Here is a 57,671-nt window from a genome sequence, read left to right as displayed (position 1 = left end):
GACCATTATCGACGATATTTTGCATGGCTTTTTCTAATTGAAAGCCACAGTCACAACGAGTGCTAAATAAAGAATCGCCTGTTAAGCATTCTGAATGGATACGAATTGGCACTACGTCGTCTTCTTTCCACTCTCCATAAGAAAGGGCAACGTGTTCTTGGCCGCTGGCTTCAACAAAGCCGTGTATTTTAAAATCACCCATGCGAGTGGGTAATTTTGCGGTACTGACATATTCGTATTTAGGCTGTTTGCTACTCATGTTACTTCTACACTTTGGACAGTAGGCAATAAGTGGGGATGACTTCTTTTTTTGCAAGTCTACCATTTTATTATACGCGAGTTGACGCTAGTGCTATCACTTTTTTCGTAAGACGTATATTAAGTGCAGTTATTAAAGTGGCGTAAACTCTCGCAGCGGGGCAGGCTTTGCAACGCTATAGCCTTGGGCAAAATCAACGCCCATTTTGCCAAGTTGTGCCATGGTGCCTTCATTTTCAACGAATTCCCCAACGGTTTGCATACCCATGGCTTTCGCTACATCATTGATTGACGCAACCATAGCCGTATCTACACTGTCGTTCAGCATATCCTTGATAAACATACCGTCAATCTTTACCTGATTAACCGGCAAGCTCTTAAGGTAACTGTACGAAGAGAAGCCGCTACCGAAGTCGTCTAGGGCAAACGAACACCCAAGGCGATTAAAAGTGCGCATAAAGGCAAGGGTGTCCTCCATTTTTATTATCGCTACCGACTCGATCACCTCGAAACAGATCTTGTTGTAAGGAATATTAAAGGTTTCGAAAGCGTTTAAAATGAATAGCGTAAAATCTCTGTCTGCTAATGAATGGCAGTTAAGGTTTATACTGCATCGCCTTAACTCAGCGAGATGTTCAGGGTTTTCAGACAGCCATTTGAACGTATTTGTGACTACCCATTTGTCGACATTTACATTCATTTCAAAGCGCTCTGCCGTGGGTAAAAAATTAGCGGGCTCAACAATTTTTCCGTCTTTTTCCCTTAGGCGCAGTAGCACTTCATAATAGTGCCCATCGCTGGCTTTGCTCAAAGGTCTTAATGACTGGTAATAAAGTTCAAAGCGCCCTTCTTCCAAGGCGTTGTTTATAGAAGAGACCCAGTCCAGCTCACGCTGATAGCGCTGCATGCTCTCATTATCTTTATTATATCTATGCACCTGATTTCTGCCTTGCTCTTTGGCAAAATAACAGGCGGCGTCAGCCATACTTAAATACTGCCCTGAGCTAACGTTACTATCGTCGCACACAACCATGCCAATACTTACGCCTAGGTTGAATATTCGGTTATCCCACATGAACCGATAGGCCTGTACTGCATTGAGAATTTTCACTGCATTGAGATAAACCGCATCAGCATCTAAATCTGAATAGATAACGCCAAACTCATCACCCCCGAGTCTTGCTAGCTGCGCGTTGGGTAGCAGCGTATTTTCAATCAGGCGGGCGACGTCTTTTATGAGTACATCTCCCGCTTTGTGACCGCAGGTGTCGTTAACGACTTTAAATCGGTCTAAATCTAAAAAGAGTAGGCACACAGGTAACGCGCTGTGGTTATGTACTTTTTCCTTGAAGACAGATTCAAATTGCCGTCTGTTGTATACGCCGGTTAGTGAGTCGTGAGTGGCCAAATACTGAAGGCTTAAATCGGATTGCTTTTTTTCCGTGATATCAATAATTGAGCCGTACAGGTAAGTTCCTTCATCGTTCTCGCGGATCTGGCAAGACAATGAAAACCAGAACTCTGTGCCGTCCCGACGTTTTCCCCGTATCTCTTTTCTGGTGACGTGGCCTTGCTGTGATATCTCACCTAACAATACATGTCTGTCTTCTGGTGATGCGTAAAAGGCTTTTGTGCTTGCCCCCTCGCTAAGCATTTCTTCCTCATTCTCATACCCAAACACCGTGCACATCGCAGGGTTAACTGAAATAAGCTTACCGTCCCAGGTTGATGTGTAGTGTCCTTCAGCGGAGTTTCGGAACAAGTCATAAAAGTGATTTAAGCTAGAAATTGTTTCAGCTTGAGAGGAGAGCTTATGTTGATTGAGTACCTGCTCTTTTGTGATGACCGCAAATCCAAAACACAGGAAACCCAAGGTTAAGAAAAACAGCATTCCCATCGCGACATCGACAGTATAAATAAGGTCGCTGAAAAGGTTTTGGGTCACCAAAGCGTAAAACGCAAAGAAAGATAGCCAGGCCAGAATATAAGTGGTGCTGACAACACTACTGCCTTTGTCTTTAAAGATAAGAGCAAGGGTAACGTGATACAAACCCATCGCCGCAGTGAGTATAAGCAGCGTGATTGTGACCATATAAGCATTTACGGTAAAACAGTAAATGGTAGCAGCAATAGGTAGGGCATAATTTAGCAGTCTTAAAACAAAAGGCACACGAGAGAACAGGTGATGAGTCACTTTTCCAATACACAGTAGTAATACGCCGAAGCATACGGCGTAAAAATGCTCGCTGGCGTTAGTCAGGCTAGGCCAAAACGCGAGGCCACCCTCTGTAATGAACAATAATGCAATAAGCACCAATGACGACATGGTTAGCCAGAAGCGGGTAGGGATACGCTGATATAAGTAGGAAAAAAGAAAATAGAAAGCAATGAGTGCCATCACACCCGACACAGCACCAAGCAAAGTCAGCATATTAGTGTCGTGTTGAGCAAGCAGGTCTCGCTCCCATAGTGACATTGGAAAGTACTTTAGCCCCTCGTCTTTCACTGCGATTAGTAACCGAGCGTCTTGGTATGGTTGAAGGGTGAAAGCAAGCCTGATATTTGGAAGCGGTTGTCTTAACGAATAGTCACCTTTACCGGCTTGATAACGGTACGATTTTATAATTCGCTGGCTGCTGTCTAGAAGATAAATCTGCAAATCGTCAACGTTTAGACGGTCGATATTAAGCACTAAGGGAATGGCACTATAGCCAGAGTGGACAAGCTCTGTTGAATACCACACACGTTCTGTTGAAGAAGCCGTTGCTGTTGGTGTTTTTGTGAAGCTTCCCGTCAATACATCAAAATAGGTTGCGCTATTAGGTGCAATTGATACCCGAGCATAATGGTTGATGATTTCCCTTTCGAAAGACTCATCGATAACAAGCCGCGGGCTAGCAAGGGCGTTTATGCTTAGAACCACCCAACTAATGAGCAAAGCTGCAACGTACTTTGTTAGCTGGGAGATTGGCACTAGCATGATCCTTGAAGCGCTAATTATGTGTTTTCTATAGAATAATACTAGTCTGTCCTAAAAGCCAAACAGAAAGAAAAAGGCACGGTAATACTTACGTGTTTTGAAGATACTGGTAGATCGCATTCGGTGATTGTTGAGTGCCTACCGGTTCCAGCCAAATCGCCTCGCAAAGCCACTCAATGCAAAGTATGCATTGAAAATTTGTATTGCTGGATTGGGTGGTAACAAGCGCCTGAAAGCGATCGGCTCCCCAATCTGCGTCGGATAGTGAAAAGTGAAAAAGTTCACAAAACTGCTCTGCCCACTGCTGAGTTTTAAGAGGCGTTAAAGGTAATGCAACGCGGATTTCTACGCTTTGTTCGTTAACCACGGCGTGCTGTTGAATGTCTTCTTTGGTGAGATTTTGCATAGAACTTATCAATTCGCTGGTTATTGTAAACCTGCTTGCTTTATAAAGTGTATATAGTACAACACAAAAACAATAGCGTTAATCTAAGCGTATTAAGGACGGGGTATGCTAACACTTCACCATTTAAATAACTCTCGCTCGCAGCGAATTTTGTGGCTTCTTGAAGAGCTAGGCGTAGAGTACAAAATAGAATTCTATCAACGAGACAGTAAAACAAACCTAGCGCCGGATTCATTGCGCGCTGTTCATCCGCTGGGACGCTCTCCGGTGCTTACTACGCCGCACGGTGCTATTGCCGAGTCTGGTGCTATTGTGGAATACCTTGTTCGCCATCACGCTACAGACGCATTTTCTGTACCTCAAGACCCAGAGGCACTTCAACAGTATTGGTTTTGGCTGCATTTCGCTGAAGGTTCGCTAATGCCGCCACTAGTGGCAAACTTAGTACTGGAGAAAGCGCGTCAAAAAGGTTCGAAGCCTTTCTTTATTAAGCCAATTACTAACAAACTGATAGACGGTATTTTAAATGCCTATTATGGCCCTAATTTAGCGCAGAGCTTACGCTATGTGGAATCTTACTTATCGAAAAATACTTGGTTTGCGGGTGACGCACCCAGCGGCGCTGATGTTCAAATGATATTTCCGTTAGAGTCGTTGGTAGCCAGCGGGCGTGCGAAGGACTTTACTGCCATTCAAGGTTACGTAAAACGAGTTCATGCCAGAGAAGCCTACAAAGCTGCGCTTGAGAAAGGGGGAGAATACGCTTACGCCTAGTGTGTTTATCTCTACTGCGTGCACTTTTACTTTGTGCAAACCCTGCGGCCAGCTGGAAAACAGAATCTAGTTGGCCTGCAAGCCCTCAGTGCTCTCGATTTATGTAATCATCAATAAGCTGGATAAAAGCCTCACCATAGCGCTCGAGTTTGGTTTGGCCTACGCCACTTACATCAAGCAAGGTGTTGCGCGTAGTGGGGAGTTTACACGCCATATCCACTAAGGTGGCGTCACTAAATACCACATACGGCGGCACTTCATTTTCTTCGGCCAACACTTTGCGTAGGTGCTTAAGACGGGTGAACAACGTTCTATCGTAATTGGCAGGCGCTTGTTTTGCTTTTTTCTTGTCGGGCTTAAATTCAAGTCGCGGAACGGCAAGCTGAACCGCTACTTCACCTTTTAGCACAGGCCGAGCGGCCTCGGTTAAGCGCAATGCGGCATGGGCGGTAATATCAACGCGTATAAGGCCTTTATGAACAAGCTGGTTGATAATGTTGTGCCAGTAGCTATCCGATTTATCTTTACCTATGCCGTACGTGGAAAGCTGGTGGTGACCTGCTTCCTGAAGGCGCCTAAGCTGCTTGCCTCGCAAGACATCAATGACATACTGGCTAGAGGCTTGCTGTGAGAGCCGAAGTACACACGACAGTACTTTTTGTGCAATCACCAAACCGTCGATCATCTTAGGTGGGTCTAGGCAAATGTCGCAGTTGCTACAGGCGCTGTCACTGAACTGCGAAAAGTAATTCAGGAGTACTTGTCTACGACAGGTTTGCGCTTCTGAAAAAGCTTCCATAGCCGCAAATTTTTGTAACTCTATTTGGTTGCGCTCGGCTATTTCCCCTTGCTCTATCCACTGTTTTACGCGGGCTGCATCTTTTTCATCAAACAACAATAAAGCTTCTGACTCCAAGCCGTCTCGCCCCGCTCGGCCGGTCTCTTGATAATAGCTTTCAACACTGCGCGGAACGTCGTGGTGAACCACATAACGCACGTTCGATTTGTTGATACCCATGCCAAAGGCAACGGTAGCCACCACAATATCAATTTTATCGTTAAGAAACTGGCGTTGTACCAGCTCTCGCTCGTCGTTATCCATACCCGCGTGATAGGCCGCGCAGCGAAAACCTTGTCTGAATAATTTAGCGTGCAGATCGTCGACTTTCGCGCGACTGTTACAGTAAATAATGCCGCTACCTTCTTGTTGTTTTACGTAAGCAACAACTTGATCAAAGGCTTTATACTTGCTCATTACGCGGTAGCGGATATTAGGTCTGTCGAAGCTGCCTTTATAAACCAGCGGGTCGTTAAGGTTTAGCTGCGTCAGTATGTCTGCTTGGGTCGCTGAATCTGCAGTCGCTGTGAGTCCAATCACAGGAATAGAAGGGAAGCGAGATTTTATTTGCCCCAGAGCGCGATAATCCTGCCTGAAATCGTGCCCCCAATGGGAAACGCAGTGCGCTTCATCAATGGCAAATAAGGCAATGTCGGCGTGCGCAAGCGACTGCTGAAAATAGTACTGCATTAAACGCTCAGGCGACACGTAGAGCAAGTCGAGCTTTCCTGCTTGAAGTGCGTCATTTATGCGTGCTTGTTCGTCTGTTTCTAGCGTTGAATTGAGATAGGCAGCTTTTACGCCCAGCGCTTTAAGCTGTTCTACTTGGTCCTGCATAAGCGATATAAGTGGTGACACAACAATAGCGGTGCCTTGGCGCACTAACGCAGGAATTTGATAGCACAGCGACTTGCCACCACCTGTTGGAAGCAAAACAAGTGCGTCTTTACCTTCACATACTTGGTGAATGACTTCGCCTTGACCGTCGCGAAAAGCATCGTAACCAAATACATCTTTTAAGACGGTTTCTGGTGCTTTTACACGTTGCGTTTCTGGCGCTAATTCTGATGGAGCTATTGCAGTTGTCATGGCGCTGGATTTTACGCGTTTTTGGCGACGTCTTCACGGGGCAATTTAAAAAACTAGACTAAAATTCAGCGATAGTCCTGATCAGAGGGGCAGCAGCTCTTATAATTTATTTTGATTCAACATCATTGGTTGGATGAATTTCCGTCAAACTTACGTTCGGTAGTAATGTTGCTTATAAGCACATTACAAATATCAATTCATCAAGGAAAGCGAGTGGATAACAAAACGACTAATAAAGACGAAGCTAAGGGCAGCGAAACACTAAACCATGAACTAATGATTAAACATGTAATTGCGCTTTTTCGTGATACTATGCCGTTTAACCAGTTGCTGGGCTTGGAATTTGTTACTGAAGGAGAGGGGCTGGATACAAGGATCTCCCTGCACCTTGATTGGCAACCAGCGCTGACCGGCAATCCAATGCAAAAAATCCTACACGGCGGTGTAACAGCGACTATGCTAGACACCATCGGTGGTTTAGTTTCAATTGTAGAAACCATCAAACAAACCGCACGTGAACACCTTGCGGACCTTCAAGTTAGATTGCCCACCATGGGCACAGTCGATATGCGCGTTGACTACTTAAGGCCGGGAAGAGGCGAGCGCTTTGTTGCGACAGCCACGATTATACGCAAGGGCAGTAAATTAGTGGTTTGTAGAATGGAATTGCACAATGAAAAAGGCGATCATATAGCCTTTGGCACGGGTACATATATGCTGGGATAGCAGTGTCTTAATAGGTTTGCATCATCCCACAATGCCTGTTGTTACGTTGTGTAAAGGAAGTGAGCGGTATTAACGGGAGGTGTAGCATGGCAGAGCCATTACCAGATTTAATTGAAGAGATTGTTACCGAAAGTATGGGTGACGATCCGGCGACCTTGTTAGCCACCCTTGCGGGGCAAGACGAGGTATACATCGCATCACTGTTAGAATCGTTGCCCGTAGAAAAACGTTTGGCGGTATGGGAAGGCATTCCTCGCGACCGTAAGCTCGACGTATTGGTTGAGATGCGTAGCGACCCCCGTGAAATTCTTATCGACAATACGCCGCACGACGAATGGGCATCTATTTTTGCTGATATTGACGCAGAAGATTTACTGGAACTACTCGATTCATTGCCAAAACGCCTAGTCGACATGGCCTATGAATCACTAGATTCTAAAGAGCGTAAGTACTTCAGAGAAGCGACACAATTCCCCGATAACCAAATAGGGCACTGGGTTAACCACGAGCAGTTAGTGTTACCTTCGAACGCGAAAGTGCGCGAAGGGCTACGCTTATTAAGACGTGACATACCTCAGCATTGTGACAGCATTTTTTTGGTGAACCGCTCAGGTCAATTTTCCGCGCTGGTTAAAATTAGCCACCTCTTCAATGCGCAAGATCACGTGTCGCTATTCGACTTGTCAGAAGAAAGTGTGACGACCATTCAAGGGGCTGACGACACTATGAATGCGTCGCTACTTGTTCAACGTTCTGGGCTTGCGTCGCTGCCGGTAGTTGACGAAAACAACAAGCTTCTCGGCCGATTAGATGTGACCTCTGCAAGTGAGTTGGTTAACGAGTTTTACGAACGCCAAGTGATGGCTTCGGCCGGTATGGATGAGGACGAAGATTTATTCTCGCCTGTGGCGAAAAGTGCGAAAAATCGTGCCCTTTGGCTTGGCATTAACTTGCTTACCGCATTTTTAGCTTCGTGGTTTATTGGATTGTTTGAAGGCACCCTTCAACAAGTGGTTGCCCTTGCGGTACTGATGCCGGTAGTGGCAAGTATGGGAGGCATTGCAGGTAGTCAAACGCTAACCCTGATTGTACGCGGCTTGGCGTTGGGGCAGGTCACGCCTGCCAACTTACGGGCGCTGATGGTGAAAGAGCTTAAAGTAGGCGGCGTAAATGGCGTGATTTGGGCCTTGGTAATTGGCGTTGTTGCTTATTTCTGGTTTACCGATGCCATGTTAGGGTTGGTTATCTGTTTGGCCATACTGTTCAACATTGTAGCCGCCGCACTTGCAGGCGTATTTGTGCCTGTAATATTGGACAAGCTGAAAATAGACCCAGCACTGTCGGGGTCGGTCATTTTGACTACCGTAACCGACATTGTAGGCTTTGTAGCATTCTTAGGTTTGGGCACACTGTTTCTGCTGTAGCACCATTCCCGCGATAAACCTTGTCCTGTTTTTTCATGAGGAACGCATCTTAGGCCCCATTGAATGAGCACATTTAGTGGGGCTTTTTCATTTTTTGTTAATTACGTTTCATTAATTATGCCGCTTGTTACACGTGCTTTGCCGCATTGGAAAGCGTTAAGGGTTGTGTATTCACCAAACCTGATAAACAATACGCGCCTTCTTCCCCCGAATTTCGTTGGAGTCAGTCTTGTCTAAGCAAGCCAGTGCCGCTCAAGTCGGCGTTATTTGTGCAATTGCCGCATATAGTATGTGGGGTGTTGCACCTGTTTATTTCAAACAGTTGATGGTATTGCCGGCTGCTGAAATCCTAATGCACAGGGTAATTTGGTCTGTGGTGCTTTTGGTTGGGCTTATAGCCGCGCTAAAGCAGTGGCCCAAAGTGGGCGCCGCCCTTCGCAATAAGCGCGTTATGCAGATTTTATTCGTTGCTGGCTTGTTACTCGGGGCGAATTGGCTCTTGTTTATTTGGGCAATTAATAACGACCATATTCTTGATGCAAGCCTTGGTTATTACATCAACCCTCTTATCAACGTATTTTTAGGGCGACTTTTCTTAGGTGAAAGGTTGCGTAACTTACAGCGTGTAGCCGTTGGGCTTGCCGTTATTGGCGTGGCTATTCTTATTTTCTCTTACGGCCACGTGCCGTGGATTGCGCTGGTGCTTGCGGGAAGTTTTAGCGTGTACGGCTTATTGCGCAAGCAAGTGGCAGTAGATTCGCTACCCGGCCTGTTCATTGAAACTTTAATGCTCTCGCCATTCGCTATTATTTACTGGGTCTTCTTTGGCTCTGAGTACAGTAACTTATTTAATAACGACGCCACGCTAAATACCCTTATTTTAGCGGCTGGCATTGTAACTACCGCGCCACTACTTTGTTTTACCGCTGCAGCAAGGCGCATTATGTATTCAACGCTGGGCTTTTTTCAGTACATTGGCCCAACGCTTATGTTCATTCTGGCGGTTTACCTGTACGGCGAACCGCTTGAAGAGTCGCGCTTGGTGACCTTCGGCTTTGTGTGGTTTGCGCTTATCTTGTTTAGTGCAGATTCGCTAGTTAATTACCGCAGTCAGCGTAAAGCGCGAAAGCTAGCGGTGGAGTAGGGGCTTTTGCGCACAAGTCTTTAATTAAACGTCGGACAGCTAAGCGGCAGTTGATTGAGTGAAAAGCTAAAGCAGTGAAGCTTGCTCTTGCTGAGGAACATCTGGTGGTTCGCACTTCACTTGGTTACGCCCACTATTTTTGGCGGCGTAAAGCTGCTTGTCGGCAAGGCTTAGTAGCTTATCTACGCGCTGAGTGTGGGCGCCACTTACCCCAATACTGCAGGTCACTTTAATGTCGCTTTTAGGCAGTTGAATAATTTCCGCTTCCACCACTTTTCTGAAGTCGTCTAGACGCTCACAGGCTTCTTTTAGTGGTGTTGACGGCATGTATATACAAAACTCTTCGCCACCAAAGCGGGAGATAATTTCGTCCGGAAAATAAAACTCAATAAGGGCCGCCATGGCTTTTAGCACAATGTCACCGGCGTCATGGCCATGGGTATCGTTTATCGATTTGAAAAAGTCTAGGTCAATAAGGGCGAGAGCGTGATCCTCAGACAGGTTTTGGTGTTGTACAGTAACCATGTAGAAGAAGTGGCGCCTGTTAGGCAAACCTGTTAAATAGTCGGTGTTGGCCACACGACGAATTTCTTCAACGCTCTCAATATATTCCACGTTCTGCATCACGCGACACAAGAACTCTTCATGACAGTAGGGCACTCGCAAGAAGTCATTTGCACCACTTTTAATAAAGTGCGCAGACATTAACATGCCTTTGCCTCCAGCAACGCCCATAATTGCCAGCTGTTCTTTCGAAAAGGCTTTTCTTAAACTGGCGACAAAGTGCGTGCCTGTCATATCAGGCAACGTGTTGTCAGTGATAACAAGACGTACGTTTTTGTGTTCAGACAAGCATTGCATAGCGTCTGTAGCCGTTAGGCATTCAAACGCAATAAAATTATGGCGCTGAAGTAATGAAACGGTTTTTGAGCGCAACACCCGATTCGTGCTTACCACGACGACGCCAGTAGACTTGTTTTTTTCTAATCGGCTAATAAGACGATTGAGGTAGTCGTAGTTCTGCGAATTTTCTTTGGGAATGTAATCGACAACGTCACGTTCTAGGACTTTATCGCGAATAGCGCTATCTAAACTTTCTGTTGTAGCAATGGTGGGAATGAAAGACTCAACCGTAAAGTCGATGGCTTCGCCTTTTGGTGCATCGGGAAGCGAGTATGCCACAATAGCACACAGAAAGGTTTCCGGCATATTTTGCGAAAACCGTGCTTTGCCTTCTGTCAGCGACGTTGCGCCAACGGGGGTAAGACCTGCCCGGCGTACTAATTTCGCTATAAGTTCAAGGTTGCCTTCACCATTTTCGATGATCAGCACGTGTTGCTGCATACATTTCAACTTAGGTTTAGGCTACCTTGCCTATTAATAATGTTACGCTTTCTCCAGCTTTGCGTAAGCAAGTACCAGCCATTTGCTGCCAAATTCGTCGAAGTTTACTTGAACTCGACCGTGCTCACCACTCCCTTCGTAGTTAAGTACGATCCCTTCGCCAAATTTACGGTGTACAACTCGCTCACCTAAACTAAAGCCCGTTTCTTCAAAACTGGCGTGCGACGTCGCTTGGCTAAAGCGGTTGTGCACGGGCCGCGAAATAGTCGATTTCAGCCTAACCTCTTCAACGCAGTCTGCTGGCATTTCGCGAATAAATCGAGAAGCAGTATGATACTTATCTTGGCCATAGAGTCGACGACTTTCTGCATAAGTAATATACAACTTTTGCATTGCTCTGGTCATACCAACATAGCAAAGTCTGCGTTCCTCTTCCATTCGACCTGGCTCGTCGTTGGTCATTTGGCTAGGGAACATGCCTTCTTCTACACCTGCTAAGAATACCAGTGGAAATTCAAGGCCTTTAGCGGTGTGTATAGTCATCATCTGCACGGCATCCTGGTCTTTATCCGCCTGGGTTTCACCTGCTTCCAGCGACGCATGAGCTAGAAAGGCTGCCAGAGGCGACATTTCTTCGGCTTCTTCAGGCACGATAAAGGTTTTACATGCAGTAACCAATTCTTCCAAGTTTTCTAGACGTGCTTGGGCCTTTTCTCCGCGCTCTGCTTGGTACATGGCGTACAGACCAGACTGGCGAATAGCCTTATCGGCTTGTTGGTCAAGGGGCTCATCTAACGTGGATTGCTCTAGCTCAGTAATTAGCAACACGAAGCTTTGCATAGCGTTTAGCGCGCGGCCTTTAAAGCCACCTTCATTAATGAGCAACTGACACGCCTGCCACATTGAACAGTTGTGCATTCGCGCGGTGTCGCGCACTTGCGATAAGGTTTTCTCACCAATACCGCGACTTGGGGTGTTTACTACACGCTCGAAAGCTGCATCGTCGTGCGGGTGGCTCACCATACGCATATAGCCAAGGGCGTCTTTAATCTCTTGGCGTTCGAAGAAGCGCAGACCGCCGTATATGCGATACGCCAGCCCTTCGTGCAGCAAGGCTTCTTCCAGTACTCGAGACTGGGCGTTGTTTCGATAAAGAATAGCGGTATCAGTAAGGGCGTTGCCTTGATTAAGCCAATCTTTGATTTTCGAAACAATAAAGCGCGCTTCATCTAGCTCGTTGAAACCCGCATATACAGAAATAAGCTCGCCTTGCGCGTCTTCCGTCCAAAGCTCTTTCCCTAAACGGCCCGTATTGTTGTCGATAACCGTGTTCGCCGCTTTAAGAATGTTTCCTGTAGAGCGGTAATTCTGCTCAAGGCGAATAGTAGTAGGCTCGTTGAAGTCTTTCAGGAAGTGCTGAATATTATCTACGTTCGCGCCGCGCCAGCCGTAAATAGACTGATCGTCGTCGCCAACAATCATAATGTTATTATTACCACCACTACACAGCATACGAAGCCATGCATATTGGATATTGTTGGTATCTTGGAATTCGTCTACCAACACTGCACGGAAACGACGTTGATAGTGGGCTAATACTTCTGGGTTTTTAGCCCATAATTCATGTGCGCGTAGCAACAGTTCAGCAAAATCTACCAATCCTGAACGGTCACAAGCGTCTTGATATGCCGCATAGACTTCGCGCATGGTCTTTTGAATATGATCGCCGTGGGTTTCAATGTGCTGAGGGCGCAAGCCTTCGTCTTTGTTGCCATTTATGTACCACTGAATTTGACGAGGCGCCCAATGCTTTTCGTCCAGGTTCATGGCCTTCAGAATGCGGCGAATAAGTCGATACTGATCGTCCGAATCAATTATCTGAAAATTCTCAGGCAAGTTGGCTTCTGCATGGTGCGCACGTAGTAAGCGATGCGCAAGCCCGTGGAAGGTACCAATCCACATATTGTGCAGGCTGCGACCCATCAACGACTCTATTCGGCCGCGCATTTCTTTGGCTGCTTTATTGGTAAAGGTTACTGCCAAAATAGAAAAAGGGGCGATGTTTTCGACTTCCATTAACCACGCAATGCGATGCACTAATACGCGGGTTTTACCACTGCCCGCGCCAGCCAAAACTAGGGCGTTAGATAGTGGGGCTGCTACTGCTTCACGCTGTTTGTCGTTTAGCTCGTCTAGCAGTCGAGATACATCCATAGTGTGGTACCTGTTAGTTGATAGTGTTATACATTCAGCAGCGCGCTATTATGCCACCTGCCTGTTGATTTATACAGTCCAGTTTTTCCCCAGTGAAGATAAACTTCAACGGCATTATACGTTCGTGTGCAATCATGATTTTAAGTATTATTTAATGAAAGATACGAGCGCTCTGAACGTTCTATTAAATTAATGGAAGCACTCAGTTAGACGCAGCGAGAGAGCAGAGTGCTTTAACGATGTGTACATGTACGATACGGTTATTAGCTATAACGAATTAATTCGATAAATTGATCGAATTATGCGCTTGGTCGGTATCACATCGGTATTGCATCACATCAAACTCAGGTAAACTTTTACGCGTTCCCTTTTGTCAGCATAGATATGCCCAGCAAGGAACAAGTTTAGATCGCTTACCCAATTTTCTGATAGAACACAGCATTTTTATATAACGGGACATGCTCATGACCGCACTTACAACGCCCATCGATTTTTGGTCTACGCTAAAACAAGAAGCGCAAGTTGTTGCTGAAAAAGAGCCTTTGCTGTCTAGCTATGTGCATGCCAGTGTTCTTGCACATCACAACTTTGAATCGTCGCTTAGTTTTATTCTGTCGAACAAAATGGCAGACGACGTCATGCCTGCGCTCGCCATTCGTGAAGTTTTCGATGAAGCTTACTTACTTGAGCCAGGCATCAGCGAAGCGGCTATTGCTGACATTCTAGCGATTAAGGCGCGGGATGCGGCGGTCAACGATTACCTTACTCCCTTACTTCACTTTAAAGGTTTTCATGCTGTGCAAGTACACCGCATGGCGCATTACCTTTGGGTTCATGGGCGTCATCAGCTTGCTTTATTCTTACAAAGCCGCAACTCGGCAAGCTTTGGTGTAGATATCCACCCTGCTGCGCGTATAGGTAAAGGCGTCATGTTTGACCATGCAACTGGCATTGTAGTGGGTGAAACTGCAGTGGTTGAAGACAACGTATCTATTTTGCAGAGCGTTACATTAGGTGGTACCGGTAACGAGTCGGGCGACCGTCACCCTAAAATTCGCCAAGGCGTGTTAATTGGCGCTGGCGCCAAGATCCTTGGAAATATTGAGATAGGTGAAGGCTCAAAAGTAGGCGCAGGTAGCGTTGTACTTAATAGTGTTCCAGCTCACGTTACTGTGGTGGGTGTTCCAGCTAAAGTGGTTGGGAGACCGGTTTGTCAAAGCCCATGTGAATCCATGCGCCAAAACGTACTAGAAGATAACTCCCACGTATAAAATTGGGGTCAGAGTACATTTCTGCTTTCGTAATAATGGGGTCAGAGTACATTTTTGTCTTCAGCGTATTTGAGCGATTAAATGTACTCTGACCCCATTATTTGAGGGTTATTGTGTTGCCGCCTTTTTCTTTTGATGCGTAGAGTGCGCGGTCGGCGCGCTGAATAAGTGTCTCGAGTGTATCGCTTTGCTGCATAAGAGTGACGCCGAAGCTCGATGATAATGACACTTCTGAAATAACGATTGCGTTTATACCTTCACGTACCTTTTCCACCAAATTAAGGGCGTTTTGCTCGCTGATATTAGGCAGAAGCAGTACAAATTCGTCGCCGCCGAAACGGGCAAAAACATCCGCTTTACGCACAATATCCTTCGTCACCTGACTTAGTCGGCGCAATGCGTTGTCGCCGTCTACATGACCTAATTCGTCATTAATACGTTTAAACTTATCTAAATCAAACATAACAAAATAAAGCGAGCTTCCAGATTCACGGCTCTGAGCCATTTCTAGTGCGCTGCGCTGGGCCAAATACTCCCGCGTATAAGCTTGGGTTAAGGTATCCACAAATACACGGTCTTTGAGCAAAGCATTGTCTGCTTGTAACTGAGGAATGGCTATACCAAATAACGCGTTGGCTGCAATAACGTTGAGTGCAAACTGATACACCTTGACGTAATCCATTAAGGCGAATATATGCACCAGCAAAACAATGCATAGGCTGCTTATTGCAAGGCTTATAACATTACGCTTCGTGCTTTCAGTACACGCTATCCACATGTGGGTAATGGCGAGAAAAAAGATAGCAAATGCACTGTCACGAGACTGGGTAAGTTTTGCCAATAACATGACGAATAGTATGAGGGCCAAATTGATTGCCACTTTTTTAAAGTAGCTGTGTAAATCGGATGAAGCGCAGTTAGAAAATGCTAAGAGGTCTATTTTAGATGCTGCACTTATTTTTACTAACAAGCCAGCAAAAAGAGGTGCAAGCACTACAACACCAGCCATATCCCCTATCCAAAAGGGCAGCATCGCTTCTTTAATATCCGCCGCTGACATCTGATTAGTGAGAACAAGTGAACCAATGACTAGTTGCGTAGCAACTAACGACGAAATACAGCCGATGATTAAGAACGAGACGATTAATTGGGGTGTGGTGACGTCGGGCTTTCTCAATAGATGGCCGAGAACACTGGCTCCTGCATAGTAAGGGAGCATATGTGCAACGCCGAATAACACGCCGCCCCACATCATTTCTACGTTACTTAACGGCAGCAAGTAGTTATGACCATTCCAGACGGTAATCGCAATGGCGGCCACCATAATAGGCACTACCGCGCGCCAACCTAAAACTAAGAAGCATGCAAGGGTGTAGCCTGCCGCAGGAAACCAAACACTGGCGTGTTCAGTGTATTCAACAATGCGTCCAATTTGCCATATGGCAATCCAAGACAAGATAATAAATACATCTTGATACAAGCCAGACAGTGGCTTAAACGGCCAAAAAGAGCGACCTGTCTCGGCATGTTCATGAACATTCGAGGTTGGCTTATCTACCTTGGACGCTTGTTGCGACCTTGACTTCGAGATAGCAGGTTTTTCCATGAGGACACAAAAACTACGACTCCAGTTTTCAGTGTATAACGAGTGAGCGTTAAAATCTATACGCCCTAAGTGCGGCTCTCTAGACCTTTAGAATGCGGCTTACTCAAAGGTTAACATCTCGCAAAAGAATGAGTAGTAAAGGTCTGTATTTTCGAGATAAATAGCGCCTAGACAAATTGAATAAGCTCTTCTAATGAATCAAGCTGAACGTGTGGAAGTACTGAAACGGGTTCAAATTTCAACTGCATTGGACGATTACATGCAAACCAAGCCGACTGATAGCCGGCATTAATGGCACCGAACACGTCTTTAATAATATTATCGCCCACATGTAAAATGTGCGACGGCGTTACCTTTACCAGTGAGGCCGCTTCATCAAACATGTTTTGAGCAGGCTTCATGGGCCGTTCCACACTGGCGTGCAAGATCGCCGTGAAATAACGGTCTAACCCTACTTTTTGCGCGTTTACATTGCCGTTAGTAATACCAACGAGCGGTAAATGCTGGCTAAGTTTATCGAGGGTGTGGTGAACATTACTGGCTAATGCAAAATCGCTTCTTGCGTCATAAAAACAATTAAAGCAGCTGTCTACAGCAGCACGTAATGCAGTGTCTTCTGTGGGGACTATTGATAACTGGTTTGCTGGCGTGCCAGATAGTGCAGCGCTTAAAACAACGCGACGAAGCTGCCCCATATCAGAAGCCAATCGCGCGTCTTTGGCGATAGCCGCACGTTTAAGCTGTAGCCAATCAAGTGATGTTAGCTTAGCTGCCAGGTGGTGATGTTCAGCAATATGCGCTTGAAGGGCTTGCTCTGCGCGTCGAATAATAGGTTCATTATTATAAAGGGTGTCATCAAGGTCGAAGGTCATAGCCTCGACGTTATTGATAGACCTGAAAAACTGCATGGGGAAACCTTCTAGTAGCGTTATTTCTTGTGTGCGCGAGGGTGAGCCGCGTCATAAACCTTAGCGAGATGCTGAAAATCCAGATGGGTATAAACTTGTGTTGTTGACAAGTTAGCATGACCTAATAGCTCTTGAACCGCACGCAAATCTCCGCTGGATTCTAATACGTGCGTAGCAAAGGAATGGCGCAGTTTGTGAGGGCTTACTTTTTGTGACAGCGACTGTTCGCTTGCCATTTTATCGAGGCGATTAGCGACTTGTCGATTGGATATGCGGGTTTTGCGCTTACTCACAAAGACCGCACTTTCGTAAGGTGATGCGTAGGCAGTGCGTACCTTTAACCACGCGTTAAGTGCTTTTTGTGCGTGTCGGCCTAACGGAAGTATTCGCTGTTTACTTCCTTTACCCATGACCTTCACGGTACCGTCCTTTAGACAGTCGGCCAAATTAAGCCCAGTCAGTTCGCTCAAGCGCAGTCCACAGCCATAAAGTAGCTCAAACATAGCCACATCACGTAATTGCATACCCTCATCGTCGTCACTGCTTCGGGGGGAGGCATTAAGAAGCTGCTGCATTTCATCTACGCTTAGTTGCTTAGGCAATGGCTTCCCTTGTTTTGGAGCTTGAATACCCTCTACAGGGTTGCTGAATAGTTGCTGATGATCGATAAGATATTGGCAGAAGGTTCTAAGTGCCGATAGGCGCAATGCTATACTGCGCGGGCTGTGCCCTGACACCTTTGCATCAGCCATTACCCGCTTTATGTCGCTTGGCGTTAGTCCCGACCACTCGTAAAGCCCAAGTAGCTTTGCAACTTCGGTAAGCTGGCGCTGATAATTTTTGATAGTGTGAAGAGATAACCCACGTTCTACCTGTAGATGTAGCAGAAACTTATCTAGCCATTGCTGGCAAGGTTCGCTTATCAATGCGTCCGTAGACACTACACCTAATATCCCATCATTTCAGGCAAGATAATATTAAGCACTTGCTGAAGCTGTTGAAGTAACAAGGTGTCCATATCTGGGGTGAAGTGGCTGGCGTCACTGCTGCTAATACCTAAAATACCGAGTTCACGGTTGTCACCAAGCAGCATTAGCGCTACAGACTCCGCAGGGCTTTCTCCGAAAAGAAGCTGGCGTTCGTGTTGAGATAATCTGCCAAAGAAAAAGTTGGTATTTTTAAAACGTTTTTCAGTAAATAAACGTTGCTGTAGTTCGGGGATCGCGTGGGGACCTTTAAAGCTTTTAATGACCGCCGACGACAATTGTAAACGCTCTTGAAGCACATCTTCCAAAGTAAACTGAACTTCGGCAACACTTTCACAGCGCAGAAGCTGCACGTTTAAATCGGTGTAAACGCGATATATTTTTTCGTTTTGTTTAGCGATGCTCACCAGCTGATTGAGTTTAAAATTAAGCTGCCTAACTTTCTTTCGAAGCTGATCGCTTTGAATTTCTACCAGTGAAACACTGCCTTTCTGCTCGTGGGGAAGCTTAATTTTTTCAAGAAGGTCGGAGTGCTCGGCAAAGAACTCAGGGTTTTGTAACAAGAACGCGCGCACATCGGCACTCGACAATTCCGTTGTGTCGTTAAATGGCTCAATCAATTGCGTAGCGTTAGACTGCCCTGATAATTCGCTCATAGATTTATATGTCCGTCGTACACGTGCTCAGCAGGCCCTGTCATTTTTAACACGTTATCTGGGCCAGGCCAGCGTATACGTAAACTGCCTCCGGGTAAGTCCACCCGCACGTCTTTTCCTAATTTACCCTGAATCTGGCCAATTGCAACCGCTGCACAAGCGCCGCTACCACAGGCCAAGGTCTCACCTGAACCTCGTTCAAATACGCGAAGTTTAATATGTGACTCATTGATTATTTGCATAAAGCCAACGTTTACGCCTTCAGGGAAGCGTTCGTGCTTTTCAACAAGAGGACCAATCTCGGCCACATTAGCAGTATCAACGTCGTCGACTTCCATCACGCAATGTGGGTTACCCATCGATGCCGCACCAATGAATAGCGTGCTCTCGCCGACTCGCAATATGTAGGTGTTTTCTTGCTTATTGGCTTTAAGTGGAATATTCGCAGGTTCGAATTCAGGTTTACCCATGTTCACAGTAACTTGACCGTCTTTCTCAAGATACAGCACCATTTTTCCAGCTTTGGTGCTTACGACAATTTTGTTGCGATTAATGAGACCTTTTTGCTTAACAAAACGTGCGAAGCAGCGCGCGCCATTGCCACACTGCTCTACTTCCGAACCGTCCGCGTTGAAGATACGATAGTGGAAGTCTTGTTCAGGATCGTAAGGCGGTTCCACCATCAACAGCTGGTCGAAGCCAACGCCGAAGTTTCGGTTAGCCAGTTGCTGAATTTTTTCTTTAGAGAAAAAGACGTTCTGAGTAACGTTATCAATAACCATGAAATCGTTACCCAAACCGTGCATTTTAGAAAATTGAACCTGCATTAAACGCGCATCTATCTTGTTAGTTTGTCTCTAGTTTACGGAAGTTTGTACTCACCTTGCCAGAGATCTTTTTGTTTTTCTCTTTCGCGAACCACAATTGCTTTGTCACCGTCTACCATAATCTCGGCTGGACGACAGCGGCTGTTGTAGTTTGACGCCATAACAAAACCATAGGCACCGGCGCTGCGAACTGCAAGTAAGTCTGTTGGTTCAATGGCTAATTCACGATCTTTTCCTATAAAGTCGCCAGTTTCACACACTGGGCCTACTACATCGTAAATACGTGGTGTTGCCGTAGTTTCTTCTTTTACAGGAATAATTTTTTGCCATGCTGAGTAAAGTGCAGGGCGTAACAAATCGTTCATTGCAGCGTCGACAATGGCGAAGCTTTTTTCTTCACCTTCTTTGATGAATTCAACTTCGGTAACTAAAATACCGGCGTTTGCTGCAATAGCGCGGCCTGGCTCAAGAATAAGCTTTAGATTCTCACGGCCTACCATTTTTTCAGCCATGGCTTGTGCGTAGGCTTTAGGATGAGGTGGTTGCTCGTTGTTATAAGTAACGCCAAGACCACCGCCCACATCTAAATGTTCAATGATAATGTTGCGTTCAGCTAATTCATCAATAAGCAGAAGCAAGCGCTCCAAGGCGTCTACAAATGGGCCGATTTCTGTGAGCTGCGAGCCGATATGGCAGTCCATACCAACAACATTTAAATGAGGTAGCGATGCGGCCAATTCATAGGTAGCAAGCGCTCGCTCACGGGCAATACCGAATTTATTTGCCTTCAAACCTGTAGAAATATAAGGGTGAGTTTTGGCATCCACATCCGGGTTTATGCGCAGTGAAATAGGGGCTTTCACGCCCATTTCGCCCGCAACCTGGTTAATTCGATGAAGCTCTGGCTCTGATTCTACGTTGAAACACATAATGCCTTGTTCTAGCGCATAGCGAATTTCATCATGCTTTTTACCAACACCTGAAAATACTACCTTACTTGCATCGCCACCGGCCTCGATTACGCGAGCGAGTTCACCTGCTGAAACGATATCAAAGCCTGAACCTAATTTGGCTAGAACGCTTAATACACCGATGTTCGAATTCGCTTTTACCGCGTAACACACAAGGTGAGGATGCTCACCAATGGCATCATTAAATGCGTGCCAGTGACGCTCTAATGTTGCACGTGAATAGATGTAAACCGGCGTTCCATGCTGGGCTGCAATATCAGAAACAGCCACTTGTTCAGCATGAAGCTGACCTTGGCTGTAGGCGAAATAATCCACTAGTTCAGCTCTCCAGAAGTAGTTGCGGGTGAAGTGTTATTGGTGTCAGAGTCGGCGCCGGTTTCTGCATTTTCAGAAGACGCTGGTTCAGCAGACGTGTTTTGTGCAGGCGCGTCAGGAATGTAGAGCGCCCCTTTGTAACCACAGCCACATAATGCTGTGAGTGTTAGCAAGAAAACAACTGACTTTTTAAGCACGAAAAATCCCGCGAAGAATACGACAAATGCCGCTATCATCGCATTGCGGCGTTAAATTGCAAGAGCCAATAATCGTTCTTGTGTTTTATCGCCATATCGAACGTTTTTCCAAAGCGCATCGCACAGGCTTTGCGTATCAGAAAAGTCTTTGTTTTTAAGCCAATCGATAAGAATGTTGGGGTTGTCTGGAAAGTCAATTGCTTCGTTGTCAGGAGCTTCTAGCCACTCTTCAACAATGTCGGTATCAAGTTGAAACAGGGTTTGGCATAAATCCAATTTATTTAACGTAAGCACATTCGATAGTTGCTCAAATTGGCCGTGTAAAGGTTTTATAAGCAGCTTCTTGCCCAGTTGAAGTGCCTCACTCGATAGCTCAAACCCCCCATTGGCGATTACGCCACTGGCGTGCTGTAGGGCTTTTTGAAAGTGCTTCTTAGATGTAGGGTGCCAATGAATATGTCCCACTTCTTTCGCTTCATCGATGTTCGGGTGAAAGCATTCGAAAACCTGATCGCTTAGGGGTTCCAACATTTGTTGAACATCTTCAATATCTTCAAAAGGTAAGTAAACCAGAACGTGACCATTTCCCGAAGACACAATCGGCTTTTCTGCAACGAATGGCGGAATAATCGGTTGATTGAAGTGATACCAGTGCACACCTAGTTGAATCTCTGTTGGTGCAAACACTTTCATTAGCAAGGAGTCGAAAATCGTGTTGCCACTTTTAGGGACGTCGTAGGCAAATGCAGCCTGATGGCTAATCGAAATAGAAGGTAGACCTTGCTGTTTAGCTGCCCACGCCGTAACGGGCTCAAAGTCATTGACTAGCAAATCGTAGTTGCTGGTATCAAAGGCTTTCACGTCTTTTATAAACTGGCTTACATTTGCATCTTTAACGGTCGCCCATTTATCAACCCGGCCTCCTTTGGTGATAAAGCTCAGGCCAGTAAAGGTTCGGTATTCTCCGAATATTTCCATGTCGAAATACTTCTCAGGGGGACGACCAGTAAACACAAAGTCAACGTTAATGTCATCGCGCTGTGCCAGAGCTGCAGCCATTATTCGCGCACGGGCGATGTGTCCGTTACCGGTGCCTTGCACACCATACAGTAATCTCATGCTACCCCAGAATAGAAATGCTCAACGTTGCTATTGTAACGCCTAGAAGCGTCCCTGCGATCACGTCTGACGGGTAATGAACACCCAGTAACACACGTGAAAGACCAATTAACGCGGCCCAGCTGTAAGCCAATACCGCAAACGACGGATAATAATGAGCCACTATGCTCGCCATCAATGTGGCTGCTGCCGTGTGGCCTGAAGGAAGAGAGAATTTATCCGAAGGCGTGACATGTGCTGTTAAATTCATTAGAAAATCGCAAGGGCGAGGGCGCTTGAACATTTTCTTAAGCAGCACATAAATGGGTAATTCCAGCGCATAAGCCATCAGCGCTGTGTAGAGGAAAAGCTCACCGTGTTCAGGCTCAAATGCCCAAAGCAGCGCACCGATAACAAGGTACAGGTAACCATCGCCGGTTTTCGACAGCCAGATAATACTTCTGCAGTCTCTTTTTTGCGTCAGTTTGTACAGGCGATAAAACAAGTCAGTATCGTATTTGGTCAAGGATTTAATCAACATCGCCTTGTCCCCTATCGGTTAATTACTGCACAGGCTAAAGTTCATCTGTGACCAGTGGGTGACGAAAAAAAGAAACTTTTTTGACAGCGAGCTTCGCTTTTACTTTTTCTTTTGTCCTGGCGAACAGATATTGGGAATGGCTGTAAAAGACAAAAAGCTAAGCAAAATATGTGCTCATTTGGGGGAGGGGAGAGCAAGTTTTGATGAGTTTTGAAAAAAGTAGAAAATTCGACGAAAGGCGTGAAATCAAACGTTTGCATTGCCACATTTAATGCTATGCTAGTTTTAGAAGCGTAAGCAGCGCTTTGTTTTCACTTAATTTTAGTCTTCTCAATTTTAGTAAGGCAGAACGATGGAATACAACACATCTGAATTATGCGATTTGTTTGCTGATAGCGTAGACGTGGTAGATCCAATTTTCGCGAGCTTTGGTGGCCGGTATTCTTTCGGTGGTGAAATTACCACAATTAAATGCTTTGAAGACAGAGGCCTTATCGACCGAGTACTTGCTCAGCCCGGTGCTGGAAAAGTACTGCTTATTGATGGCGGTGGTTCTAGCCGTCGTGCACTGTTCGATGCATCCTCTGCTCAAGTTGCAATCGATAACGATTGGGAAGGGGTTGTGATATACGGCAGCGTGCGAGAAGTTGATAGCCTTGCCGAATTAGATATCGGTGTTTTGGCGGTAGCCGCCATTCCAGTAAATGCTGAGTGTGAAAGTATTGGTGAGGTAGACGTGCCCGTTAACTTTGGTGGCGTTACGTTTTTACCAGAAGATCATTTGTATGCTGATAGCACGGGCGTTATTCTCTCTCCTGAACCTCTCGATCTGGACTGAGTGCCATAAATAGCGCGTAATTTTAGGGGCGCACCTGGCGTTTATTAACCGATAAGTTCTGCAAACTCAGTTTAAGCAGGGGCTTTTGGTGCGAGCAATTTACGGGTTATATCCTTTTTGTCTTACCGTTTTTTTGGCTATGTTGGCGTTGCCCTCAAAGGCAGAGACGCTTACTGTCGGATGGCTGAATGATAACGTTAACGAACGTTACTTAATCTCTGACATTGAGCAAGAATTTGCCAAAATAGCGCCTGATATTACGCTCAATGCGGTGGGCGTACATACCGATAAGTATAAGCAGCAAGTTCTCAAATGGCTTAAAACGGGTGAAGGGCCAGACGTACTTTATTGGTATGGCGACGAGCGGCTGCTCGACCTTGTTCGCAGTGGATGGGTGAGCGACATAAGTGACGTTTGGCAAGCACAGCGACTAACAGATGCGTTTAGAGTGTCGGTGTCCTCTCAAGTTAGCCTTAATGGCCGCTTCTACGCTATTCCGGTATCCCATTATCCGTGGTCCTTTTTTTATAATGCCGAGCTTTTTGATTCTCTGGGACTTGCTGCACCAAATACGTGGGACGAATTTCTTCACCTCTGTCAGGCTTTAAAAGAGAAAGGTATTACGCCCATAGCCATTGGGTATGATGCGCCGTGGGTATTAACAAGCTGGTTTGAATTCATTAGTTTACGGCTTTATGGAGAGTCCTTTCACCACGAACTGTTATCAGGCCGTGTCTCATATAAAGATGAGCGAGTCGTACAGGTTTTTCTTCTGTGGAAAGTACTCATTGATAAGGGCTATTTCATGGATACAGGAGAGAACATGGACTGGTATGACCCCATGCCTTATCTATACCGAGGCTTGGCAGGTGTTACGTTAATTGGACATTTTCTAAGCTCTCGTATTCCTGAAAGTGCAGAGTCAAAAATTAGGATATTTTCTTTCCCAGAGCTCAGTCCCGGTCAAGAAACCATTGAGCTAGCTCCTTTGGATGTGTTTTTTATTCGGGCTAGTTCTTCGAAGCAAAAAGCGGCGCGACAATTTTTGTCGTTCATGGCTACACACAAGGCCCAGTCGCGATTTAATCTTCACGCAGGGGGATTTTCTCCTTTGGCGGGAAGTGAGCATTTTCCGAATTACTTTAATGATATGGGCGCTAAGCAGTTAAATACGGCGGAAAGCACAAGTCCATATTTCGATAGGGTCGTGCCTCACGAATTCGCAGAACCTGCCATGACACTGTTGAGAGACTTTATGAAATCAGCGGATGTAGGTAGTACGACAGAGGCTCTTGAAGCGCTAAGATTGGAAGTGTATCAGCTCGATTAACTGCGAGATGCTAATCGAGCTCAACTTTTGACTAGTGCTCTGCTTCGTCAAACACGTTGTTCAAATACATGGCAATGCGAATTCCGGCCATCTGCAAACGCTTTTTTGCAGTAGGCAGGTGGTTGTATAAATAGTCATAGCTCATATTGTTTGCGTCATCAGGATAAATGGTATCGCGAATAGCGGTGCTTTCTTCAATCCACACCATAGGGTCGGTGGTGGCCCAACTGCGAATATCCTTAGCCGTAATAGCTTTTGTTAACCAAGACGTCCACTCTGAGTACGACAGGTCGCGCTGATCTAGCATTTGCGAGTCCCACACGCGGTGTAGGTTAGAGTCTTGCCAGAAGAAGCGCACTTTTACGTCGTTACCACCACGATCAGTACCATTGCCGGCATGAAGTGGTTGATGGAGATCGCCAATAATATGCACAATGAACTGAAGGGCCAGACGCTTTTCTTCAATGGTGGCGGTGTCGCTTTTTAACGTTTCAGTAAACTGCTTTAACGCGGTAACCGCATCACCTTGCTTTGGTGCGCCAACTTCTTCGTAGGTCTTTCCTTCAGGTACAGATACATAGTGCCAAGGGCTAGCGGTTTTCTGCCAAAATTCGCTGGGGTCAGAACGCATTTCGTCAGCGTGAGTTGAGGCTTCAGCCAACGAACCGTGTGGTAATAACTCCATTAGTGCAGCTTGTGAAAGAGGGCTAAGATATTGCTCGGCAATAGCGCCAGTCACTCGGTGACCGGTTTGCCCCCATCCGAAAGCGGGTGATGAAATACACAATGTAAATAGCGTGCTCAGCGCAACTGCGCAAATCCTGTTTGCAAACGCGAACATGGTTAATCCTCAGAATGTTTGGAAGACTGGTAGCCCCATCTTGCGACAAGAGACTGCTCAATACCTAGGTGGTCTAGTATGCGCGCCACCACAAAATCTACCAAGTCATCGATAGTTTTAGGATTGTGATAAAAGCCAGGCGCTGCAGGCATAATAGTAGCACCCATTTGCGAAAGCTTGAGCATATTTTCTAGATGAATAGAAGAAAGTGGCATTTCACGAGGCACCAAAATAAGTTGTCCACGCTCTTTTAGAACGACATCAGCTGCGCGCTCAATCAGGTTGTCGCTTGCGCCAATACTAATGGCCGAAAGCGTACCTGTAGAACACGGGCAAACCACCATTTTTGCGGGGGCCGCTGAGCCTGAAGCTACTGGTGAAAACCACTCTTCTTTGCCGAAAACCTTGATTTGGTCTGGCTTTGCATTGCAATGCTCGGTAAAAAACGCGGCAGCGTCTTCTGGTCGCCCGGGTATCTTGACGTTCTCTTCGGTGGCAAACACCACTTTGGCAGCGGAAGAGATTAATACATACACTTGGTAATCGGCGTTAACTAGCGATTTCAATAGTGTAAGCGCATAAGGCGCGCCAGATGCGCCTGTGATAGCAAGCGTGACTTGCTTGTCATGTTTCATTGTATAGCCTCTGTAGATGACAAGCGTAATGCGCTTGTCTATCGGGTAACACTTCGTTTTATTCTGTCTATTTACAATTTGGACTTCATTTTTAGGGCGTCGAGTATTCGGCCATGAATGCCTTCAAAACCGCCGTTACTCATTACAAGAATATGATCGCCCGGTTGTGCTACGTTGCAAACACCTTGAACGATCTTCTCTACATCTCTGAAGCAGTGCGTAGGCGCGTTGCTGTGCGCTACCGAATCGACTAACGACCAGTCCATGCCTTCAGGTTCATAAAGGTAAACCTCATCGGCTTTCTGCCATGAGTTTGCCAGCGTATCTTTGTGCACGCCCATTTTCATCGTGTTAGAGCGCGGCTCTAGCACAGCTAAAATACGGGCATTACCCACTTTCTTGCGCAGTCCATCAAGTGTAGTCGCAATTGCAGTAGGGTGGTGTGCAAAGTCGTCATAAAGGGTGATGTTGTTTACTTCACCCTTTACTTCCATGCGACGCTTAACATTCTTAAAAAATGATAAGGCGTCTATGGCATCAGGTAAGGTAACACCTGCATGGTGGGCGGCAGCTATGGCCATTAAAGCATTGTCCACATTGTGTTGACCAACCAAAGCCCAGGTTACCGTTCCAGCTATAACGCCGTTATGTAATACATTGAATTCACTGCCGTCTTTCTTTAACAGTTCTGCATGCCACTCTTTGCCCAACGATTGGCGAGAAGACCAGCAACCTCTCTTGAGCATATCCTCAATTGCGGGCGTATTGTTAGGTGTAAGAATAAGCCCGTTTTCTGGCACCATGCGAACCAAATGGTGGAACTGGGTTTGAATAGCCCCAAGGTCAGCAAAAATATCTGCATGGTCAAACTCAAGGTTGTTAATTACCAAGGTTTTAGGACGATAGTGTACGAACTTAGAACGCTTATCGAAAAATGCGCTGTCGTATTCGTCAGCTTCAATGACAAAAAAGGGGCTTTCACCCACGCGAGCCGATACGCCAAAGTTCTCTGGAACGCCGCCAATTAAATAACCAGGGTTAAGACCAGCGTGTTCTAAAATCCACGCGACCATACTGCTGGTGGTTGTTTTACCGTGGGTACCTGATAACCCAATGACCCAACGATCTTTTAGTAAGTTATCAAGCAACCATTGTGGGCCACTGGTATAAGGAAGATTTCTATTTAACACGTATTCGACGGCGGGGTTACCGCGCGACATCGCGTTACCAATCACTACCATATCTGGCGCTGGATCAAACTGGCTTTCGCAATAACCTTCGGTCAACTCAATGCCTAATGCTTCAAGCTGGGTGCTCATGGGCGGATAAACGTTTTTATCAGACCCTGTTACTTTGTGGCCGAGTGATTTAGCAATAGCGGCGATGCCGCCCATAAAACTTCCACAAATGCCTAAAATATGTACATGCATAGCGCATTCTCAATGAATTATCATGTTATTGGGGTACTGTATCAGAACCCCGTGACCTATAGATAATTCAATTTTAATCATTCAATAAATGCCTTAAGCCGTTGTAATACGCTAAACACCTATGAATCTATGATGTGCAAACTGGTATGGTGTGTGTATGACATTTTACGGGCGTGTTCCACTTACCCAAGAACACGGTTACAATCTAACCACAGGTTTAAAACCTGTGTGTGCTTCAGACAAACGCCGGTAAGGAAAGCTGAGCGACTGGTAGCACAACACCCTACACACGAAAAAAAGGCTTACATTCAATGAAACGTTTAAATTCCCAATTGCAACAAGACGGTGCACCGCTTGAGTTAATTTTACTCATTCGTACACTGCTAGCGGGCTGTAAAGAAATTTCTTTCCGCGTGAGTCAAGGCGCACTTGCTGGCGTGCTCGGTTCAACCCTTTCAGAAAACGTACAGGGCGAAACACAGAAAAAGCTCGACGTTATCTCTAACCACATTTTAAAAGACACGCTAAGGGAATCTGGCTACGTAAAAGCCATTTCTTCTGAAGAAGAAGATGACGTTGTGCCGTGTAATCCAGACGGTAATTACTTAGTAAGCTTCGACCCGCTAGATGGGTCGTCAAACACTGAAATTAACAGCCTAATCGGTACTATTTTCTCTATTACCCATGCGCCTCAGTGGATGAAACCAGATGATCCGTCTGCTTTCTTACAGCCTGGAACGCAGATGGTAGCTGCAGGCTATGTGCTGTATGGCCCGTCTACTATGCTGGCGTTGACGACGGGTCGCGGCACGCACATTTATACGCTTGATAAAACCCACGGTGGTTTCCTGCTTACTCACCCTAATATTCAAGTACCTGAGCAAACGTCAGAGTTTTCGATTAATGCGTCGAACCAGCGTCATTGGGAACCTGCAATGCAGGCATACATTGCCGACCTTCTAGCAGGTAAAGATGGCCCTAGAGGTAAAAACTTTAATATGCGCTGGGTAGCGGCAATGGTGGGTGATATTCATCGTTTGCTTTGTCGCGGTGGCATCTTTATGTATCCATTCGATAACAGGGACCCGTCTAAGCCAGGTAAATTACGCTTGCTTTACGAAGCTAACCCGATGGCATTCTTAATGGAGCAAGCAGGTGGAAAAGCAGAAACAGGCACTGGCCGAATTCTGGAAGTTATGCCTGAAGAAATTCATCAACGTGTACCGTGCATTATCGGCTCTAAAGAAGAAGTTGAGATGTGCTTGAGCTACAACGACAACGCGAAATAGCGAAAAAGCAGCAAAATTTAACGAAAAATAAAGAGATTAGTACGACATGGGTCGTAAAGCGTTTTTATTTTGCTGCTGTCACCGTATACTTAACCCAAAATTTCTTATACATCATTGAAAGGACCAAAGAATGAGCTTGAGTGCTATTTCTGCTGGTAAAAACGTACCAGACGAAGTAAATGTGATCATCGAAATTCCAGCACACGCTGACCCGGTGAAGTACGAAGTAGACAAAGACACAGGTGCACTATTTGTTGACCGTTTCATGGCAACTTGCATGCACTACCCAACTAACTACGGTTACGTGAACAACACGTTGTCTGAAGATGGCGACCCAGTTGACGTTCTAGTAATGACTCCGTTCCCACTACTTGCAGGTTCTGTCATTAAGTGTCGTCCAGTTGGCGTACTAAACATGACTGACGAGTCTGGTAAAGACGCAAAAGTACTAGCGGTACCAGTAGACAAGCTTTCTACTATCTATCGTGACGTTAAAGAAATTGCAGACGTACCTCCGCTTCTTCTTAAGCAAATTGAGCACTTCTTCGAGCACTATAAAGATCTTGAAGAAGGCAAATGGGTGAAGATTGACGGTTGGGCAGACGCTGCCGCTGCAAAAGAAGAAATTACCGCAAGCATCGCGCGTTTCGAAGCAGAATAATTCACGCTGCTTTAAATTGATGATACAAAGGGCTGGTGTAATACCAGCCCTTTTTGTATGTGGCTAAAAAGTGAAGATTGAAAACGACAAGCAAAAGCCGATACAAAAAAGCGAACAAAATACTCAACGATAGAGAGCAGTATGATCCACCATAAATTATCCATGACTTCATTGTTTGCCGTAATAATGATGGTTGTAACTTTCAACTCTTTGGCAGATGAAACTCCTACTGAAGTATACTGGGAAGACCTAGTGCCTGAGGGCTTTAATGAGCTCGCGCCACCTTCAGTTCAACATAATGGCGAGATGAGTCAGCTTCAGCCTGACGCACCCGTTGTCGATACCTTTGATGGTAAACGGGTGAAAATCCCGGGTTTTGTTGTGCCGCTAGAAGGTACGGCAGAGCTAACCACTGAGTTCTTACTTGTTCCATATTTCGGAGCCTGTATTCACGTACCACCGCCGCCGTCTAATCAAATTGTTTACGTAAAATTTGAAGAAGGTGTGCGCATAGATAATATTTACGATGCAATTTGGGTAACCGGCGAACTGTCGACTGACGGTTGGAAAGGCGACATCGCGTCTGTAGGTTACCGTTTGAAAGGCGAAGCCGTAGAAGGGTTTTAAGCATAAAACGTTTAAAAAGGATATCAGGTGTTTACAGGATTATCAGCGTTTCCCATTACTCCATTCAAACAAGAAGCTATTGATTACAAAGCATTTAAAGGGCTTGTTGATAATTTGGCTTCGGCGAATGTAGATTCAATTTGCGCGATAGGCTCTACTGGGCTGTATCCTTATCTAACGCGAGGGGAAAAGTACGACGTAGCCAAGCTCGCCGTCGACCACGCAAATGGCATTCCTGTTATGGCAGGCGTTGGGGCGCTGAGAACCTATGACGTGCTAAAAAACGTTGAAGCTGTGCAGCAAGCAGGTGTTAATGCTGTGCTGTTAGCACCCGTTTCCTATCAAGTGCTTAACGAAGAAGAAGTGTATGGCCTCTATGAGGCAGTGAGTCACGAGGTATCTGTGCCTATCTGCGTTTACGAAAATCCTCGTGTGACTAATTTTACCTTCAGCGAAGATTTATACCGCCGCATAGGCAAATTGCCGAATATCGGGGCGATTAAAATACCCGGTACTCCGTTTGCCAAGAGCTCAATGGATAATAGTTCGAGCAAGGATATCCCACCCTCTGAAGTAAGCAGTAGCGAAGGCGCTCGTCGATTAGCATCATTACGAGAGATAATGCCTGCACACATTGCTATAGGCGTGAGTGGTGATAGTTTTGGCGCAGCAGGAATGAGTGAAGGTTGTGACCTTTGGCTTTCTGTTATAGGGGGGATATTCCCGCGAACTGTAATGCGCATAATCGACGCCGCTCAGTCTGGTAATGCTGTTGATGCACAGGCTCAGTCACAAGCGTTAAGCGGAATATGGAGCATGTTTGCGCGCAATGGCGGCGGCTTGCGTGTGGTTGCAGCCGCGGCAGAAATTTTGGGCTATTGTGAAACGCCTAGCTTACCTGCACCCTTCTTACCTATCGACAAAAATAAGTACAGCGAGCTAGAGCACATCATCACGAAGTTATCGTTAAGCTAGCCCTGCGTATAAATCTGTTCAGCGCGGTTAAACAGAAGCCAAGACGTTAAAATGTACTTGTCGTTACTTTTTGGAATTTGGCCGCGATGCGTGTGAGTAAAGTAGGCTGGCGCAATCACCATTCGGCCTGCTTTAGGCTTAACCGCGCGGTTTTGATAATAAAATTCCGTCTCGCCGCCTTCTTCCACATCGTTTAAGTAGTACATAAACAGCAACACGCGGTGCAGCGCATCGTTATGTTGAAGCTGTGGATAGACTTCTGAATGCCAGTATGGGTAGCCACCATTGCCCGCGGTGTAGCGCTGTGCATTTACATCGCCAACCCGAAACAGGTAATTCACCAAATTAGCCAAATTGGGTTTACCCACTTCATCAAAATTTTCACCTGTTACTTTCACCGGTTCGCCAGTTTTGGGATGGCGTACGGTTAAGCCAATGGGCCCAACAAGCGCAAAATAGTACTTTTCAATGTAGGAGACCAGCTGCTGCCCAGTGTGCTGCATCACTTGTTGAAATAAGTCTTTAAATTCCGGGTTGCGACTTATCGATACATCCATGCTGCGCTTTTTATCTAAGTCGACGCCACCACCGGTGCGGCCTTGAGATAAATTAGGGCTGCTTTCAAAGCGTTCCATGAGTTGTTTGCACAGCTCTGGTGGTAACACATCATCAATAACTTCAATTAAATCGCTCATGGAGACCTCGTACTGCGCTTTATTACTGAGTTGGTACTTCTTTAAAGTGAGACTGTAGTTCTGATTTCACTTCATCCGGTATAGGCGCAGAGCGCTGTGTTTTATAGTCAAAATGCACCATGGTGGTAATGCCTGTTGAGCACAGCTTATCGTCTTGCCATAACTCTTGAAACACGTCGAACGCACTGTTGCCTAGCCGGCTAATGTAGGTTTTAACCGTCACAGGTTTGCCATAAAAAATTTGAGCTAAAAAATCGACTTTGTAGCTGGCTAAAATTAGCGGCCAATTTTGTAAGTCTAGTTCAGGGGTAAACATTCTGAAAATAGGCTCTCTGGCTGCTTCAAACCAAGCGACTAATGCAGTGTTACTTACATGCTGTAAGGCATCTGTTTCACAAAAACGTACGTCGAATGACGTAACTAATGGTACTGAATGGCTCATATTTTTTAGTAGAGTTCGTTGTTTATTTAGCTTTCACTCTAGCATTATGCCGCAGCTATTTCAGTCATTTATCAAACAGTAATTGATCCGGTTGGAAAACATTTTTAACACCTAACCAAAACATACACATTCAAAAATAAGTTGATTTGTGCAAATTTTTGCGCAAATATTTGCATAAATGAGTTTGAGAAAAAATCACAAGGTGCCTATTTATGATCAGAAGCCCTCAGTTTGGCGCAATACTTTTGCGTGCTAGCGAGCTTATTGCAACTCAAGGTCAAGAGGTATTTGAAGCGCTTAATATTAGTCTGCCTGCAAATCGTATTTCTCTGGTACTGGCGATTCATACTCAAGGGCCTCTTTCGTCAACTGAGTTAGCAAGTCACATTGGTCTTTCACGTCAACTTATTGAAAGTCGGTTGAAGCAAAGTGTTGCAGACGGCTTTTTTGTTTCTGTGCCCGATGAACGAGACTCGCGAAAGCGCGTGTACGATATTGCGCCTAAAGCAAAGGCCGATGCGGCGCAGATAGTGACGATAATGCAAGAATTTGAAGACGTATATGATGCCCTTTGGGAAGAGATAGAGGTCAATCTTGAAGCCTCTCTCAAAAGCATGGAGCAGGCGCTAAAAAAACAATCGCTTCTTACGCGCTTAAATGAACAATTTCCTCATCATTCCAATTCATAATAGGGAGCATTATGATTTATCGAATTATTTTATTGTTGTCACTACTTCTTCCGCTAAGCAGCTGCGCACAAAGCCAGGGTTTCAATACGAAAGAAAGCTGGCAAGCCTTTGTTCAAACTGTTGAAGATAACTATGCATACTTAGATACGGCACCTACCGACTGGGAAGCTTTAAAAGCGTATTACCAACCCCTTGCAATAAACGCGACAACGCAAGAGGAGTTTGTCGACGTATTGCAGGTGGTGAAGCAGTTTTTTATCGACCCGCATTTTAACGTATCACCGCTAAACGAAGCGGACTACAGCGTCACGCCAACGGGGTCTGATATTTGGGTGGAAAAGCAAGGCGATGACTTTGTTATAACACGTATTAAAGCGGGCAGTGCTGCTGCCAAAAGCCAGTTAGCCTTAGGTGACATGATTGTAGGTATTGACGGCGAGTCTACAGAAGCCGCAATACAACGCGTTTTTGGAAACACATCGCTACCGCTTACTGACGCACATAAAACGTGGGCGGTTAATGTGGCTTTAGGTGGGCGTCGCAATCAAGAGAGGCACATTGAAGTGGCGTCTGATTTTGATGATGCCAAACGCGTGCAATTAGCAGCTAGTTACGATGCTATTAATCTACTTCGAACAAAAGCCCCTCTGATAGTTAAGCAGAAAGAGGGAATCGGATACATCCGCTTTAATAATAATCTAGGTAATTCTGAAACCGTTCGTGCGTTCAAAGAAGCTCTTGAGTCACTTGAATCAACACAGGGGTTAGTGATTGACCTGCGTAATACGCCGAGCGGGGGAAACACTGGTGTAGCTGAGCCTATCTTGGGGCACTTTGTAAATGCCAAAACCGCATATCAAGGTTACAAAATTCAAAATGCGGGAAAACCCTACCAAGAAGCAGAGCTACACTTGGCCTATGTTACCCCTTCATTACCTTATTACAGTAAGCCAGTAGTGGTACTCGTTGGTCATTGGACCGGCAGTATGGGAGAAGGTATGGCTATTGGCTTTGATGCCATTGGTGCAAAGGCGGTAATCGGCACACCCATGGCTGATTTGCTTGGCGGGATAAATCAATTTCAACTACCTGATTCGACCATAACTTTAGAGCTGGGTTTTGAACGTCTTTACCATGTGAACGGCTCATATCGAGAGGACTTTGTGCCCCAGGCGGTATCTTGGGACGGGCATACAGCCAGTGACTCAGAATTAAATGCTGCAATAGCTCTGTTAAAAGCAATATAGCTCAATTACATACAAAGCTAGAAAGCACTTTCGTATTTACTTACAATCCGCTTCTAACTTTTTGAGCGAACATACTATGACTGCGATTGGGATTGACTACGGTACATCAAATTCTGAGGTTGTGTATTTTGATGGAACGGCCCATCAGCACATCAAACTCGACCCGTTAGATAAGAAGGGCAATAAAATCCGTTCTTCGGTGTTCATCTATTTTGAAGATGAACTGCCGCCGCCTCCTGATGCCATGGTTGAAGCGAAAGTGGCGCAGTTACAGCGCGTTATCAGTGAGCAAATAGATAAGGCGAAGGACGGCTATTATTCGGCAAAAGATCCAAAAGAACAGGCGATGTATAGCGACCGTATCGACTCGCTGCGCGGTGATTTGCACAACAAGCCTGCATTACAGCGTAAAGCTATTGCGCAATTGATGCATGCCATGTCTCTAGACGAAATCCCTTTGCTGCGGTTGGTAGAGCACGGTAAGTTTGCGTTTGGTGAAGAAGGGTTTAGACGCTTTCTTAAAATGCCTGATAAAGGCCGTCTAATTTATTCACCTAAGAACTTTTTAGGCGCCTCGCTAGACGGTGACCAAAAACAAGCATTCATCGGTATTATTGCTAAGCAGCTGGCCTATTTTAAACAGTGTGCAGAGCAACAGCTAGGCAAGGCTGTTAATAATGCAGTTATTGGCCGTCCTGTTAAGTTTCACGGCACCCGCGGTGAAGAGGGGAACGCGCAAGCCATTCAAATTATGACTGAAGCGGCGACGAAAGCCGGGTTTACAGGGGTTAATTTCCTAGATGAACCCATAGCAGCGGCGTATAAAATTGAGCAAACCCTACCAAGGGATACCACTACGCTGATTGTCGATATTGGTGGGGGGACCACGGATATTTGCTGTATTAAGCTTTCCCCAGAGCGTTCAAATCAGCTTGATCGCAAAGATGATGTTCTGTCGGTAACAGGCAGACGATTAGGCGGTATGGATTGCGATAAAAGCTTGGTGCTTAAGGCTATTGCCCCAGAAATGGGAATGGGCCTTAAGATGATTAACGGGCTTCCTGTTCCTCCCACGTACTTCTCTGACATGTGTGCGGTTGATAACATTCCTGCTCTTACTCGCTTTTTCTCTGACGATTACGGGTTAGATATTTCTCAAACCATGTCTGTGATTAAAGAGCCAGCCCAACTAGAACGCTTGCTTATTGTTCAGGAGAACAAGTTGTCTGCCCGTGTGGTGAACTCGGCTCGATTAGCCAAGGAACTACTGTCGAGTAAGCAGAACATTACCTTGCCGCTGCACTATATCGAAGATGATTTTGACGTGGAGATTTCGCAAGACTCGCTCAAAAAGGCATTAAAACCTTGGCTTGATAAAGTGAAAGCGCTAGTGGTGGAATGCTTGGAAAACAGCAGTGAAAAGCCAGAAGTGGTGATGATCACAGGTGGTATGAGTTTATCGCCAATCGTCGTTGATGCGCTGTATGAAAACCTGCTTACCGGTTTACCGCGATTAGAGAATGACGCCTTCAACTCGGTGTGCGAAGGATTAGCTATTCAAGCGGCGAAACACGCGTAATATCTTATTATAAATAAACACTAAGCCTTAGCGTAGTAGCGTTTACTGCGCTAAGGCTTTTTTGATCAGTGCTTAAGGATATTGTGTTCTTTTAGATAAATCGCGATGGCCTCAGGCGACTCGAAGGCTTTTAACAGCATTTCTTGTGCGCGTGCTTTCACATCATTGTCTTCTGATGATGACAGTAGGTGATACCATGTTTTCACTAAGGCTAATGGCGGCGTTTGGTTCATTAGTTGTCGCTCCAGCAATTCTTACTGCAAAAATACACAAAAATCATCGTAACGTATGATTTGCCAATACAAGCTCTGACCAGCATGGAAAAACGTGTAAATAAACGTCAACGCGCACTTCTTACAAGCTGCTGTGTAAATTACACAGCAGCAAAGTAGAAAACGAGTGCGCTTTACGCTAACGGATTTACCTCGTTACCGGCTCAAGCTTGTGTGAGCATGGGTTTCAGGAATCGACCTGTATGTGAAACTTCTTGTTGTGCCACATGCTCAGGTGTTCCCTCTGCAATAATCTGGCCACCTCCGGATCCACCTTCGGGTCCAAGGTCAACAATCCAGTCTGCGGTTTTAATCACATCTAGGTTATGCTCAATAACCACAACGGTATTACCGTGATCGCGCAGTCTGTGAAGGACGGCTAATAACTGTTTAATATCGTGGAAATGCAACCCGGTGGTTGGCTCATCCAAGATATAGAGTGTTTGCCCAGTGTCTCTTTTTGACAACTCTTTCGCCAATTTCACGCGCTGTGCTTCACCACCTGATAACGTAGTGGCGGCTTGGCCTAGTCGAATATATGACAAGCCTACGTCCATGAGGGTCTGCAATTTACGTGAAATAGCCGGAATAGCATCGAAGAACTGACGGGCATCTTCCACCGTCATTTCCAACACTTCGTGAATGTTCTTATCTTTGTACTTTATCTCAAGGGTTTCACGGTTATAGCGTTTGCCCTGACACACGTCACAAGGCACATACACGTCTGGCAAAAAGTGCATTTCCACTTTAATTACACCGTCACCCTGACACGCCTCACAGCGGCCGCCTTTCACGTTAAAGCTAAAGCGGCCAGGTTTGTAACCCCGTGAACGCGACTCTTGTGTGCCAGCGAACATTTCACGAATTGGAGTGAAAATGCCAGCGTAAGTCGCTGGGTTAGAGCGCGGTGTTCTGCCGATAGGGCTTTGGTCAATATCGACCACTTTGTCGAGCTGGTCTAATCCTGTCATCGACTTATGCGGTGCCGGTTCAGACGTGGTCGCCTTGTTCAGCTCGCGTTGCGCAATTTTGTAGAAGGTGTCATTAATCAGCGTTGATTTACCCGAGCCCGATACACCCGTCACACAGGTCATTACACCGGTAGGTATACGTAAATCAACAGACTTCAAGTTGTTGCCGGTAGCGCCTAAAAGCTCTAGCCACTTGTCGTCTTTAACCGGTGTGCGTGTTGCAGGAATATCAATCTTCTCTCTACCAGATAAGTATTTTCCAGTAAGTGAGTGTTCACTGTTCTTAATATCTTCCAGCGAACCTTCGGCAATTATCTCACCGCCATGTACACCCGCCCCCGGGCCGATATCTACAATGTAATCGGCTTCGCGAATGGCATCTTCGTCGTGTTCTACAACTAGTACGGTGTTACCCAGGTCGCGCAAGTGCGTAAGCGTGCCAAGTAAGCGTTCGTTATCCCGTTGATGAAGACCGATAGAGGGCTCATCCAGCACGTACATAACGCCCACTAAGCCTGCGCCAATTTGACTTGCCAGTCGAATGCGCTGAGCTTCACCGCCCGATAGGGTATCGGCGCTGCGCGACATAGAAAGATAGTTAAGACCTACGTTTACCAAGAAGCGCAAGCGGTCCATGATTTCTTTCAAAATCTTCTCGGCTATCTGAGCACGTTGACCTTCAAGTTTCAGTGTCTCGAAGAAGCCGTACGCATCGGCAATCGACATGTCAGCAATGGCTGGCAGGTTGGTATCTTGTATAAATACATTACGTGCTTCAACACGCAGACGCGTGCCGTTACAGCTACTGCAGTGCTGCTGGCTTAAATATTTTGCTAGCTCTTCGCGCACCGAGTTCGACTCGGTCTCGCGATAGCGACGCTCCATATTAGGGATAATGCCCTCAAATGGATGCTTACGCTCCATTACGTCGCCGCGCTCGTTTATGTACTTAAACGACAGCGACTTGCCTTTAGACCCGTAAAGCACAATGTCTTGGTGCTTTTTATCGAGCTCTTCAAATGGCGCGGTAAGGCTAAATTTATAATGGTCTGCTACTGCCTGTAGCATTTGAAAATAGTAATAGCTGCGCTTGTCCCATCCGCGAATAGCGCCGCCAGACAGACTCAATTCGGTATTGCCGACTACGCGTGCGGGGTCAAAGAACTGTCTTGTGCCTAAGCCGTCACAGGTAGGGCAGGCGCCCGCTGGGTTGTTAAATGAAAACAGGCGCGGCTCTAATTCACTGATGCTGTAACCACAGTGTGGGCAGGCGAAATTAGCAGAAAACACAATTTCTTCTGCGTCTTTATCGTCCATATCAGCCACAACCGCGTTACCGCCAGCAAGGCTCAGCGCCGTCTCGAACGATTCCGCTAAACGCAGCGCCATATCGTCGCGCACTTTAAAGCGGTCAACCACAACTTCGATGGTGTGCTTCTTGTGCAAATCGAGAGGTGGCGGATCGGATAGATCACACACTTCACCGTCGATACGCGCGCGAATAAAGCCCTGAGCAGACAGGTTTTGCAGCGTCTTAACGTGCTCGCCTTTACGCTCTTTAACAATAGGCGCTAGCAGCATTAACTTACTGCCCTCAGGCATCGCTAACACTTTATCGACCATTTGGCTGACCGTTTGTGCATCTAGCGGCACATCGTGGTCAGGACAGCGTGGCGTACCCACTCGCGCGAACATTAAACGCAGATAGTCGTATATTTCAGTGATGGTACCCACCGTTGAACGGGGGTTATGCGATGTTGATTTCTGCTCAATGGATATTGCTGGTGATAAACCCTCAATATGATCAACATCTGGTTTTTCCATCATAGATAGAAACTGACGAGCATAGGCAGACAAAGACTCAACGTAACGACGCTGGCCTTCTGCATAAAGCGTGTCGAATGCAAGAGACGATTTACCCGAGCCAGAAAGGCCGGTTATCACCACCAGTTTGTCTCGTGGCAGTGTTAAATCGATGTTTTTCAAGTTGTGGGTGCGAGCACCGCGAATTTCGATTTTATCCATTGAAGCCTAAATGAGAGAAAAAGAATCAGTATGCCATAGGTGTCAAGTAAAGTGATATGACATTCAAGTTATACTGTAAGCGGAGTAAGCAGATCACCTCACGGACATAAGCTTACGATTAGTTCTCGCTTATCGACATTGCAAAATGGTGATTTTATCCCCACTTTTAAACCCCTAGTAAGAAAAAGGGTAGTGCGAGTGGGCTAAATCTACCTCGCGAGCAGAAGAAAATACCAATTGTATTATGCTACACTTCGCGACCTTATTCTTAATGCAGCAGAAACAGGTGTTCTCTGCGCGCTTTTATGTTTTTTTGATTTTATATATTGAGGGAAACAGACGCTTTGAACGCTTTGGAATTACGCGCTGCGCTTGCACTCGCCTCCGTTTACGTATTACGCATGATGGGGCTGTTCATGGTTATGCCCGTGTTGGCTGTAGCCGCAATGGACTACCCAGATTACTCGCCGCTGTTGGTAGGACTTGCCGTGGGTGGATATGGCCTAACCCAAGCTGCGCTGCAAATTCCTATGGGTATGATGTCTGACAAATGGGGGCGTAAACCCGTTATTTTGCTAGGGCTTGCTGTATTTGCATTAGGAAGCTTTGTAGCAGCAAACGCCGACAGTATGGCCATGATGATTGTTGGGCGTATTCTTCAAGGCGCTGGGGCTATTGCAGGTGCGATAATGGCGCTAGCTACCGATGTAAGCCGGGAAAGTCAGCGAGCCAAAGTGTTAGCTATTATAGGCATAGCCATTGGCTTCTCATTCTATTTAGCCGTTATTTTAGGACCTCTCATTGCGAACAGCTACGGGCTTGCAGGTGTGTTTGGTATTACTGGTATTCTGGCCATTCTTTGCATGCCGCTGGTTAAATGGGTAGTGCCAAACGGTGTGCAGCTGAGCAGTGGCGATACACTCCCACAAAAAGACCAGCTAAAGCGCTTAATTTTTTCTTCTCAGTTATGGCGTTTAAATATCAGCGTGATGATTCTACACATGATGATAACGCTGTTGTTTGTTCAACTGCCCGTAACGCTACTGAACTTTGATATGACGCTAGACAGTCACTGGACGGTTTACTTACCCGTTTTAGGCGCGTCAATTGTAGGCCTAATTATAATGATGGGAGTAGCAAGAGGCCGTACGCCTAAATCGCTCCTTGTAACCGGCGTTGTATTAATGGGCGGCGCGTTTTTGGCGCTGAGTTTAGAGGACCATAGCTGGTGGTGGGTTACCGCTGCCGTGGTGCTTTTCTTTACTGGCTTTAATTATTTGGAAGCGAATTTCCCTGCATTGGTGTCGAGCATTGCGCCTGCGGGACAAAAAGGAACGGCCATGGGCCTCTACGCCAGTTTTCAATTTTTCGGTGCGTTTTTGGGCGGTGTAATTTCTGGTTTCGTCACCGATATTTGGTCGCAAGAGTTAGCTTATGGCATTGGTGCCGCTAGCACTCTGCTTTGGCTTTTTATTATTCTTGGTGTTAAAGAAGTGAGCCGGGTTAAGCGTGTGATGATGAATGGAGATTTTGATAGTTCAAATGTTTCCAGCATTGAAGCCGAGCTGCTGTTAGTGCCTGGTGTATTGGAAGTGACATTAAACAGTCAAAATAACGCGGTATACCTGAAAGTTGATCGTGATTTTGATGCGGTAAAAGCGCGAGACGTGTTGTCTGCATAGTTGCTCATCGCATTGCAACCATGAAAGGTTAGCATCACACTATTTTTGAAAAGGAAGCGAAGACCATGATTGACCTAAGCAGCTACAAAGCCATTATTTTTGATATGGATGGCACCTTGGTCGATTCAATGGGGGCGCATATTGATGCGTGGCAGCTTACGTGCGATGCGTTTGGTTATCCCTTCGACCGAGACTACCAATACAGTTTAGGTGGTGTTCCTACCTTTGAAACCGTACATCTTATGAATGCAAAGTATGGAAAAAGCCACGATCCAGCAGAGGTTGCTCTATATAAAAAACAGGCGTTTGAAGGGCTAGACCATGTGCCAAGGCTTATCCAAGATACCCTGGACGTGTTTAACCATTATAAGGGAAGCATGCCCATTGCAGTGGGGACAGGTTCAGATAGGCAGCACGCGCAAATGGTGTTAAATGAACACGGCCTGCTAGCCCAATTATCTGCGCTGGTTACAGCCGATGACGTCACTCAAGGTAAACCTCACCCTGAAACCTTTGTGCGTGCGGCAGAATTAATGGGTGTAGCACCACAGCATTGTGTGGTGTTTGAAGATACCGACATGGGACGAAAAGCGGCGGTTGACGGTGGCATGGCGTGCTTTATGGTCGACAATACGCGGCTTATCTACTGAATCTTACCCTGATTGAAAGTTCGAGCTTAGGGCTTACGCTCACTCAATCGCGTTCACTTTATAGTTTCTTAGGCTTATACCGCCTCTAGTTCGCTTAGCGCATTTCCGCAGTTGTGTAACAGTGAAGACTTTATACGTTTGGTGGCATCATCAATGGCGGTTTTCATTGCATCGATAGCAATCTGATTGCTCTCTTTTTCACTGACACTGGCGTTCACATTCATGCTTTGCCCTCTGAAGGTGGTGGCGGGTGAATACTCATCGGCATAGTCAGGTTTGTACTTAACATTAAGCACCACGGTGGCAACCATATTACTTCCTAAGCTTTTTATAAACGCGCGGTTTAGTACTACTTTAACGCTGTTGGCTGCTTCAATATCTGGGCTGACATTCATCGCTTCTAAGCTTTGCTGTAACAGTGAATAGAGCGTGTCTTCTGTTACATTACTGCTTCCAACGAGCAAGTCTTTACTCGACCGTATGTCGATTAGTTCTGCCAAGTTAATTGGACAAGCTTTCGCTTTAGACATGGTTAGCTGATAGTCTTTTCTCTGCGACGCAGGAATTAATGATGAGTCAAGCTCGGGTGGCGTAGACTCGCAGGCAATAAGTAAGGGTAGGGCACAGCAGGCAACAATAAGTCGAGCTGGTGATGTAGCGTAAGACATGGAAAATGTTCTACTTTTCATTAAATTATTTTTGTTTTATGCAGATAAATTATGCAAGTAATATTGTCTTTAGTATAAGAAAGTTTGTATCGCTAAGAAACAGAACAACTGTTGCAAACTGTTACAGCTTGTTTAGCATAGGTGTGGGACTGTTGATTTTGCTGAGCGAGTTTTTGATCAGCGACACAACCATTACACCTATGTAACCTGAATAAAAATTTCGCCATAACCATTCAACACGGACAGTTCTTTAATGATGAGCTTAAAAAACGCGGTAATTAGTGTAGTTGCAAGTGTGTCACTTATTGGGTGCGCAATTAACGTGTCCCCTTCGGCCTTCTTTTATCAAGACACTCAGCAAAAGCCCCTTGATACTACGAAGCTACACGCGGCAATTCAAAAAGACAAAACCTCGGCGGGCATAACCCGTGTTGAAGTTAAAAATGACGCTGGGTTAACTTTGAGAGGCGTTGCTGTTTCTTACCCTGACCCTATTGTTAACATTGTTTTCTTTGCAGACAATCGTATGCCTGTAAGCGAAAACAACAGCGTTATTCATAGACTGGGTAAGTTGCCCGCTAATATATTGTGGCTCGATTATCAGGGAGTAGGAGCCAGTGATAAAGCGAAGGACTTAAGTATTAACGCTATTAAACAAGATGCGTTAACCCAGTTTGACTATGTAGCAAGTGCGTTTGACGCCTCAATTCCCACTATCGTTCACGGCCGAGGTATAGGCAGCTATTTCGCAAGCTATGTTGCTGCAAATAGAAAGATAGACGCTTTAGTATTAGACGGCGCTTTCAATAATATCTCTGATTTAATTGCCAACATGGTGCCAGGCTTCTCTAATTCATTCACAAACATGAAGCTTCACGATGAAGTTCATAGTATGCAAATAGCCCCAATCTTGCGTCACTATGAGGGACCGCTATGGCTGGTGGTGGGTGAGGAAGACAAAATAACGCCTTACCCGATTAGTCAGCAGCTATTAGAAGATGCATCAAGTAGCGAAAAGTATATTTCGGTCATTCCTGGTGCGACGCACAACGCAACGCTAAAAAGTGACTATGCCATACAAGAGTACAAGCAGTTTTTAGCAAGATTCACTCAGTAATAGAAACCTTACTCGTTGTGGATAAGTAGTGGAAAACCTTGTTGGTAAGTCTGTTAATAGCCATATAGAACAACAGATCACGATCTTTTCACCACTTTCTGGTCGGATCACGAAATGTCAGTTAAATCAAGCGCTGTAGAGCAACTGTGCTCGATCTTAATCTTTTTTGATCGTAAAGCTGTGCAGGATCAGGCAATTTTGCTCTTTGGGGATAAAAGTTCGAGGCAAAACGATCAAGCGGGTATTTTTGTCAATAGTTTCGTGTCATGAAATTTTTAGAACACAGTTGCTCAACTATACATCGAATTACGATTAATCATCCATCAAACTGGCTTGTAAGTGATTAAATAAAATACCCGCCATAGGCGGGTACTTTTTTTGGTCTATTAATTTTTGAAAGGAAAACGAACAGCTAAACCCTAACCATTGAATCTCGTTTTACTACTGTAGGAGTATATTTAAAGGTAAGCCCATCTTCTGGTTTGCTTCCCGATGCATACTTCAATGCAAGTTCCGCCGCTTTTGCCGCCATCATTTCTACTGGATAACGCAGAGTCGTTAATTTAGGACGACAGTACTTTGCTAACAGCACATCATCGTATCCCATCACAGAAACTTGTTCTGGAACTGAAATACCATGATCCTGCAGCATGGTCATAGCACCAGATGCCATAGCATCGTTATAAGCCAAAACAGCAGTGAATTTTGCACCAGTAGCAAGCAAGTTTTGCATTGCCAGTTCACCACCTTCCTGATCGGGCGTAGCATACTCAATCATGCTTTCAGGCAAGCTTAAATTCGCATTGTTAACTGCGTTTCTAATCCCTTCGAGGCGATGATTAGGATCGTCTATGCGATACTGACTGCTTATCACCGCGACATGTTCATGGCCTTGGTTGATGGCATATTCCGCCATAAGGCGACCACCGGTAACGTTATCAAGCCACACACAACGATTTGCTATTTCTGGTATATAGCGGTTAATTAATACAAAGCCTGGAACTTGGTTTGCAAAACCGATCAGGGTCTCGTCATCAAGTGCTTTGCTGTGCACTACCATGGCTTCTACTCGATGCTCTAGCAGTGTTTCAATAGCGCGAAGTTCAGTCTCTTTTTCAATAGAGCCGGCACTTAATAAAATTTGAACGTTATTTTTGCGAGTAATGGACTCCACACCGTGGGCTAACATAGCGAAAAATGGGTCGTGGAGCTCAGCAATGACAACGCCTAAAGATGCGCTACGTTTGGTTACAAGTGCCCGCGCATTAGCGTTGGGACGATAACCCATTTCTTCCATGATTTTTTTGACACGCTTGCGAGTATCATTGCCCACTTTAGGACCATTATTAATAACTCTTGATACGGTCGCTAATGAAACGCCAGCGGCTTGGGCGATATCTTTTATTGTTGCCATTTTCTTTCAAACTTCGTTTTATTGCGTGGAGTGTCGATTGACCTGATTGCCATAGCGTACATTATATTTACAAAAAAAGATAAAATTCTAACGCTTAGCTTGTGGTGTCTTTTACGGGGCTGAGATGCATTAGAGAGATGAAGAGCGTTAGATTACCTAAGTGGTTTTACCTTCTATGATTGTTAATCAAACCGCTGTAAAAAAGAATGGAAAACGTATAACCTCCTAGGCATTCTGAAAGATTGCATTATTCATTAATGTATAAAAAATGTGTGGTAGGTTGGAACGCGTCAGTTTACTAAGCACGTCTTAAGGTAAAAATTTTGTTATGAAAATAAATGTATCTGCATTTGGTGAAGTTGAAGGCGAAGTCATAAACGCCTTTACGTTAACTAACGACAACGGCATGTCAGTTACCTTGCTTAACTACGGTGGAATTATTAAAGAAATTCACTTCCCGAATGCAGAAGGTGAATCGGTAAGTTGTGTCCAAACTTTCGAGACTCTACAAGACTATATAGATGACCCGAGCTATCGCGGTGCGATCGTAGGACGCTACGCAAACCGAATTGGACATGGCTCGTTTGCGTTAAATGGAACAGAGTACACCTTAGATAAAAATGGCGGTGAACATAATCTACACGGCGGCCTAGCTGGATTTCATAAGAAGGTTTGGGCGGCAAGCGTCCAAGAGACGACAGACAGTGTGGCTGTAACATTTACCTTAACTAGTCCTGATGGGGAAGGTGGCTTTCCCGGAACTGTTAATGTAGAGGCATGCTATTCCCTTGATCAAAACAACGAGTTATCTCTTGTGATCACCGCAAACACAGACAAAGAAACCCCGCTTAGTTTCACGCAGCATGCTTACTTCACGTTGAGCAACGACCCGCAAGTGGGTAATACATTGCTACATATAGATGCTGACAAAGTAACGGACGCAGATAGCACCTTGCTGCCAACTGGAAAACTGGTCGAAGTTGCCAATACTCCCTTTGATTTCACGAAACCTACAGCAATAAAAGAAAGGGCAGAGCAATCTAATTCCCATCCATTATTTGATAGGGTGGGAGGCTACGACCACAACTATGTACTCCGTGATACGCCTGAGCATACCCCACAAGCAACCGTAAAAGCACTTGATACAGGTATTGCTATGTCGTTATTTACTAACTTGCCGGGTTTGCAGTTTTATACTGGCGGGTTGAAAACCGACGATCAGCTTGGTGCCTTGTGCTTAGAACCACAGCATTTCCCGGATGCACCCAATAAGCCCGAGTTTCCAAACTGTTTCGTAAAACCCGGGGAAACCTTCAAAGCAAGTATGCGATACAAGTTCAGCGCATAGAAATCGTTATGTAGTGACAAAAGAAAATTATTTGTTATCAATTTAACAATTAATTTTCTTTGTTACGCAATTGATAAACGTAGAAGCTTGCTATATCATTATCAGGGTAAACGTTTAACCCTATTTAATGTTGCGCATTAGAGCGTAGCAGGCTAATTCAGAGAGAGTGATTATGGGAACCCCTTTCGACCCTACCAACGATCCACATCGCCGTTACAACCCTTTGTTGGGTGAGTGGGTGTTAGTGTCGCCTCACAGAGCGAAGCGCCCTTGGCAGGGAGCCTCAGAAGAGCCAAACAACGAACAAAAGCCATCTTACGACTCTACGTGTTATTTATGTCCAACAAACACCCGCGTGAATGGTGAAGTTAACCCTGATTACAAAGGTACGTTTGTTTTTCAAAACGATTTTGCTGCCCTTAAGCAAGATACAGAACAAGCCAGTGAGAAAAAGGGGCTGTTTCAGTTCGAAACTGAGCAAGGCTGCAGTCGTGTTATTTGTTTTTCCCCTGATCACAGCAAAACATTACCTGAGCTTTCCGATGAAGAACGCGTAGACGTAGTCAACACGTGGAAAGCACAAACCGCTGAACTTGGTGAAACCTATCGCTGGGTACAAGTTTTTGAAAACAAAGGCTCAATGATGGGGTGTTCAAATCCTCACCCTCATGGTCAAGTATGGGCGCAGCAGCATGTGCCTACCGACCCAGCGAAAAAAGTCGTGCAGCTACAGCAATACTTTGGTGATAACGGCACGCCTATGCTGTTGGACTATGCCGAACAAGAAGTAGCGAAGCAAGAGCGAGTCGTGTGTCAAAATGATGATTGGGTTGTAGTTGTACCATACTGGGCCGCTTGGCCTTTTGAGACGCTACTGTTACCGAGATTTGACGTGCAATCTATGCACATGCTCTCGGATTCTCAGTCGCTATCTCTTGCTAAGATCATTGGCGAAATTACAGCGAAGTACGACAACTTATTTGAAACGTCTTTCCCATACTCTATGGGATGGCACAGTGCCCCATTTGATAGTGAAGCGCACCCTGAATGGACGCTACATGCGCATTTCTTCCCACCACTTCTGCGCTCAGCAAGTGTACGCAAGTTTATGGTTGGGTACGAAATGATGGCAGAGGCACAGCGAGATTTGACCCCTGAACAAGCGGCAGACAGATTAAAAGCACTATCCACAGTGCACTATAAGAAACGTGAGAATGCGAATGGATAATCAAGTACTTTCTTCTAATTTTGAAACGCACTACGGCGAGGCGCCAGCGTTAATCGCACATGCGCCGGGTCGAGTGAACATTATTGGTGAGCACACCGATTATAACGAAGGGTTCGTATTTCCGGCTGCAATCAACTTTGGAACGTGGGTTGCGGCAACAAAGCGCGCAGATAATGACATCGTGGTTACCGCGATGGATTACGAAAATCAGCAAAACCAGTTTTCGTTGTCAGACATTAACTATGACGAAGAACAAGGGTGGGCAAACTATGTTCGCGGCGTAGTGAAAGTACTTAAAGAGGCCATGCCAGATTTTGGCGGCGCTAACTTATTGGTTACGGGCAATGTGCCACAAGGTGCTGGGTTAAGCTCTTCGGCATCTTTTGAAGTGGCTATACTAAAAGCGTTAAGCGCGCTGTATGAGTTGCCCCTCGATGGCGTACAGGCTGCACTGCTAGGCCAGAAAGCCGAGAATACGTTCGTAGGCTGCTCATGCGGAATTATGGATCAGTTAATCTCTGCTATGGGTAATGAAGGCATGGCAATGCTGCTTGATTGCCAGTCGCTAGCCATTGAGCATTCACCACTACCAGACTCGCATCAAATCGTTATCATCAATTCGAATGTTAAACGTGGTTTGGTTGACAGTGAATACAACTTGCGTCGTCAGCAGTGTGAACAAGGCGCGTCGTTATTGGGTGTGTCATCGTTACGCGAAGCAACTATGGAAATGCTAGAAGGCGCTAAAGCACATATGCCAGAGGTGGTTTATCGCCGCGCGAAGCATATTGTTACCGAAAACGCTAGAACACTGGCAGCAAGCCAAGCCTTAAAAGCTGGCGACATCGAAACGGTGAGTGAAGCCATGGCGCAATCTCACATCTCCATGCGTGATGACTTTGAAATTACCGTTCGCCCAATCGACTACTTGGTTGAGATCATTGGTGAAGTGCTGGGTAAATCGGGTGGTGTTCGCATGACTGGCGGTGGATTCGGCGGCTGCGTAGTGGCCCTTGTACCTACCGACAAAGTTGAAGCGGTGAAGCAAGTCGTGGCCGACAAGTACTCTGATGAAACAGGATACAGTGCTGACATTTATGTGTGTACGGCTACACAGGGCGCGTTTGCCTAATTATCGATTTAAATACAGCATTAATGCACAAACCTCTCCCCTTTCTAAACAATCCTATTCTTTAGAATTGTTTGTGTCCCTTAAGCCGCATCCATTGGTTGCGGCTTTTTTTTTACAAAAAGTGCACATTTCTAGTTAAAAAAAGTAAACAAAGTGTGATACTAATACTACCCGCAATAACGCGATAAGTTTAACGGTGAGTTTTTCACCCATTTATGATTTATTGTGCTTTGCGAAACGCGTTTTAATAACGTGACACTGGTGTGGCAACAACCAATATAATAATAAAAACAATTTTTCACCTGTGTACCCTGCATAACAATCGCCGCACCCAAAATAAGAACTTTGGGAAAAACTATGAAATTAGCATCAATAGATATCACGTTGTTCGTGGTATACGTCGTCGCGCTTGTCGGAATTGCGTGGTGGGTTTCTCGCGAAAAGCAGGGTCATCAAAAAGATACAAATGATTACTTTCTAGCGGGCTCAAGCTTGCCATGGTGGGCAATTGGCGCATCACTCATCGCTGCCAATATCTCTGCCGAACAAATCATCGGCATGTCGGGGTCAGGTTACCAGTTGGGGCTTGCCATTGCGTCTTATGAGTGGATGGCCGCCATTACGCTGCTTATTGTCGGCAAGTTCTTCTTACCTATCTTTCTTAAGCATAAAATTTACACCATGCCTCAATTTCTTGAGCAGCGATATGATCATCGCGTTCGCAAGGTAATGGCAATATTCTGGCTAGGTGTTTATGTTTTTGTAAACCTAACTGCTGTGCTGTGGTTAGGTGCATTGGCCATCAATACCATCGCGGGTGTTGATATGGTTTACGGCATGATGTTCTTAGGCCTTTTCTCGTTAACCTATTCACTTTACGGCGGCTTGAAAGCGGTAGCACTCACCGACATTATTCAAGTCGTGTTGTTGGTTATTGGTGGCTTGTTCCTGTCGTATACGGCGTTAAACCTAATCAGCGACGGCAATGGTGCCATCCAAGGTTTTGTTGACCTTACTAACAAGCTCCCTGAGAAATTCGACATGATATTGTCAGAAGACAACCCGCACTATATGGACTTGCCGGGCATTTCTGTATTGATTGGCGGTATGTGGATCATGAACCTATCGTATTGGGGCTTTAACCAGTACATCATTCAGCGCACGTTGGCGGCAAAGAGCGTTCAAGAAGCGCAAAAAGGTATTGCGTTTGCGGCTTTCCTAAAACTGCTAATGCCGCTAATTGTGGTATTGCCAGGGATTGCAGCAGTGCTAATTGTGCCAGACTTAGCTAAACCGGACCAAGCATACCCAAGCCTAATGACGCTGATGCCTGTTGGCCTTAAAGGTATTATCTTCGCAGCCTTGGTGGCGGCGATTGTGTCCTCGCTAGCGTCGATGACAAATAGCGTTTCTACTATTTTTACCATGGACCTTTATAAAGATAAGCGTCCAAACGAGTCGCAGCAGCATTATGTGAAAGTGGGTCGTATCGTTAGCTTGGTCGCGCTAATCATTGCTATGGTGGTGGCCAAGCCGCTGTTGGGTAATTTCGATCAAGCATTCCAGTATATCCAGGAATTCACGGGCTTCTTTACACCAGGTATCTGCGCATTGTTCGTTTTAGGTATGTTCTGGAAGAAAACCACAGCAAACGGTGGTCTATTGGCCGCATTAGGCTCATTTGTTTTAAGCATTGTATTTAGACAATTCTGGCCTGAACTGCCGTTTATTGACCGTGTTGGTCTTGTGTTCCTGCTTTGTGTCGCTTTAGCTGTGGTTGTTTCTCTGCTAGAGAAAAAAGGTGTCAGTGAAAACGCTGTCGACCTAAACGAAGTGCAGTTCAAAACCACAAGCGGATTTAATGTAGCATCTATCGCTGTAGTTATCCTTACAGCAGCGTTTTACATTACGTGGTGGTAGCAGACAAGGAAGGGCGTTTTTAATCGCAACGCCCTTGCTAAAATTAGCTAAAAACAACGCGAAAGTTCAGAAGACGCTGACAATAAATTTTGTTAAGTTCTAGAACGTGTTGCAGTTAGTAACGTAAACCTGTGGTGAAAAACTTCAATTTTCCCTCATAAAATGCGGTATACTAACCGGCTAATATTCGATGAACTTTCGCGCTTGCTGATGTCTTACTAAGAAGAGTTATACAGCAAGCCACTAAAAACGTTACAGGAGACATCAATGGCAACGAAAGGCGTTAATAAGGTTATTCTTGTTGGAAACCTTGGCAATGATCCTGAAGTTAGATACATGCCTAACGGAAACGCCGTTGCGAACTTAAGCCTAGCAACTAGCGAAAGCTGGAAAGACCAACAGGGTCAGGTTCAAGAGCGCACTGAGTGGCACCGCCTTACAATGTACCGTCGCTTAGCAGAAATTGCCGGAGAGTACCTGAAAAAGGGCTCGCAAATTTATGTTGAAGGTAAATTGCAAACACGTAAGTGGCAAGATCAGCAAGGCCAAGATAAATACACCACTGAAATTATCGTAGACCAAATGCAAATGCTTGGCGGTCGCGGCGGTGAAGGCGGTGGTGGTAACGGTGGTTACCAACGTCCTCAGAACAACCAAGGTGGTTACAACCAGGCGCCTGCACAAGGCGGTTATAACCAAGCGCCACAGCAAGGTGGTGGTCAGCAGGGCGGCTACAACTCAAACCAAGGTGGCGGCTACAATCAAGCGCCTCAAGGTGGCAATCAAGGTCAGCCAAAGAACCCACCAATGGCTGAGCCAGATTTTGACTTCGACGATGACATTCCGTTCTAAGCAAAAACAGTTCATGTGTTGAAAATATTCTAAGAGCCGCTTTAATAGCGGCTCTTTTTTTGAGCTAAGTTCGCCCAATTATGAGATTGGTGCCCGCCTTTCTTCCCCCGATTACCTTAAAATAATTTCATCATATTCCCATTGTTGTTTTCCCATAAACGCGATGAGTGAGCTTTAAGAATTACGTGTAAAAGGTTGGGTTTTTGCAGTGTCAGTAGTAGTAACCTTGGTGGCTTTTGTTTTGTTGTGTCTTAAAAGCAGCGTGCTGTTTGCGCAAACAGACGGCGAATGTGAAGGGGAAAGCTGCGTCTCCAAAAAGCCTACAGTAGTATGGTTGCGACCACCCGAGCTTGGAATTGAAGGCAGTGGTGTCAGTATCACTTCAGGGCCGATCTATGACGTCATGGCGTACCTCTCTACACACCTGCATAACTACGACCACCAATTTGAAGCTTATCCGGTTAAACGCGCATGGTCGTTGGTACAGCATCAACAATCCGCACAAAAAGTGTATTGTTTTTATGGCGCCGCTTACCAAGAAGAACGCGCTGAGTGGGGATATTACTCTCAGCCAACCTCTATAAACTTACCGCTACTCATTGTTGCAAGAAAAGCGCTTCAGCCTTCACTGAAAAATGAATTAGATACCGCGCAGTCTCAGCCAACACAGGGATATTTTGAGTCCATTTCTTTACGTGCTCTGCTTCAGCAAAATTTGAGAACGGTACTCTACAACGATGTGAATAACGTATACGCCGATACTGTTGAGCAATGGGCTACAAAAAACAATGTGGTTCGTTTAAATGGGTTAAGCAAAGACTTAGGCATGCATACCATTGCCCTTCTGGAAAGTGGAAGAATAGACTTTGGCTATGTAGGGCACCGCGAGCTTTCAGCATTACCAGAAGAAGAACTCGATGCGCTTAATGTTTATCAAATCAGTGAACTGTCACAGCAGCTAAGAGGAACAAAGCGCTTACTGTGTTCTAAGAGTGAGCTAGGACAAGCGGTAACGAGTGATCTAGACAGCGCGCTAACTCACATTACATCTACGCCTATGAAAAGCCAAACCTTAAGAGACATTAACTTTGTGGCAGATGGATACCCTTTATTTCTTAAACCACTTTTTGATGAAAGGTGGAAGCAATACCTTTCAAACTGAAGGCTTTCAAGGTTTTACGTTTTACCATTACTTTCACGACAATTCATACGTAAAGCAGCCTATTTTATTACCTCCCCTTATTCTTCCTAATCAACAATAATAATAGTGTTTGGCTTGTGTGATACCCGTGACGAGGTATTATAAATTTGCCTGTTAATAACGAGAAAATTCCCCAAATTATGAAAACGTTATCCCTGCTTTTTGGCGGTGCTGTTCTGGTTTCAGCGACCGCGGCCATATCTCCTTCGGTATCAGCTGCTCAAACGCTTTATAAGCCGTTTCCAGCCGACGTAATGCCATCGTTAAGTGAGAAAGGTAACTATGATGTTGGCGTAAAGACAATCGAAGCGGCTTATCCTGCTAAAGTAAAAGACATTGCTGGTAATGAAGTCGAGCGATCACTTACTTTGGAGGTTTGGTATCCTGCAGCAAGCTCGGCTCAAAAGGCCACGTACATTAATGAAACAAGAAGTGGTCAGGTGTTTGAGGTACAAGCTGATGCAAGCCGTGATGCGCCTATTGCCGCTGCTGACACTGATTTTCCGGTAATTGTTATCTCTCATGGTTATACCGGTTACCGCACCCTTATGTTTTATTTAGGCGAACACCTCGCGTCTCACGGTTATGTAGTAGCGGCAATCGACCACACAGATTCCACAAACAAAGATGTTAATTTTGCAGAAAATCCGTATTCAGGTTTTCCAAGTACGTTATTAAATCGTTCACGAGACCAAGTTCTTACATTGAACAGCATCAGCGAAAATACCTTTTTTAAAGAGAGTGTAGATGCAAGCAAAGCGGGAGTGATTGGCTATTCAATGGGGGGCTACGGCGCAGTTAGCACGGTAGGAGGATGCTATGCTTTTAACGACCAAACCGCTGCAACCTTCACTGGTACACAAGATCCTAAAACGGCGGCGTTAATTAAAGAAGCGCTTAACACCTGCGCAGGTGGCAAGGCCAGTAGCGAAGAAGCATTACCAGCCTGGAAAGCGGCGCTAGCACTTGCGCCATGGGGCGGGCAACATCAGCTATTTGATGTGCAATCGCTAAACAATATTAAAGTTCCTGTTCTTTATGTTGCTGGGGATAACGACGATATTTCTGGCTACGACGGTATAAAGTGGTTATTCGATAATACCGGCAGTAAAGAATCTAAGTTACTAACCATTAAGAATGCACGCCACAATGTTGCACCTCACCCTGCACCTAAAGAAGCTTATGGCAGTGAATTTGATTTGGGAAGTTACATTGAGCCGGCATGGGAAGTGCAAAAGCTTAATGCCATTAACGAGCATTTTGCGCTTGCGCTTATGAACTGCCATGTGAAAGGTTTAAAAGATGATTGTGAATACCTGAATGTGAGTGGCAGTAGTGCCCAAGTACCCGTAGATGGCAAAAAGCCAGAGCCTTGGAAAGGGTTTGACGATCGCTGGGCGTTAGGCTTGGAGATGCAAAGCAAGTAAGCACCACAAAAAAGCGAGCAGCGGCGTAACACCGCTTAGCTCGCTTTAGCTTCTAGCTTTCGAGTCGAGTCTTCAGCTCTATACCGCTTTAACGGTATAAATCAATGCAGTTTGTGGGAAGAGCACCGGCAGCTGCATACCGTATTTCATCAATACTTCGCCAGAGAATACTTGCCCTTCAGTTTGTTGCAAAATAGACGGGGTGTATTCTTTTAGCTTTTCAGGCCATACACGCTCAATGGTGTATTGTTTGTTAGCATCAAGACCTGCAAAGTAGAAGCGGTTTGGCGTAGTGCGAACAGTTTCCAAAACGCTGTTATATGCAAAAATACCTTCTTGCTTGTCTTTAGATACATAACCAAATTTTACGTTCATGCCGTCATCGTCCATGCGGAATAGGTCGCCGCCGTGGGTGATATGACGATACTTTTTGTAAAGTGAAATAGCATCAGTAAGCACTCTTTGCTCGTGGTCAGTAAGTTCACGTGGGTCCATCTCTATACCCATATGGCCAAACAAGGCTACTGCCGAACGTATCTCAACAGGTAAGTGTCTACCCGTTATATGGCAGTCGCGCGGGCCAACGTGTGCGCCCATTACTTCAGCCGGGAAGAAATAAGAACAACCACGCTGAATATACAAACGGTCTAGTGCGTCGTTAGAATCCGACGTCCAGAAACGATCTGTGTGTGGCAAAATACCTAAATCTACACGGCCGCCTCCTGAACAACAGCTTTCTATCTCAATGCCTGGCTTCGCTGCCTTAACGCGGTCTATTAAGCTGTAAAGCGCAGCCATTTGACCATGCATCGCAGGTTTACCGTGAAGGTTGCCGGGGTGGTTTACGTCGCGGTTCATGTCCCATTTGATGTAGCTGATTTTGGGGTACGTCTTCAGTACATCAGTAATCACTTTATAAAGGTACTCAACCACTTCAGGGTTGGTTAAATCCAATACGTACTGATTTCTAAAAGGAACGTGAGGGTTATTCTCGGTTTGCAGCGCCCACTCAGGATGTGCGCGGTAAAGGTCGCTGTCAGGGTTTACCATCTCTGGCTCAAACCAAATACCGAATTCCATGCCAAGGCCAGTAACATGGTCAATTAGCCCGTCTAGTCCTTCAGGATAGATAGCTTCATCAACAAACCAGTCGCCAAGCCCTGCCTTGTCGTTTCTGCGCCCTTTAAACCAACCATCATCTAACACAAAGCGCTCAATGCCCAGTGGTGCAACTTTATCGGCTAAGGCTTTAAGTTCATCTTCGTTATGATCGAAATAAATTCCTTCCCATGTGTTGTAGTGCACTGGGCGAGGCTTCGATTCAGCACTGTGGTTTAGCACGTTGCTGCGAATGAAGTTATGGAACTGTTGTGATAGCGAAGAGAAACCTTCACAGCCATAGCCTGTGTAAAGCACGGGGGATGTATAGCTTTCGCCAGCGTTAAGTACCAATTCACCTGGAAATAATAACTCACCAAACTGCACATAGCTTCTGCCATCAGCCATAAGCTCGGCGCGAAGCTTGTGGTTTGCAGAAGCGCCAAGGTGATAGCCATAGCACTCACCGTTAAGTTCACCCGTGCCTTGAGGGAATGCAATCAGGCCAGGGAAGGTGTCGTGAGATGTTTTGCCTCGGCGATTTTCACGTACATAACTTCCAAAGAAGAGATCGTGATCTTTGGTTTGAAACTCTGCTGACCAGCGGCCTTCAAATGTTTTAATTTTACTTACGGAAGTAGGCAAGGGCAGGCTAGCGGCATTCAAATAGCCTAAATTGAGCGGTGTTTCGCCACTGTTTTCGAGACGAGAAACGTATTTTACTACGCTTGTTTTGTTATCGAGCTCAACAGTTGTGATAAGACGCATACCGCGGCGAGCGTCTTCGCTTACGAAAGCAACAGACTGTGCATCTTCATTTATTTCGGTCAGGCTAAAGCCTGCTGACCACTGGTCGGCATCGCCCGACACTTCAAGACCTGGCTGACCCGTCCAGCCGTCACCGTGAGTCGGTACCAACGTAATCGGCGGTTCAATTACGGGTGCGCATTTGGCTTCTTGACGGGTGTTTAAAACGCTCAGCATTTCTGGTGTTGTACTGTCACTTAATGGCGCACCATAGTAAATGACTTTGGGCATACGACCCTGGCAGTCGAATATTAATGTGGCTTTCTCGTTCGACAAACGAACGAATGATGTGAGTGACGACATAAAAACCTCATTTTACATGCCTAGATGTTTATAGCGCATGTTGTTAAAAGAAAAGATGACTGAAAAGTACAGAAGGAACATCCGTACGGTTTTATGGTTTTACAACGGTTTATCGAGCTTAATACCTGCTTTCTTGCACGGTCGTCGAGTAATTAAATCTGTTTCAATCACGCTTACAGAGTCTTCTCTCTGCTTTCATCTACTTCACAGCGTGTGGCGGAACAAAAGTAAGCAACAAACCGTACTTTTGCTCCGCCACAACCGTAGTAATCCTAGTTATCTGAACCAGCCAATATATGGCTGACCTTATTAGCCGTGTGCTTCTTCGCTCTCTATCAAACGACCACGCCATTCTGCCTTTTGCTTAAATACAACCCGATTTAAGACAAGGGCGAGGGCAATACAGCAAACCAATGTGACCAACATCAGGTGAATGTAGTGCAGGCCGAAAGGAGCGTGTACAAAGCTAAAGAAAGCGTATAGACCCACACCAAAGACAACTGCCGCTATTCCCGCGTTGGCGTTTACGTTATTAAATAGTAATCCAACAATAAAGATGGAAAGAATAGGCATACTTAACAACCCGAAAAGTTGTTGAAGCAGGTTGATGATGCTTTCTGCTTGCGCATACACAGGAACCATAACTAGCGATACAATAGTAAGCGCCGCGGTCACAAAGCCGCTTAAGCGCGCAACGTTTGGCTTCTTCTGAAAATACGCCTCGTGTATATCGCAGACATAAAGTGCAGTCGCAGAGTTGAGGTTACTGTTGTAAGTAGTGAGTACTGCTGCAGCGAGGGCCGCTGCAAATACACCTGATAGCCAGCTAGGTAAAACATCACCTACCAACGTACCGTAAGCGGCATCGTTGATATCGCCGTACAGCTTATACGAAATGATACCTGGAACTACGATAATGGTAGGAACAACGATAAAGCGGATGATCGCTGCAGCGTATACGCCTTTCTGTGCTTCTTTTAAATTAGGTGCAGCCATGGCGCGCTGAGTGATTACCTGATTCGTACTCCAGTAGAAAGTCTGGATAAACACCATACCGGTTAATAACGTGTGCCATGGTAGAGGTGAATCATTATCACCAATTAGGGTTAAGCGTTCGGCAGGTATGCCCGAGAAATCAAAATCGATTGCGAATAGTGCAAGAACGACAACAACAATCGCCATAGTCAAAAGCAATACGCCAGAATAGGTATCTGAAACTGCAACCGCGCGAAGCCCACCAAAGATAGCGTAGAAGGCACCAATCAATGCAAAAGCGGTGGCAACATACATAAGTGGAATGTCTACATTGAACATGTTAATCATGAAAAGCGAGCCGGTGTAGATTACGGCAGGCATGAAAATAAGGCTGCTACCTAGGAAGAAAAGAAGGCCTATTAGTGCTCTTATATGCTTGTTGTTATAGCGCATTTCCAGTAATTCGGTGGTTGTGGTGCACTGATAATGATAATAGACGGGAAGAAAAACTCGCGCGAGAATGATTAGGCCCGCCACCGCGGCAAATTCCCACCACGCAAGCAGTGCCATTTGGTTACCGTTCATCCCTACAAGTTGATCGGTACTTAAATTAGTTAACGTTATTGAGCCCGCGACGTATATCCATGTTAGTCCGCCGCCAGCTAAGAAATATTCTTTGTTTTCGTTGGCTTTACTATGCCCATGACCGCGACACTTTAAATAGGTAAGA

Annotated in this window: 50 protein-coding genes (2 of these 50 running past the window's edge); 24 read left to right on the top strand and 26 right to left on the bottom strand. The window is 45.6% G+C overall.

Translation table 11 applies throughout. The features are described 5' to 3' along the window. The 3 genes from ribA to AC0J2X_RS13060 all read right to left on the bottom strand — a co-directional run. Window positions 1-259 carry the 5' portion of a GTP cyclohydrolase II gene (gene ribA / locus AC0J2X_RS13070; protein ID WP_014947836.1) on the bottom strand. It extends 356 nt beyond the left edge of the window, so the window shows 259 of its 615 coding nt (coding positions 1-259); it begins with the start codon at window positions 257-259; its stop codon lies beyond the left edge, outside the window. A 132-nt stretch (window positions 260-391) separates the two neighbouring features. Beyond that, a complete protein-coding gene (locus AC0J2X_RS13065) occupies window positions 392-3,238 on the bottom strand; it encodes an EAL domain-containing protein (protein WP_472996078.1) in 2,847 nt (948 codons plus the stop codon). A gap of 88 nt (window positions 3,239-3,326) precedes the next feature. Continuing rightward, on the bottom strand, window positions 3,327-3,644 hold the full coding sequence (locus AC0J2X_RS13060; protein WP_069943523.1) for a hypothetical protein: 318 nt from the start codon (window positions 3,642-3,644) through the stop codon (window positions 3,327-3,329). Between the two features lie 105 nt (window positions 3,645-3,749). Here AC0J2X_RS13060 and AC0J2X_RS13055 point away from each other — a divergent pair, with 105 nt between their 5' ends. Continuing rightward, window positions 3,750-4,418 carry a glutathione S-transferase gene (locus tag AC0J2X_RS13055; protein WP_014975342.1) on the top strand — a complete coding sequence of 223 codons (669 nt, stop codon included), beginning with the start codon at window positions 3,750-3,752 and terminating at the stop codon, window positions 4,416-4,418. An 85-nt stretch (window positions 4,419-4,503) separates the two neighbouring features. On the opposite strand, the gene recQ is transcribed toward AC0J2X_RS13055, so the two are convergent. Continuing rightward, window positions 4,504-6,345 carry a DNA helicase RecQ gene (gene recQ, locus AC0J2X_RS13050; RefSeq protein ID WP_472996077.1) on the bottom strand — a complete coding sequence of 614 codons (1,842 nt, stop codon included), beginning with the start codon at window positions 6,343-6,345 and terminating at the stop codon, window positions 4,504-4,506. A gap of 213 nt (window positions 6,346-6,558) precedes the next feature. Here recQ and AC0J2X_RS13045 point away from each other — a divergent pair, with 213 nt between their 5' ends. The 3 genes from AC0J2X_RS13045 (at window position 6,559) to rarD (ending at window position 9,639) form a co-directional block, all read left to right on the top strand. Then, window positions 6,559-7,071, top strand: a complete 513-nt coding sequence (locus AC0J2X_RS13045; protein WP_049587099.1) for a thioesterase family protein — start codon at window positions 6,559-6,561, stop codon at window positions 7,069-7,071. 86 nt (window positions 7,072-7,157) lie between these two features. Beyond that, window positions 7,158-8,495 carry a magnesium transporter gene (locus AC0J2X_RS13040; RefSeq protein ID WP_014977961.1) on the top strand — a complete coding sequence of 446 codons (1,338 nt, stop codon included), beginning with the start codon at window positions 7,158-7,160 and terminating at the stop codon, window positions 8,493-8,495. Window positions 8,496-8,724: 229 nt separating this feature from the next. Next, on the top strand, window positions 8,725-9,639 hold the full coding sequence (gene rarD / locus AC0J2X_RS13035; protein ID WP_014977962.1) for an EamA family transporter RarD: 915 nt from the start codon (window positions 8,725-8,727) through the stop codon (window positions 9,637-9,639). Between the two features lie 66 nt (window positions 9,640-9,705). Here rarD and AC0J2X_RS13030 read toward each other — a convergent pair whose 3' ends face one another. Together AC0J2X_RS13030 and uvrD are read right to left on the bottom strand one after the other, a co-directional pair. Then, complete coding sequence (locus AC0J2X_RS13030; protein ID WP_014977963.1) at window positions 9,706-10,983, bottom strand: GGDEF domain-containing response regulator; 1,278 nt, start codon at window positions 10,981-10,983, stop codon at window positions 9,706-9,708. A gap of 42 nt (window positions 10,984-11,025) precedes the next feature. After that, window positions 11,026-13,197 (bottom strand): DNA helicase II, encoded by a 2,172-nt coding sequence (gene uvrD, locus AC0J2X_RS13025; RefSeq protein WP_014977964.1) that lies wholly within the window; start codon window positions 13,195-13,197, stop codon window positions 11,026-11,028. Between the two features lie 464 nt (window positions 13,198-13,661). Between uvrD and cysE the strand changes: the two genes are divergently transcribed. Beyond that, window positions 13,662-14,468 (top strand): serine O-acetyltransferase, encoded by an 807-nt coding sequence (cysE, locus tag AC0J2X_RS13020; protein WP_014947845.1) that lies wholly within the window; start codon window positions 13,662-13,664, stop codon window positions 14,466-14,468. Between the two features lie 97 nt (window positions 14,469-14,565). Here the strand turns inward: cysE and AC0J2X_RS13015 are convergent, their stop codons facing one another. The 9 genes from AC0J2X_RS13015 to AC0J2X_RS12975 form a co-directional block, all read right to left on the bottom strand. Continuing rightward, entirely contained in the window at window positions 14,566-16,074 is a 1,509-nt protein-coding gene (locus AC0J2X_RS13015; RefSeq protein WP_156077730.1) for a sensor domain-containing diguanylate cyclase, read from the bottom strand. A gap of 167 nt (window positions 16,075-16,241) precedes the next feature. Then, window positions 16,242-16,982 carry an HAD-IA family hydrolase gene (locus tag AC0J2X_RS13010; protein WP_156085744.1) on the bottom strand — a complete coding sequence of 247 codons (741 nt, stop codon included), beginning with the start codon at window positions 16,980-16,982 and terminating at the stop codon, window positions 16,242-16,244. A 20-nt stretch (window positions 16,983-17,002) separates the two neighbouring features. Continuing rightward, complete coding sequence (xerC, locus tag AC0J2X_RS13005; protein WP_472996076.1) at window positions 17,003-17,923, bottom strand: tyrosine recombinase XerC; 921 nt, start codon at window positions 17,921-17,923, stop codon at window positions 17,003-17,005. Window positions 17,924-17,928: 5 nt separating this feature from the next. Then, window positions 17,929-18,624, bottom strand: coding sequence for a DUF484 family protein (locus AC0J2X_RS13000; RefSeq protein ID WP_014975351.1), 696 nt, complete (start codon window positions 18,622-18,624; stop codon window positions 17,929-17,931). Beyond that, a complete protein-coding gene (dapF, locus tag AC0J2X_RS12995) occupies window positions 18,621-19,451 on the bottom strand; it encodes a diaminopimelate epimerase (RefSeq protein WP_472996075.1) in 831 nt (276 codons plus the stop codon). Before dapF ends, AC0J2X_RS13000 begins: the two co-directional genes overlap by 4 nt. A gap of 35 nt (window positions 19,452-19,486) precedes the next feature. Further along, entirely contained in the window at window positions 19,487-20,737 is a 1,251-nt protein-coding gene (gene lysA, locus AC0J2X_RS12990; RefSeq protein ID WP_014975352.1) for a diaminopimelate decarboxylase, read from the bottom strand. Continuing rightward, entirely contained in the window at window positions 20,737-20,973 is a 237-nt protein-coding gene (gene lptM, locus AC0J2X_RS12985; RefSeq protein WP_069943528.1) for an LPS translocon maturation chaperone LptM, read from the bottom strand. The genes lysA and lptM overlap by 1 nt, the downstream gene beginning before the upstream one ends. 12 nt (window positions 20,974-20,985) lie before the next feature. Continuing rightward, window positions 20,986-22,053 carry an MJ1255/VC2487 family glycosyltransferase gene (locus AC0J2X_RS12980; protein WP_014975354.1) on the bottom strand — a complete coding sequence of 356 codons (1,068 nt, stop codon included), beginning with the start codon at window positions 22,051-22,053 and terminating at the stop codon, window positions 20,986-20,988. Window position 22,054: 1 nt separating this feature from the next. After that, window positions 22,055-22,573: a phosphatase PAP2 family protein gene (locus tag AC0J2X_RS12975; protein ID WP_014947854.1), complete on the bottom strand. Its 519-nt coding sequence runs from the start codon at window positions 22,571-22,573 to the stop codon at window positions 22,055-22,057. Window positions 22,574-22,925: 352 nt separating this feature from the next. Here AC0J2X_RS12975 and rraA point away from each other — a divergent pair, with 352 nt between their 5' ends. Next, window positions 22,926-23,411, top strand: coding sequence for a ribonuclease E activity regulator RraA (gene rraA, locus AC0J2X_RS12970; RefSeq protein ID WP_014947855.1), 486 nt, complete (start codon window positions 22,926-22,928; stop codon window positions 23,409-23,411). Between the two features lie 88 nt (window positions 23,412-23,499). Then, window positions 23,500-24,741: an ABC transporter substrate-binding protein gene (locus tag AC0J2X_RS12965; RefSeq protein WP_014975355.1), complete on the top strand. Its 1,242-nt coding sequence runs from the start codon at window positions 23,500-23,502 to the stop codon at window positions 24,739-24,741. A 31-nt stretch (window positions 24,742-24,772) separates the two neighbouring features. Here AC0J2X_RS12965 and AC0J2X_RS12960 read toward each other — a convergent pair whose 3' ends face one another. The 3 genes from AC0J2X_RS12960 to mpl form a co-directional block, all read right to left on the bottom strand. After that, window positions 24,773-25,582 (bottom strand): S1/P1 nuclease, encoded by an 810-nt coding sequence (locus AC0J2X_RS12960; RefSeq protein WP_039226872.1) that lies wholly within the window; start codon window positions 25,580-25,582, stop codon window positions 24,773-24,775. Window positions 25,583-25,584: 2 nt separating this feature from the next. After that, window positions 25,585-26,217, bottom strand: coding sequence for a flavin prenyltransferase UbiX (locus tag AC0J2X_RS12955; protein WP_014975357.1), 633 nt, complete (start codon window positions 26,215-26,217; stop codon window positions 25,585-25,587). Between the two features lie 71 nt (window positions 26,218-26,288). Further along, window positions 26,289-27,647, bottom strand: a complete 1,359-nt coding sequence (mpl, locus tag AC0J2X_RS12950) for a UDP-N-acetylmuramate:L-alanyl-gamma-D-glutamyl-meso-diaminopimelate ligase (protein ID WP_081106052.1) — start codon at window positions 27,645-27,647, stop codon at window positions 26,289-26,291. A gap of 311 nt (window positions 27,648-27,958) precedes the next feature. Between mpl and AC0J2X_RS12945 the strand changes: the two genes are divergently transcribed. The 4 genes from AC0J2X_RS12945 (at window position 27,959) to AC0J2X_RS12930 (ending at window position 31,199) form a co-directional block, all read left to right on the top strand. Continuing rightward, complete coding sequence (locus AC0J2X_RS12945; RefSeq protein ID WP_014947860.1) at window positions 27,959-28,936, top strand: class 1 fructose-bisphosphatase; 978 nt, start codon at window positions 27,959-27,961, stop codon at window positions 28,934-28,936. A 130-nt stretch (window positions 28,937-29,066) separates the two neighbouring features. Further along, the gene (gene ppa, locus AC0J2X_RS12940) at window positions 29,067-29,597 is read left to right on the top strand and encodes an inorganic diphosphatase (RefSeq protein WP_014947861.1); all 531 of its coding nucleotides are present in this window, start codon (window positions 29,067-29,069) and stop codon (window positions 29,595-29,597) included. A 141-nt stretch (window positions 29,598-29,738) separates the two neighbouring features. Further along, the gene (locus AC0J2X_RS12935; protein WP_014947862.1) at window positions 29,739-30,224 is read left to right on the top strand and encodes a DUF3299 domain-containing protein; all 486 of its coding nucleotides are present in this window, start codon (window positions 29,739-29,741) and stop codon (window positions 30,222-30,224) included. A gap of 27 nt (window positions 30,225-30,251) precedes the next feature. After that, on the top strand, window positions 30,252-31,199 hold the full coding sequence (locus AC0J2X_RS12930; protein ID WP_061439033.1) for a dihydrodipicolinate synthase family protein: 948 nt from the start codon (window positions 30,252-30,254) through the stop codon (window positions 31,197-31,199). On the opposite strand, the gene AC0J2X_RS12925 is transcribed toward AC0J2X_RS12930, so the two are convergent. Both AC0J2X_RS12925 and AC0J2X_RS12920 read right to left on the bottom strand, forming a co-directional pair. Beyond that, complete coding sequence (locus AC0J2X_RS12925) at window positions 31,196-31,894, bottom strand: 2OG-Fe(II) oxygenase (RefSeq protein ID WP_014975360.1); 699 nt, start codon at window positions 31,892-31,894, stop codon at window positions 31,196-31,198. The two genes, AC0J2X_RS12930 and AC0J2X_RS12925, sit on opposite strands and share 4 nt — an antisense overlap. Window positions 31,895-31,916: 22 nt before the next feature. Continuing rightward, entirely contained in the window at window positions 31,917-32,336 is a 420-nt protein-coding gene (locus tag AC0J2X_RS12920; protein WP_014975361.1) for an acyl-CoA thioesterase, read from the bottom strand. A gap of 212 nt (window positions 32,337-32,548) precedes the next feature. Between AC0J2X_RS12920 and AC0J2X_RS12915 the strand changes: the two genes are divergently transcribed. The 3 genes from AC0J2X_RS12915 to AC0J2X_RS12905 all read left to right on the top strand — a co-directional run bounded on the left by AC0J2X_RS12915 (window position 32,549) and on the right by AC0J2X_RS12905 (window position 35,851). Next, entirely contained in the window at window positions 32,549-33,025 is a 477-nt protein-coding gene (locus tag AC0J2X_RS12915) for a MarR family winged helix-turn-helix transcriptional regulator (protein WP_014975362.1), read from the top strand. An 11-nt stretch (window positions 33,026-33,036) separates the two neighbouring features. Further along, complete coding sequence (locus tag AC0J2X_RS12910; RefSeq protein ID WP_014975363.1) at window positions 33,037-34,272, top strand: S41 family peptidase; 1,236 nt, start codon at window positions 33,037-33,039, stop codon at window positions 34,270-34,272. Between the two features lie 76 nt (window positions 34,273-34,348). Then, complete coding sequence (locus tag AC0J2X_RS12905) at window positions 34,349-35,851, top strand: Hsp70 family protein (RefSeq protein ID WP_014975364.1); 1,503 nt, start codon at window positions 34,349-34,351, stop codon at window positions 35,849-35,851. A 65-nt stretch (window positions 35,852-35,916) separates the two neighbouring features. Here AC0J2X_RS12905 and AC0J2X_RS12900 read toward each other — a convergent pair whose 3' ends face one another. Further along, on the bottom strand, window positions 35,917-36,084 hold the full coding sequence (locus AC0J2X_RS12900; RefSeq protein WP_012516741.1) for a hypothetical protein: 168 nt from the start codon (window positions 36,082-36,084) through the stop codon (window positions 35,917-35,919). Window positions 36,085-36,287: 203 nt separating this feature from the next. Continuing rightward, window positions 36,288-39,119 (bottom strand): excinuclease ABC subunit UvrA, encoded by a 2,832-nt coding sequence (gene uvrA / locus AC0J2X_RS12895; RefSeq protein ID WP_014975365.1) that lies wholly within the window; start codon window positions 39,117-39,119, stop codon window positions 36,288-36,290. 344 nt (window positions 39,120-39,463) lie between these two features. Here uvrA and AC0J2X_RS12890 point away from each other — a divergent pair, with 344 nt between their 5' ends. Next, window positions 39,464-40,801, top strand: coding sequence for an MFS transporter (locus tag AC0J2X_RS12890; RefSeq protein ID WP_061439035.1), 1,338 nt, complete (start codon window positions 39,464-39,466; stop codon window positions 40,799-40,801). A gap of 65 nt (window positions 40,802-40,866) precedes the next feature. After that, a complete protein-coding gene (locus AC0J2X_RS12885; RefSeq protein ID WP_014977981.1) occupies window positions 40,867-41,451 on the top strand; it encodes an HAD family hydrolase in 585 nt (194 codons plus the stop codon). Between the two features lie 74 nt (window positions 41,452-41,525). Here the strand turns inward: AC0J2X_RS12885 and AC0J2X_RS12880 are convergent, their stop codons facing one another. Continuing rightward, window positions 41,526-42,140 carry a hypothetical protein gene (locus AC0J2X_RS12880; protein ID WP_232306440.1) on the bottom strand — a complete coding sequence of 205 codons (615 nt, stop codon included), beginning with the start codon at window positions 42,138-42,140 and terminating at the stop codon, window positions 41,526-41,528. Window positions 42,141-42,372: 232 nt separating this feature from the next. Between AC0J2X_RS12880 and AC0J2X_RS12875 the strand changes: the two genes are divergently transcribed. Next, window positions 42,373-43,236 carry an alpha/beta hydrolase family protein gene (locus AC0J2X_RS12875; RefSeq protein ID WP_014947874.1) on the top strand — a complete coding sequence of 288 codons (864 nt, stop codon included), beginning with the start codon at window positions 42,373-42,375 and terminating at the stop codon, window positions 43,234-43,236. Window positions 43,237-43,648: 412 nt separating this feature from the next. Here AC0J2X_RS12875 and AC0J2X_RS12870 read toward each other — a convergent pair whose 3' ends face one another. After that, complete coding sequence (locus tag AC0J2X_RS12870) at window positions 43,649-44,650, bottom strand: LacI family DNA-binding transcriptional regulator (RefSeq protein ID WP_014947876.1); 1,002 nt, start codon at window positions 44,648-44,650, stop codon at window positions 43,649-43,651. A gap of 328 nt (window positions 44,651-44,978) precedes the next feature. Here AC0J2X_RS12870 and AC0J2X_RS12865 point away from each other — a divergent pair, with 328 nt between their 5' ends. The 7 genes from AC0J2X_RS12865 (at window position 44,979) to AC0J2X_RS12835 (ending at window position 53,758) form a co-directional block, all read left to right on the top strand. Beyond that, window positions 44,979-45,998 (top strand): aldose epimerase family protein, encoded by a 1,020-nt coding sequence (locus AC0J2X_RS12865; protein ID WP_014975371.1) that lies wholly within the window; start codon window positions 44,979-44,981, stop codon window positions 45,996-45,998. A gap of 172 nt (window positions 45,999-46,170) precedes the next feature. Further along, on the top strand, window positions 46,171-47,226 hold the full coding sequence (locus AC0J2X_RS12860; RefSeq protein WP_014947878.1) for a UDP-glucose--hexose-1-phosphate uridylyltransferase: 1,056 nt from the start codon (window positions 46,171-46,173) through the stop codon (window positions 47,224-47,226). Continuing rightward, window positions 47,219-48,358, top strand: a complete 1,140-nt coding sequence (gene galK / locus AC0J2X_RS12855; RefSeq protein WP_039217399.1) for a galactokinase — start codon at window positions 47,219-47,221, stop codon at window positions 48,356-48,358. The genes AC0J2X_RS12860 and galK overlap by 8 nt, the downstream gene beginning before the upstream one ends. 357 nt (window positions 48,359-48,715) lie before the next feature. After that, window positions 48,716-50,278 carry a sodium/sugar symporter gene (locus AC0J2X_RS12850; RefSeq protein ID WP_014975374.1) on the top strand — a complete coding sequence of 521 codons (1,563 nt, stop codon included), beginning with the start codon at window positions 48,716-48,718 and terminating at the stop codon, window positions 50,276-50,278. A 267-nt stretch (window positions 50,279-50,545) separates the two neighbouring features. Then, on the top strand, window positions 50,546-51,130 hold the full coding sequence (locus AC0J2X_RS12845; protein ID WP_014947881.1) for a single-stranded DNA-binding protein: 585 nt from the start codon (window positions 50,546-50,548) through the stop codon (window positions 51,128-51,130). A gap of 208 nt (window positions 51,131-51,338) precedes the next feature. Beyond that, a complete protein-coding gene (locus tag AC0J2X_RS12840; protein WP_061439040.1) occupies window positions 51,339-52,292 on the top strand; it encodes a hypothetical protein in 954 nt (317 codons plus the stop codon). Between the two features lie 179 nt (window positions 52,293-52,471). After that, complete coding sequence (locus AC0J2X_RS12835; protein WP_069943577.1) at window positions 52,472-53,758, top strand: alpha/beta hydrolase family protein; 1,287 nt, start codon at window positions 52,472-52,474, stop codon at window positions 53,756-53,758. A 78-nt stretch (window positions 53,759-53,836) separates the two neighbouring features. Here the strand turns inward: AC0J2X_RS12835 and AC0J2X_RS12830 are convergent, their stop codons facing one another. Next, the gene (locus tag AC0J2X_RS12830) at window positions 53,837-55,966 is read right to left on the bottom strand and encodes an alpha-galactosidase (protein WP_061439044.1); all 2,130 of its coding nucleotides are present in this window, start codon (window positions 55,964-55,966) and stop codon (window positions 53,837-53,839) included. Between the two features lie 309 nt (window positions 55,967-56,275). Then, window positions 56,276-57,671: the 3' portion of an SLC5 family protein gene (locus tag AC0J2X_RS12825; protein WP_039217377.1), read on the bottom strand. The gene runs 59 nt beyond the window's last position; only the last 1,396 of its 1,455 coding nucleotides appear in the window; its start codon lies beyond the right edge, outside the window — the gene reads right to left on this strand; the stop codon is at window positions 56,276-56,278.

The organism is Alteromonas sp. R7, from assembly GCF_055755235.1.
This window is presented reverse-complemented; position numbering and strand designations above follow the sequence as displayed.

What these genes read in the sequence shown, in the direction of transcription:
- AC0J2X_RS12980 (WP_014975354.1), bottom strand. Translation starts at nt 22,053, where the DNA reads ATGAGATTACTGTATGGTGTGCAAGGCACCGGTAACGGACACATCGCC.
- uvrA (WP_014975365.1), bottom strand. Translation starts at nt 39,119, where the DNA reads ATGGATAAAATCGAAATTCGCGGTGCTCGCACCCACAACTTGAAAAAC.
- AC0J2X_RS12870 (WP_014947876.1), bottom strand. Translation starts at nt 44,650, where the DNA reads ATGGCAACAATAAAAGATATCGCCCAAGCCGCTGGCGTTTCATTAGCG.
- galK (WP_039217399.1), top strand. Translation starts at nt 47,219, where the DNA reads ATGGATAATCAAGTACTTTCTTCTAATTTTGAAACGCACTACGGCGAG.
- recQ (WP_472996077.1), bottom strand. Translation starts at nt 6,345, where the DNA reads ATGACAACTGCAATAGCTCCATCAGAATTAGCGCCAGAAACGCAACGT.
- AC0J2X_RS12885 (WP_014977981.1), top strand. Translation starts at nt 40,867, where the DNA reads ATGATTGACCTAAGCAGCTACAAAGCCATTATTTTTGATATGGATGGC.
- AC0J2X_RS12910 (WP_014975363.1), top strand. Translation starts at nt 33,037, where the DNA reads ATGATTTATCGAATTATTTTATTGTTGTCACTACTTCTTCCGCTAAGC.
- AC0J2X_RS13065 (WP_472996078.1), bottom strand. Translation starts at nt 3,238, where the DNA reads ATGCTAGTGCCAATCTCCCAGCTAACAAAGTACGTTGCAGCTTTGCTC.
- AC0J2X_RS12915 (WP_014975362.1), top strand. Translation starts at nt 32,549, where the DNA reads ATGATCAGAAGCCCTCAGTTTGGCGCAATACTTTTGCGTGCTAGCGAG.
- cysE (WP_014947845.1), top strand. Translation starts at nt 13,662, where the DNA reads ATGACCGCACTTACAACGCCCATCGATTTTTGGTCTACGCTAAAACAA.
- AC0J2X_RS13030 (WP_014977963.1), bottom strand. Translation starts at nt 10,983, where the DNA reads ATGCAGCAACACGTGCTGATCATCGAAAATGGTGAAGGCAACCTTGAA.
- AC0J2X_RS12920 (WP_014975361.1), bottom strand. Translation starts at nt 32,336, where the DNA reads ATGAGCCATTCAGTACCATTAGTTACGTCATTCGACGTACGTTTTTGT.
- ppa (WP_014947861.1), top strand. Translation starts at nt 29,067, where the DNA reads ATGAGCTTGAGTGCTATTTCTGCTGGTAAAAACGTACCAGACGAAGTA.
- AC0J2X_RS13000 (WP_014975351.1), bottom strand. Translation starts at nt 18,624, where the DNA reads ATGAGCGAATTATCAGGGCAGTCTAACGCTACGCAATTGATTGAGCCA.
- dapF (WP_472996075.1), bottom strand. Translation starts at nt 19,451, where the DNA reads ATGCAGGTTCAATTTTCTAAAATGCACGGTTTGGGTAACGATTTCATG.
- AC0J2X_RS12830 (WP_061439044.1), bottom strand. Translation starts at nt 55,966, where the DNA reads ATGTCGTCACTCACATCATTCGTTCGTTTGTCGAACGAGAAAGCCACA.
- uvrD (WP_014977964.1), bottom strand. Translation starts at nt 13,197, where the DNA reads ATGGATGTATCTCGACTGCTAGACGAGCTAAACGACAAACAGCGTGAA.
- AC0J2X_RS12935 (WP_014947862.1), top strand. Translation starts at nt 29,739, where the DNA reads ATGATCCACCATAAATTATCCATGACTTCATTGTTTGCCGTAATAATG.
- mpl (WP_081106052.1), bottom strand. Translation starts at nt 27,647, where the DNA reads ATGCATGTACATATTTTAGGCATTTGTGGAAGTTTTATGGGCGGCATC.
- AC0J2X_RS12880 (WP_232306440.1), bottom strand. Translation starts at nt 42,140, where the DNA reads ATGAAAAGTAGAACATTTTCCATGTCTTACGCTACATCACCAGCTCGA.
- AC0J2X_RS12835 (WP_069943577.1), top strand. Translation starts at nt 52,472, where the DNA reads ATGAAAACGTTATCCCTGCTTTTTGGCGGTGCTGTTCTGGTTTCAGCG.
- rraA (WP_014947855.1), top strand. Translation starts at nt 22,926, where the DNA reads ATGGAATACAACACATCTGAATTATGCGATTTGTTTGCTGATAGCGTA.
- AC0J2X_RS12875 (WP_014947874.1), top strand. Translation starts at nt 42,373, where the DNA reads ATGATGAGCTTAAAAAACGCGGTAATTAGTGTAGTTGCAAGTGTGTCA.
- AC0J2X_RS13055 (WP_014975342.1), top strand. Translation starts at nt 3,750, where the DNA reads ATGCTAACACTTCACCATTTAAATAACTCTCGCTCGCAGCGAATTTTG.
- AC0J2X_RS13015 (WP_156077730.1), bottom strand. Translation starts at nt 16,074, where the DNA reads ATGGAAAAACCTGCTATCTCGAAGTCAAGGTCGCAACAAGCGTCCAAG.
- AC0J2X_RS12905 (WP_014975364.1), top strand. Translation starts at nt 34,349, where the DNA reads ATGACTGCGATTGGGATTGACTACGGTACATCAAATTCTGAGGTTGTG.
- AC0J2X_RS12865 (WP_014975371.1), top strand. Translation starts at nt 44,979, where the DNA reads ATGAAAATAAATGTATCTGCATTTGGTGAAGTTGAAGGCGAAGTCATA.
- lptM (WP_069943528.1), bottom strand. Translation starts at nt 20,973, where the DNA reads ATGATAGCGGCATTTGTCGTATTCTTCGCGGGATTTTTCGTGCTTAAA.
- AC0J2X_RS12975 (WP_014947854.1), bottom strand. Translation starts at nt 22,573, where the DNA reads ATGTTGATTAAATCCTTGACCAAATACGATACTGACTTGTTTTATCGC.
- AC0J2X_RS12960 (WP_039226872.1), bottom strand. Translation starts at nt 25,582, where the DNA reads ATGTTCGCGTTTGCAAACAGGATTTGCGCAGTTGCGCTGAGCACGCTA.
- AC0J2X_RS12945 (WP_014947860.1), top strand. Translation starts at nt 27,959, where the DNA reads ATGAAACGTTTAAATTCCCAATTGCAACAAGACGGTGCACCGCTTGAG.
- AC0J2X_RS13010 (WP_156085744.1), bottom strand. Translation starts at nt 16,982, where the DNA reads ATGCAGTTTTTCAGGTCTATCAATAACGTCGAGGCTATGACCTTCGAC.
- AC0J2X_RS13060 (WP_069943523.1), bottom strand. Translation starts at nt 3,644, where the DNA reads ATGCAAAATCTCACCAAAGAAGACATTCAACAGCACGCCGTGGTTAAC.
- AC0J2X_RS13040 (WP_014977961.1), top strand. Translation starts at nt 7,158, where the DNA reads ATGGCAGAGCCATTACCAGATTTAATTGAAGAGATTGTTACCGAAAGT.
- AC0J2X_RS12860 (WP_014947878.1), top strand. Translation starts at nt 46,171, where the DNA reads ATGGGAACCCCTTTCGACCCTACCAACGATCCACATCGCCGTTACAAC.
- AC0J2X_RS12955 (WP_014975357.1), bottom strand. Translation starts at nt 26,217, where the DNA reads ATGAAACATGACAAGCAAGTCACGCTTGCTATCACAGGCGCATCTGGC.
- AC0J2X_RS12850 (WP_014975374.1), top strand. Translation starts at nt 48,716, where the DNA reads ATGAAATTAGCATCAATAGATATCACGTTGTTCGTGGTATACGTCGTC.
- AC0J2X_RS12900 (WP_012516741.1), bottom strand. Translation starts at nt 36,084, where the DNA reads ATGAACCAAACGCCGCCATTAGCCTTAGTGAAAACATGGTATCACCTA.
- AC0J2X_RS12925 (WP_014975360.1), bottom strand. Translation starts at nt 31,894, where the DNA reads ATGAGCGATTTAATTGAAGTTATTGATGATGTGTTACCACCAGAGCTG.
- AC0J2X_RS12845 (WP_014947881.1), top strand. Translation starts at nt 50,546, where the DNA reads ATGGCAACGAAAGGCGTTAATAAGGTTATTCTTGTTGGAAACCTTGGC.